Here is a 56,359-nt window from a genome sequence, read left to right on the forward strand (position 1 = left end):
TGCGCCTGGCCTACCACTGGGCGATCCTGCACCCCGCCACCACCCAGACCGGCACCCAAGGCCCCGACGGCGCCATCCTCACCCTGCTGGAGAAACCCGCCTCCCTGGGCGGGGACGGCACCCCCGCCGTCGCAGCCTTCACCCACGAAACCCTCGCCGCCGCCCTCGACCTGACCCCGGCCGCCGGGGCCGGGCTGATCGGCGACGCCCTCGACCTGCACCACCGCCTCCCCATCCTCCTCAAACGGGTCGAAGCACTCCAGGTGCCGACCTGGCAGGCCCGCCGCGTCGCGGTCCAAACCCGCCACCTCCCCCTCGATGGCGCCCGCTGGGTCGACACCCAGCTCCCCACCCGCACCGACGGCGCCATCGGACCCCTCATCACCGACCGGCTCGTCGCCCACGCCGCCGCCACCTTCGACCCCCAAACCACCCAATCTGAGGAAGAGCAAGCCCAGGCCTCCTGGGGACTGGAGGTCTCCCACCCCGCCCCGACCGACTACACCGGCACCAGCCACCTCACCATCTCCGGAGACACCCCCACCCTCAACGACTTCCACACCCTGGTCGCCACCCTCGCCCACCAGCTCGGCCAGAGCGGCGACACCAGCCCCCTCGGAGTCCGCAAGATCACCGCCATCCGCATCATCACCCACCTCGCCGCGGGGGTTCTGACCGGCGACCGGCCCCTCAACCAGGCCGGCCAGGCCGGCCTCGCCACCATGGCCACCGTGGCCACCCTGGCCGGGCTGCACCCCGAGGACCTCGAGAAGCTCTCCCAGGCCGTCACCAGACACGGCAGCAAGATCAAGCTCATCGCCCACGTCGACAACCACGACCTCGAGATCGCCACCACTCCGGACGGCGGAACCGAGACCGCCCTGGCCACCGGCAGGATCGAACGCCTCGGCGCCACCACCATCGCCCGCCTCCGCGCCTGGGTCGGCCACCAAGCCGTCCAGATCCTGCCCGTCCTCAACATGGCCCGCCGCGACGCCGTCGACTCCCACGACCCACCCACCTGGATGCGCGAACTCGTCATCCTGCGCGACCAGACCTGCATCTCCCCCCGCTGCAGCATCGACGCCCGCACCTGCGACCTCGACCACCCCACCCCCTACAAGCCACTCGAGGAAGGCGGACCACCCGGCCAAACCCACCCCGAGAACCTCGCACCACTCTGCCGACGCCACCACCGCGCCAAAACCGCCGGCACCTGGCGCTACCACCCCATGCCCGAGGGCTACCACTGGCACGGACCCCACAACACCCACTACCTCCGCACCCCACGCGGCAGCCAACGGATCTAGGGCTGCGCGCTTCGCTGAGGAATCGTCGGGCCCGCACTCGCTGGACGGAGATCGATCATCTACCTGCGCACACGCCGGCCGAGGTCGTCGCGATGGTCGGCCAGCATCGTGTGCCGCGAGCGCGTGGCCTCGACGACGGCGGTGTCGAGGTCGGCGACAGCGATACCCCGCTCGGTGCCGAGGCGGACGAGGGGGCGACCCTCGGGGTCGTAGATCGCCGAGCCCCCGCTGAAGTCGCGGGAGCCGCAGCGACCGGTGAGGCCGGCGAACACGACGTACATGCCGTTCTCGACGGCGCGCGCACCGTAGTAGAGGTCGCGGCGGTGCTCGCCGCCGACGAAGTACGCCGAGGAGCTGAGGTAGGCGACCGCGCCGTCGTCGGCTGCGGCGCGGGCATGCTCCGGGAAGCACCCGTCGTAGCAGATCGACAGGCCGAGCTCGACGCCGTGGACCCGGATGGAGGCGCCGTGGTCGCCGGCGGTGAAGTGCTGCTTCTCGTCGCCGTCGAGGTGCTGCTTGTCGTAGGGCACGTCGACCGCGCCGTCCGGTTGCATGACGACGCACGACAGCGTCTTGATGCGATGGTCGCCGACCCGGGCCTCGAGCGCACTGCTGGCCACCACGACGGCGCCAGTGTCGGCAGCCGCGTCCCGCAAGGGCGCGAGCGGGAGGTCCACCAGCCCAGGCAGGGCCCCCGCGAACACGTCGAGGTCGTAGCCGGTCAGGAAAGCCTCGGGCAGCACGACTACCTGGGCGCCCTGCTGCCCCGCTTCACCGACGAGCTCGGCCGCTGTGCGCACGTTGGCCTCCAGGTCGCCGGCCATGGCCTCGGCCTGAGCAGCCGCGACCCGGAGGATCACTGGACGACCACTTCGATCCGCTGGAACTCCTTGAGCTCGGTGTAGCCGGTGGTGGCCATCGCCCGCTTGAGGGCTCCGACGATGTTCATGGTGCCGTCGGCCACACGCGAGGGACCGAACAGGATCTCCTCCAGCGTGCCCACAGTGCCGAACTCGACCCGCTGACCGCGCGGTAGCTCGGGGTGGTGGGCCTCGGCTCCCCAGTGGTAGCCACGGCCCGGAGCGTCGGTGGCGCGCGCGAACGGCGACCCCACCATCACCGCATCTGCTCCGCAGGCGACCGCCTTGGCGATGTCGCCCGACTTGCCGATCGAACCGTCGGCGATGACGTGGACGTAGCGCCCGCCGGACTCGTCCATGTAATCACGGCGAGCAGCCGCGACGTCGGCCACGGCGCTGGCCATGGGCACCGCGACACCGAGGACGGTGCGAGTCGTGTGAGCCGCGCCGCCGCCGAACCCGACCAGCACGCCGGCCGCGCCGGTGCGCATCAGGTGCAGAGCGGCCTGGTAGGTCGCGCAGCCACCCACGATGACAGGGACGTCGAGCTCGTAGATGAACTCCTTGAGGTTCAGCGGCTCGGCCTGGCTGCTGACGTGCTCAGCGCTGACAGTCGTGCCGCGGATCACGAACATGTCGACCCCGGCGTCGACCACGGTCTTGGCGAACTGCTTGGTGCGCTGGGGCGAGAGGCTCCCCGCGACGGTGACCCCCGCCTCGCGGATCTGCCGGAGCCGGTCGGTGATCAGCTCGGGCTTGATCGGCTCGGTGTAGATGTCCTGGAGCCGCTTGGTCGCCTGGACACCGGTCAGCTCGGCCACCTCGGCCAGCAGCGGCTCGGGCTCCTCGAAGCGCGTCCAGAGGCCTTCGAGGTTGAGCACGCCCAGACCGCCGTACTTGCCGAGCGCGACCGCCGTCTCCGGCGACATCACCGAGTCCATGGGCGCGGCCAGGATCGGCAGCTCGAAGCGGTAGGCGTCGATCTGCCAGGCCACGCTGACCTCTTCGGGGTCCCGCGTACGTCGCGACGGGACGATCGCGATGTCGTCGAAGGAGTAGGCCCGGCGCGCCCGCTTGGCCTTGCCGATCTCGATCTCTGTCACGCGCGCAGCCTATCGGCGCGCGGCGGTCCGTCAGATCTCGCGCCGGGTGCAGGTCATGAGGTGGCATGAACCACCACCAGTCGTATGACGACATCACCGCCGCCTTGATGTCACCGTTGCCTAGCTACGCCGAGACGAACGACAACCGCACCTCACGGTCGGGGTTGTCAACGTTGAGGTCGACCAGGCAGATGCTCTGCCAGGTGCCCAGGGCCAGCCGGCCGTGCAATACCGGGAGGGTCGCGTACGGCGGCACCAGGGCCGGCATCACGTGTGATCGGCCGTGGCCCGGCGACCCGTGCCGGTGTCGCCACCGGTCGTCGGCAGGAAGGAGGTCGGCGAGAGCAGCGAGCAGGTCCGCGTCGGAGCCTGCGCCCGTCTCGAGGATGGCGATGCCGGCGGTGGCGTGCGGGACGAACACGTGCAGCAACCCGTCGTCGTACTCGCTGACGAAGTCCGCGCACTGACCGGTGATGTCGAGGACGGACTCGGTGACGCCGGTGTGGACGCGGAAGGTACGGGAGTGCATCCCGTGCTCTCAGCGACCGGTGTAGTTGGGAGCCTCGACGGTCATCTGGACGTCGTGGGGGTGGGACTCACCCAGGGACGCCTGGGTGATCCGGATGAACTTGCCCTTCTCCTGCAGCTCGGAGACGGTGCGGGCGCCGACGTAGAACATCGACTGGCTCAAGCCGCCGATCAGCTGGTGAGCAACGGCGGACAGCGGTCCGCGATAGGCGACCTGGCCCTCGATGCCCTCGGGCACGATCTTGTCGTCGCTGGCGACCTCGGCTTGGAAGTAGCGGTCCTTGGAGTAGGACTTCTTGCCGCGGCTCGACATCGCCGCCAGGGATCCCATGCCGCGGAACGCCTTGAACTGCTTGCCGTTGACGAAGATCAGCTCGCCCGGAGCCTCCTCGCATCCGGCGAGCAAGGACCCGACCATCACCGAGTCGGCGCCGGCGACGAGGGCCTTGGCGATGTCGCCGGAGTACTTCAGGCCGCCGTCGGCGATCACCGGAACGCCCGCCGGACGGCAGGCCAGCGACGCCTCGTAGACGGCGGTGATCTGAGGGACGCCGACGCCCGTGACCACGCGCGTCGTGCAGATCGCGCCGGGCCCGAAGCCGACCTTGACCGCGTCGGCACCGGCGTCGACGAACGCCTGGGCGCCGTCACGAGCCCCGACGTTGCCGCCGATCACCTGGACGTGCCTGGTGGCCGGGTCCGACTTCAGACGGCGCACCATGTCGAGCAGCATGCGCACGTGGCCGTGGGCGGTGTCGGCGACGAGTACGTCGACACCCGCCTCGATCAGCGTCGTGGCGCGCTGCCAGGCGTCGCCGAAGTAGCCGATCGCGGCGCCCACGAGCAGGCGGCCGTGGGCGTCGTAGGACGCGTCGGGGAACTGTTCGCCCTTGACGAAGTCCTTGACCGTGATCAGCCCCGCCAGGTGGCCGGCCTCGTCGACGATCGGTAGGCGCTCGCGCTTGTGCTGGCGCAGCAAGCGGGTCGCCTCGTCGCGGTCGATGCCGACCGGTCCGGTGATCAGCGGCATCGGCGTCATCACCTCGTCGACCTTGGTCGTCGCCCACTCGGCGACCGGCGTGAAGCGCAGGTCGCGGTTGGTGATGATGCCGAGGAGGCGGTTCTCTATGTCGACGACGGGGAGGCCGGAGACGCGGTACTCGCCGCAGATGCGGTCGAGCTCCTCGAGAGTCTGGTCGGGGCCGATGGTGACGGGGTTGGAGATGATGCCGGTCTGGGTCCGCTTGACCAGGTCGACCTGGTAGGCCTGGTCCTCGACCGAGAGGTTGCGGTGGAGCACGCCGATGCCGCCCTCGCGGGCCATCGCGATCGCCATCCGACTCTCGGTGACGGTGTCCATCGCGGCGCTGACCAGAGGCGCCTTGAGGGAGATCTCACGGGTCAGCCTGGTCGTGGTGTCGATGTCGGACGGCGCCAGGTCGGCGTAGCCAGGCAGCAGGAGGACGTCGTCGTAGGTGAGGCCGAGGGCGGCGAACTTGTCGGGCAGGTCATCGGGCAGGTCAGAGGTCATCGGACGGACAACAGGCCTTTCGGTGGTGGGTCTGCCGCCCAGTCTAGGGGCGCGCACGCTGCCCCACCGGCACCGGCGCGAGGACGGCTTCTCCCAGCGCGATAACGAGGGACGGCTCACCGATATGAATATGCCCGAGAAATAGCCGAGAAGGCGGATCGCATGTCCCGATCAATGCGATCCGCCACCTCGTTGCGACTCGTTCACGCAACCGCCAAGAAAGCCTGTCCGCTGTCTGCGAACTTGTAGCACTTGGAGATCCCCAGCTCCCCGCAGCTCAGCTCGGACGTCAGGCTGGCCGCCACGTTGCGCTCGCTGAGCCAGGTCGTGCCCTTGAACCACTGGACGTTGGCCACCATCTTGTAGGCGCCGGCCCTGCCGGGCGTGTGGAAGTGGAAGAAGGACCTGCCGGCGAGCGTCTTGGTGACGCTGCCGCCCTTCCCGTCACCCAGGTCCACGGTGAACGACTCCTCGTCCGCGGTCGACCACGTCTTGCCGTCCTCCGAGCGCAGCAGCTCGAGATGCACTGTGGCCTGCTGCGCCCCGGTGACCGTGGAGTCGGGCTGCACGACGAGGTCGCCCGGTCGGAAGGTGTAGACCAGGTGGCCGGTGGAGTCGGTGTACTTCTCCACCTTCAGGGCTACCTTCCCACCGAAGTTGGCGACTCCGGGGTTGCTCCACGCCTCCGTCCACAGCGCCGAGGCCGACGGCGCCGGCCCGAGGAGCAGAGCCGCGAGGACCGCGACCAAGGACGACACGGCCGCTGCGAACGAGATCCTCGCCCAGGTCCGGCCGGCTGTGAAATACTTGTTCATCTTGTTCTCCTCACCTTGTGGATGAATCTGCTGATATTCCCTGGATAAGGGATGCCAGCAAGATTGCATCCGACGAGGCAGGCACATCTGTGGCCCAGCCGACAATTCCCGGCGTCCGTTGCCGGGCTGAGGAAATGGAAAAGAACTGCCCGTCAGCGATGCAACGCGGCCAGCGGAATCCGCACGGTGAGGCGGTCGCCGGACATCCGGATGCGGCCGCGCAACCCGGCCGCCAGCACCATCGGCAAGACGGCCTGGTTGTCGGCCCGGGTGGTCAGCACCAGCTCGGCCGCACCCTGCGAGGCCGCGACCCGCACGGCCTCCGACAACAGCCGGCTGCCGATGCCCCGGCGTCGCCAGGCCGGGTCGACCGACAGGTTCAGCACGCTGGCCTCGGGTTCGTCGAGCGCCGGACGCACGGCGGCCGTGCCGACGGCAGCGCCGCCGACCACCGCGCTGATCTCGCTGGCTTCCACGACGTACTCCGGACCCTCCGACGCCGCCAGAGGGACCGATGCCGCCGTCGCCGCGGCCCGCGCCAGCACGTCGTCGACGAGCGAGGCCAAGGCGTCGGCACGGGCGTGCTCGGTGGCCGTGAAGGGCGCCGTACGCCGGACCTGGACGAGCACCGAGGCGACCGTGACCTCGAGCAGGTCGAGCGAGCCGTCCTCGCCCGATGACGACTCGGCCTCGGCGTCGAAGAGCCGCGCCAGCACGTCCGGGAAGCTGGCCGGCGACGCCAGCACGGACGCTGCGGCATGGACGTAGCGCGTGGGTTGGTCGGCCAGGGCGGCCTCGGTGCAGGGCACGACGCTGACCGCCTGCCCACCCGATCGACGTACGAGAGCCTCGATGTCGGCGAGGTGCCAGCTCTGCGGAGTGTCGAGAACGAGCTCGTCGGTGACCAGGTCGACTCCGGGGAAGATCTGGAAGCCGAGGATGTTGACCTCGCTCGCCCCGCACTCGGCCGCCAGCCCGGCCAGCGCGCCGGGCCGGTCGGGCAGGGTCGCGCGTACTCGCCACAACATGCCCCGATCGTGCGCGGCAAGCGTTTCGGCAGCGGGCCGGGAATGTTTCGCGCAGGAAAATCCCGGACACTGCCGGTTTGCTACGACGACTGCGCAGGGGCCGACATCGCGAGCGCCGGCTCGCCGTCGCGCTGAGCGGCCGCCTCGACGAGCCAGCCGAAGATGCGATCCCCCGTCTCGTCGTGGGGCAGCTCCGGGTGCCACTGCACCCCGATCGCCGACCAGCTGGTGGGTCCCGACCACTCGATGCCCTCGACCACGGCGTCGTCCGCCCGGGCGGTGACTCGCCATGAGTCGCCCGGGTGCGCCACGGCTTGATGGTGCAGAGACGTGACGTGCGCCCGCACTCCGAGCAGCTCGCGAAGCGTCGAGGTCGGCTCGGTGCGTACGGCGTGCCCGGCGAGGTTCCGGTGGGCGTCAAGGTGGCCCACCAGAGTGCCGCCGAAGGCGACGACCAGCAGCTGGAGCCCTCGACACACGCCGAGCAGCGGGATACCGCGCACGGCCGCCGCTCGGATCAGCAGCACCTCCTCGTCGTCGCGCCGCGGGTCGACGTCGAGCGCGGTGTGCGTCTCGCCGCCGTAGCGGCCGGGCTCGACGTCGCCACCACCGGTGAGCACGACGGCATCGACCAGGCCGAGCGTCTCGACGGCACGGCCGGCTGGGAGCACGATCGGCAGGCCGCCGGCTCGGGCGACCTCGTCGACATACGTCTCAGGAGTGCCCGTCGCCTGGATGGTCACGTGCGGTCGCGGCACCGCGTAGCGGTGCCCGACGATCCCGACGACCGGGCGCCGAGGTCTCATGCGAAAGCCGCGATGGCCGTGACGCCCAAGGCGATTCCCGATGCGTAGGTGCCCATCGCGCCCAGGTCTCGCAGGGGTCCGTGGGCCGCGAGCGTCTTGGAGGTGAGCATCCCGAGCGCGTGGACGTACCGCGAGGCTGCGGCCACGACGGCCAGGGCCTGCACCCACCACCCGTCGCTGAGCAGCGCGCAGACGACGATGAGGACGATCAGGGTCGGCACGTACTCGGCGGCGTTGCCGTGGGCGCGCTGAGCGATGAACATGCGGTCGGTCGGGTCGGTCGGCATCTGGTTGCCGGTGGCGCCCCGGATGGCGCGGTGTCGCGTGACGTTGGCGCCCAGGACGAAGAGCAGGATGCCCATCAAGGCGATGCTGACGACGGGGACGACGTCGAGCGAGGTGTTCAGCTCCATGAGGGAACCCTTTCGTTGAGGAGGATGCGGCGGATGATCGCGCCGCTGAGGTCGGTGCCCAGGAGGGCGTCGGCCTTGTGCATGCCACCGGGACAGGTCACGTTGACCTCGATGAGGCGGCCCGCGATGACGTCGAGACCGGCCAGTGCGATGCCGTGCTCGGCGAGCAGGGGTCCGATTGCGGCCACGATGGCGCGGTCGTCGGCGTCGATCTGAGCGACAGCCACCGGCGGCCCGATGCGGAAGTCGACGGAGGACGGCCGGCGCAGGACGGCGCCGATGATCTCGCCGTCGAGCACGAACAGGCGCTTGTTGCCGCTCGCCACGTCGGCCACGTACGTCTGAGCGATCACGTGGCGACGTCCTCCCCCGGTCGCGGACTCCGCCAGCGACACAGCGGTCTCGTCATCCCGGACCAGCCAGACGTCCCGACCCGCGAAACCGTCAACCGGCTTGACGACCGCAGCACCCACCTCGGCGACGAAGCCGCACAGCGCGGCTGGGTCAGCCGTCACGACAGTCGGCGGGCACAGCGCAGGGAACCGCAAGGCGACCAGCTTCTCGTGCAGTGCTCGAATGCCGGCCGGCCGGTTGGCCACCGCACCCCCGGACGCCTCGACGAGGTCGAGCAGGTACGTCGTGTGGAGGTACCTCGCGTCGACCGGCGGGTCGATGCGCAGCAGGGTCACGTCCATCTCGGCGGCGACGTCGACCGTTCGCCGCTCGACCTCCTCCTGCCACGTGGTCGCCACCGTCCAGCGATGGTCGGCGCCCCGGCGGCGATCGGCCAGGTGCAGGCGCCGGGCGTCGGCCAGGACGCGACCGCCGGTGACGGAAAGGTCTTCGGGCTGGCAGGTCCACACCGCCTGACCGAGCTCCTCGGTGGCAGCCATCAGCCCGATGCTCGCGTCGACGTCGGCCTGGAGGCCGGCCAGCGGGTCGACGACGAACAAGACGGCGCTCCTCATGCGGCGACCAGGCCTCGACGGGTCGCCATCGCGACCAGCTCTTGACCGTGAGCCGCGACCTCGCCACGGCCGTGCGCCGCGTCGTACCAGTGCTGGTCGAGGTACGGCGCCTCCCCGGCCAGCCGGGCCAGGACTGCTCGACGCACGTCGTCGTCGTGCGCGATCGCGGCCAGGGTGTGCACCACCGCGCCGATCGCGGCGTCCTCCTGCACATCGGGAAAGCGCACCTCGAGATAGCGCCCGCGCGGACGCACCGGCGCGAACAGCGTGGTCAGGTGCTCGCGTCCTTGCGCCAAGAACCGCGCCGCCCCGGCGGCGAAGGCCGAGTACGCCGCGACCGGGTCCTCGCCGGCCAGCAGGCGCCCGTCGAAGGCGGTCCGCGCCGGGTCGACCTGGAGCCACGTGGCCAGCCGGGAGTCCGGACCTGTGGCGCGCGCGAACGCTGCCGCGAGGAAGGGGGCGGCCAGGTTGAGTGCCCGCCACTGCTCGAGTGACGCCGGGCCGCTCCACCAGTCCAGGCACACCTGCGTCGAGCAGGTCCGCCGCATCATCACGCGGCCCGCAGGCCCGATGGCGTCGAAGTGCCGTTGCATGGCGACGTACCGAGGTGAGGTCAGCTGGAGCGGCACCGCCGACTCCGGCCGAGGGTCGACCGACCACGCGTGCACGGCGATCCCGGCTCGCGCGCAGTCCGCGCGAAGCGCGCGGAGGTGCGCGCGTGCCGCGCGCACCGTAGCCGCCGCGCTCGCCGCCCGCGGCAGGCTCAACTCGATCTGCCCGCCCGGCTCGAAGCTGACGTACGGCGCGTAGGCGGCGTTGCAGACCACGGCTCGCAGCCGCTCGACGGGGACCGCCGAGCCGCCGGCGACCCAGGTGGTGACCAGCTCGTGCTCGATCGCGACGCCCGTGCTCCTGCCGCGGCCCTGAGCGGTGGGGAACAGCTCGGTGACCAGTGGGCGGTAGCTCTCGGCGTGCATGACGACTCCTGATACTGTAAGGGTTCCTGTCGATATATTGAAAGGTACCCTTACGAATGTCAAGAGCTGAGCCGGTCCGACCCACCAGCCCGCCGCTGATCGCACTGGTGCACCGCGCCAACAAGGCACTGCAGGCGAACATGGTCGCGCAGGCTCACCGGCAAGGGCATCCGGAGATCAAGCAGTCGCACAACGCGGTCTTCGGCACCTTGCACGGTGAGGGTCAGCGAGCCGTCGACATGGCCGCCAGCATGGGCATCACCCGGCAGTCGATGGGCGAGATCGTGCGCGAGATGGTCCAGCTCGACATCCTCGAGATGGTGCCCGACCCGGCCGACCGCCGCGCCAAGCTGGTCACGTTCTCGGCGCACGGCCTCGAGGTGGCCGCCGCCGGCTTCCGGCACATCGGCGCCTTGGAGCGCCGCTTCGCCGAGGAGTTCGGCGCCGCCGACTACGAGACGGCGCGACGAGTGCTGGTGCGGGTGGCCGAGATGCTCGAGGCCGATGACGCAGAGCCGCACGACCAGGCGGTGACCCCGGGACAAACCGAAAGTCGGCGCAGTTCGCCCGGTTGAGGGGGCGAACTGCGCCGACTCGGCGGTGCTCAGTTCTCCATCAGTGACCGTGGCCGTGGCCAGCGGCCGGAGCCTCTTCCTTCTCGGGCTTCTCGACGATCAGCGTCTCGGTCGTCAGCAGCATCGCGGCGATCGAGGTGGCGTTGACCAGCGCCGAGCGGGTCACCTTGACCGGGTCGATGACGCCCTGGGCGACGAGGTCGCCGTACTCGCTGGTCGCGGCGTTGTAGCCGGTGCCGACGCCCGCGTCGCGGACCTTGGAGACGATGACGAAGCCGTTCTCGCCGCCGTTCTCGGCGATCCAACGAAGCGGCTCGTCGACGGACTTGCGCACGATGCGCACGCCGGTCGCCTCGTCGCCGGTGAGGCCGAGGTCGTCGTTGAGCACCGACGAGGCGTGGATGAGGGCCGAGCCGCCGCCGGCGACGATGCCCTCCTCGATCGCGGCGCGCGTGGCGGAGACGGCGTCCTCGATGCGGTGCTTCTTCTCCTTCAGCTCCACCTCGGTGTGGGCGCCGACCTTGATCACGCACACTCCGCCGGCGAGCTTGGCCAGACGCTCCTGGAGCTTCTCACGGTCCCAGTCGGAGTCGGTGTTCTCGATCTCGGCCTTGATCTGGTTGACGCGGCCCTCGACCTCGGCCTTGTCACCGCCGCCGTCGACGATGGTGGTGGTGTCCTTGGTGATGACGACACGGCGAGCCTGGCCGAGCACGTCGAGACCGACCTGGTCGAGCTTGAGGCCGACCTCGGGTGCGACGACCTGACCACCGGTCAGGGTCGCGATGTCCTGCATCATCGCCTTGCGACGGTCCCCGAACGCGGGACTCTTGACCGCGACGGCGGTGAAGGTGCCGCGGATCTTGTTGACCACCAGCGTCGAGAGCGCCTCGCCGTCGACATCCTCGGCCAGGATGAACAGCGGCTTGCCGGACTGGATGACCTTCTCCAGCAGCGGGAGGATGTCGGCGATCGCCGAGATCTTCCCCTGGTGCAACAGGATGTAGGGGTCGTCGAGGACGGCCTCCATCCGCTCGGGATCGGTCACGAAGTAGGCCGAGATGTAGCCCTTGTCGAACTGCATCCCCTCGGTGAACTCCAGCTCGGTGCCCATGGTGTTGGACTCCTCGACGGTGATCACGCCGTCCTTGCCGACCTTGTCGAAGGACTCGGCCAGCAGCTCGCCGATGAGGCTGTCGCGGCTGGAGATGGTGGCCACCGAGGCCATGTCCTCCTTGGACTCCACCTCGCGAGCCGCCTCGCGCAGCGCGTCACCGACGGCCTCGGCCGCGGCGTCCATGCCCCGCTTGAGAGCCATCGGGTTGGCGCCGGCAGCAACCGCACGAAGGCCCTCGTGGACCATCGCCTGGGCGAGCACCGTTGCGGTCGTCGTGCCGTCACCGGCCACGTCGTTGGTCTTGGTCGCGACCTCCTTGGTGAGCTGGGCACCGAGGTTCTCGAACGGGTCGTCGAGCTCGATCTCACGCGCGACGGTCACGCCGTCGTTGGTGATCGTGGGGGCGCCCCACTTCTTGTCGAGGACGACGTAGCGGCCCTTGGGGCCGAGCGTCACCTTGACGGTGTTGGCGAGCTTGTCGACGCCACGCTCCAGCGAGCGCCTCGCGTGCTCGTCGAACTCCAGGATCTTGGGCATGTCACTCCTTCAAGAGGACAGGTCGTGTCCCTGGCCGTGCGGTCTAGCGCACGCTCAGGGACACGACCCGAAGAGAACGATCAGGAAACGACGGCGAGCACGTCGCGCGCCGAGAGGATGAGGTACTCGTTGCCGGAGTACTTGACCTCGGTGCCGCCGTACTTGCTGTAGATGACCTTGTCGCCGACGGCGACGTCGAGCGGGACCCGGTTGCCGTTGTCGTCGATGCGGCCCGGGCCGATCGCCAGGACCTCGCCCTCCTGCGGCTTCTCCTTGGCCGTGTCGGGGATGACCAGGCCAGAAGCCGTGGTCTGCTCCGCGTCGAGCGGCTTGACCACGATGCGGTCCTCAAGGGGCTTGATGTTGACCGACACGATGTCGACCTCCACTTTCTAGAGCTCTCCAGACGATGTGAGCCTGCTCGGAGGTACGCCGTCGCGGGGGTCGTACGTCGTCACAGACCCAGGTCAGTGATTTGGTCAGTGATCTGGCGCTCTCGAGGTGAGAGTGCCAACCGCGACGTTAGCACTCCCCCAAGACGAGTGCCAGGGCGACTCCATCGTGGGTGGCACGGCAGGATGCGGTGTGTGAGTTCGCAGACCGTCGCGCAGAGCTTCGCCTGGCTGCTGACCGACGACGGCCAGGCCGTCTTGTCGCGGGCGGTCGAGGCGAGCGCGGAACCCGGGTACGACGAGCTGGCGCTCCAAGGCGAGCTGCGGCGTGGGACCAGGCCCGAACGAGTGGCCCTGGCGATCACCCAGGCCGAGCTGCGACGGCGGGCGACTGGCAAGTTCGGCGAGCTGGCGGCGCGGATGTACTTCACGCCCGACGGCCTCGAGCAGGCCACCAGGCTCTCGGTGTCCACGCACCGGGCCAGTCGGCTGCAGGCCGCGGTGACCCAGAGCGTGGTGGACCTGGGGTGCGGCATCGGCGGTGACCTGGTGGCCTTCGCCCGCGCCGGGATCACCACGGCGGGGGTGGACCTCGACCCGTTGCGGGTGGCGATGGCGCGGGCCAACCTCGCGGCTCTGGAGCTGGGCGGCGCCGTGCAGGAGGCAGATGCCACCGCCGTGGACAGCTCGCCGTTCGACGTGGCGTTCGCCGATCCGGCGCGGCGCAGCGGCGCGGGACGCAGCTTCCGGGTCGAGGACTGGACGCCGCCGTGGAGCTTCGTCGAGTCGCTGCTGCGGCGCGACGCCTGCGTCAAGGTCGCCCCTGGCATCCCGCACGCGATCGTGCCCGCCGGGGTCGAGGCCGAGTGGGTCAGCGACCACGGCGAGGTCAAGGAGGCCGCACTGTGGTCGGGCCGGCTGGCCACTGACGCACGGCGCGCGACCGTGATCGGCGACGGCGGCCTGGCCACGCTCACCGACGCCGACGACCCCGGGACCGAGATCGTCGGCGTCGGGACCCTGGGCGGGTTCCTCTACGAACCTGACGGCGCAGTGATCCGCGCCGGCCTGGTGACGGCCGTCGCGGCTGGCGTGCAGGGTCGGTTGCTGGACAGCAAGATCGCCTACGTCACCTCGGACGAGGCCTACCGGTCGCCGTTTGCGCGGTCCTACCGGGTCCTCGAAGAGGTGCCCTATCGGGAGAAGCAGCTGCGCGCGGCCCTGCGGGCACGCGGCATCGGCACGCTGACGATCAAGAAGCGCGGGGTCGACGGGTCGCCGGAGCAGCTTCGCAAGCGGCTCGACCTGCACGGCGAGGACGAGGCCACGCTGGTGCTCACGCGAGCGCGCGGCCGGGGCATCGCCCTGCTGGTCAAGCCGTTCTAAGGCTCACGCCCCCGGAGAAGACCGGGGGCGTGAGCTCAGAGCTGGATCAGCACTCGCCCGGGTTCGGGTCGCACACGGTGGCGCCGACCTCACCCAGACCGTCGTCGTGCGGCCACTTCTTCGGCTGGTCCTTCAGCGGCGAGGAGCCAGAGGTGCCACACACGTCACCGGTGATCTGCGCCTGAGCGCAGCCGTCGAACGTGACGCCGCCGATCTTGTAGCTGAAGTGGAGGATCGCGAAGCCGGTCTCGGACGTGCCGAAGCCGTCAGCGTCGACGTAGACGCAGGTGTTGGTGCCGGAACCGCCGACGATGACCAGGTCGTCGTCGCCGGAGTGGGCCTGGCGCCCAGCGTCACCGTTGATCGTCATCAGACCCAGGTAGATCGTGTTGTCGTCGACGGCTTCGTCGCCGACCTTGAAGCAGAAGGTGAAGTGGTAGGTCTTGTCGTTCTGACCAAGGCCAGGGTGCTTGCAGGCGACGCCGCACTGACCGGCCACGACCGGCGGCTGCGAACTCGCGTAGGCCGGTGCGTTGATGGCAACGGCAGCAACGGGCACCGACCAGGCGACACCGCGCGTGACGGTGCGCCGAGAGATCTTGGTCCCCCCGACCTTTTCGAGCGCAGACGTGCTCTTTGAATCCATTGTGAAACCCCCCCAGGATTACATGGTGAAGTCTCACCATAGACCGGCGTGACCTCCAAGGGAAATGCGCTGTCCCCGGGGGGTGGAGGGTGGGCTGGACCAGTTGGTTACAGAGACCTCCGCTCGTATCACCTGCGGACTTCGTTGCTCCTGGGCGATTTTACTTTCGGAATGCGTCGAAGTTGCACAAACCCTCGCTTCAGCACCCCGAGCGCGGTAACGACAGGGTCCTCGTAGGCAGCCTGCCGGGGGCCGGGCCGGACCCCACGAGGTAGGCCACCAGGGCGTTCATGGCACCCGGCGTCTCGCCGTACGTCGCAACCCGGACCCGGGCCTGGCTGCGCGCCAGCACCTCCGGACGGTCCAGCGCGACGACCACACCCGCGCGTGCCGGACGGTCGGTCACCAAGGCGACCTTGGTTCCTCGGTCACCGATGGCCAACCCCTGTCGCCGAGCCGCAGCCTCGAAGGCCGCCACCGCCGCCGCCGGTCCTCGCAGGCGCACCCGACTCGTGACGAGACGTCCCTGGCAAGGTCCCGACACCGACGTCAAAGCAGCCTGCGAGAGCTTCGCCGAGACCCACGCCGAGGTGCCCAGGTCCAGCGGCGCGACGCCTGCATGCCGCACGTGGAGCAGCAGCGCGACCATGCGTGCCGCAGCCTCCTCGACGCGCGATCGCGGCAACCGCCCCTGGCGGACAGCGGCAACGATGCCGTCGCGGGCCTTCTCGGGGTCCGCGGGCATCAGCACGACGTCGACCCCGGCCCGCAGCGCCCTGACGGCGGCCTGGGCCGGGCCGTAGTGCCGCGAGACGGCCCTCATCGACAGCGCGTCGGTCAACACCAGGCCTTCGAAGCCGAGCTCGCCACGGAGCAGGCCGTCGACGACCTTGCGCGACAGGGACGCCGGCACGCCGGGGTCGACCGCACGCACGTCGAGGTGACCGACCATGACCGCCGTGGCGCCCGCCTCGATGCCGGCCTGGAACGGCACGAGGTCGCGGGCCCGCAGCTGCTCGAGCGAGGCGTCGAGCTCGGGGAGGGCCAGGTGGCTGTCAACCGTCGCCGAGCCGTGCCCGGGAAAGTGCTTGAGCGTGGCGATCAGCCCTGCCGAGGCGACGCCGTCTTGGGCAGCCACGACCTGCTCGGCCGCTTGCGCGGGGAACTCCGAGGCCGACCGCGTGCCGATGACCGGGTCGCGCGGACCCCGGGTGACGTCGGCGTCCGGCGCCAGCACCGCGGTGAAGCCGAGCCCGCTCATCTCGCGCGCGCTCGCCCGGGCAGCCAGACGCGTCAGGTCCGGCCGGCCCGCCGCTCCCGTCGACATGAACGCCGGGTACGGCGTGGCCTCGTGCACGCGGACGACCCGGCCACCCTCCTGGTCGATGCCCACGAACGCCGGGTAGCCGCGGCCGCGGGCCGCTTGCTGCACCGACGCGACCACCGACCGCAGCTGCTCGGCCGAGACGATGTTGTCGGCGACGGGTACGACGCCACCGAGGTGGAGCCGGCGCACCAGTCCCGCCGGCGAACCGGTGCCGCGGTACCCGGCGACGATCACCTGGCCCGCCAGCTGGTTCAACGACAGGTCGGCGACGAGCTGATCGGCCCGGGTGACCTCGGCAGCCGTCGGCCCCCACGTCGTCGTGCCCGTCGGGTCAGCGGCAGGCGCTCCCACAGCCGACGCGGAGGTGCCCCGGCTCGCGGGCGCAACAGGTACGGCGGCCGACGAGACCGCCGTACACACCAGCGCGACGACGAGGGCGCCGGTCAGGGGCGGACGCACGCCGAGCAGTGTCTCAGTCAGACACCCGCTCCGGGCCTCAACCCGGATCGCGTTCCCAGCGAGGCGGGAGACGCCGGTTGAGCGAGAACAGCCGGCCGAGCACCGGCATGATCACGATGTTGAGGCCATGCAGGACGCCGATGATCAGGAGGATGCCGCCGATCCGCACGAGCTCTGACCTCACCATGCCGGCGGTCACGTCCCCGCTGAAGTCCGGCGCCTCGACCCGCACCGTGAACAGGATGTAGGCGGTGAAGATCAGGTAGTAGACGACGTCGGTCAGCACGATGTAGCTCTTGCCGGTCAGCGGGTTGTCGTGGAAGACGTCGGCTGCGTAGGCGCGCCCGAACCGCTTGATGAAGGGCCCGAGCCAGATCGCGATCGCCACCAGCGCGGCGGTCGTGGCGATCTCCAGGATCCACCAGGGCATGTGCAGTCCCTCCTCGTCCCTCGGGGTCAGCATGACGGTCAGCGCGACCGCGAGCGCGAGGCCGGCAGCCCAGGCGAGCACCAGCCGATGCACGCGGGTACGGCGCCTCCGGTCGTCGGCGATGCTGCCGACGACCCGGGAGAACAGGTCCGGCGCCGGCTCGGTGTGATCCCCCTCCGCGCCGAGGGCCTCGTGGAGCCGGGACTCGATGTTGCTTTCCAGGTCAGCCATGGTGGTCCTCCAAGATCACCGCGAGGCCGCGCAGGCCCCGCTTGAGGTGGGTCTTCACCGAGTTGGACGAGAGCCCGAGGAGCTCGGCGATCTGGTCGACCGGAAGCTCGAGGTAGTAGCGCAGCGCGAGGCACTCGCGCTGGCGGTGCGGCAGCATCCGCAGCGCCGCCACCACCTCGCGACGCGACTCCTGGCGCACGGAGGTGTCCTCGGCGGACGGCTCGTCCGGTGCGGCCGGCGGTCGGTGCCGCAGCGAGACGAGGCCGCGGCGGTTGTGGTCGCGGGCCAGGTTGACCACGATCGAGCGCAAGTACGCGGCCGCCTTCTCGGGCTCCCGGATGCGATAGGCGTTGCGGGCCAGGCGGATGAACGCCTCCTGCACCAGGTCCTCGGCAGCGGTTCGGTCGTCGGTGAAGAACCGTGCCAGCGCCACGAGGCGTTGGCCCTCCAGCTGGAACAACGCGGCCACCAGCGCGTCCGCGTCGACCTCCGAACGGGTCGCCGAACGCTCACCAGACACCTCACTGGTCACGTCGTTGGCCACCGTCGACAGGGACTCCATCACTTGGCAGACGAGCAGACCGCGTCCCCGGGTGACACAGAACGCGTGCGAATACCTGCAGGTTTGCGCGGTCACCCCATCGTTGTCCACGTCCGTCCGTCGAGGTGTCCAGGAAACCTCCCGATCGGAGCCCACATGTCCATCCGACGTACGACGAGCCTCACCGCTGCCGCCGCCCTCATGCTCGCCCCCGTGGCCGCGAGCTCGCCCGCGACGGCCGCGCCGGCCGGGGTCTTCCGCGGTGACCTGGTGGACCTCTCCTCGAGCACGGCCGACCCGTTCGGCGACGCCTCCGCCCAGCTGGTGATGGCCGAGACCGGCAAGGGAGCGATCTTCCACCTGCGGGTGAAGGGGATCGACCTCTCAGCGGTCGGTCACGACTACGGCGCCCACCTCCACGTCGGTCCGTGCGTCGCCGAGGACGGAGCGGCTGCCGGCCCGCACTACAACGCCTCGGGCGTCACGCCGCCGGTCGTCAACGACCACACCGAGGTCTGGCTCGACTTCACCGTGACGGCTGACGGCACGGGGGCGGGCGACGCGTCTGTCCCCTTCGTCGCGACGCCCGGCGACCGCGCCGTCGTGATCCACGCCGAGGCGACGGCCCCCTCCGGCGCCGCAGGTCCTCGCCTGGTCTGCCTCCCGGTCCAGTGGTGAGGGTCTCGCTCCTGCGCTCCGCCGCCGCCGGCGTGATGCTCGGCGCGGCGTGGGGCGTCCTGGCGCGGGTGTGGATGCGCCTGATCAGCACCGACCCGGAGTTCAGCTGGGAGGGCACGCTGGCCATCGTCGGCATGTCAGCCGTGCTGGGTCTGGGCGTCGGGCTGGTCCACGCCGCGCGCCAGGGCGGTCGCAGCAGGTGGTGGACGCTCGCCGTCGTACCCGGCCTGCTGCTGTTCTTGAGCCCCGGAATGCTGATGGCGCCGGCGTTCGTGCTGGGTGGTCTGGCGTGGAGCGGACGCGGGTGGGTGGCGAGGACCGTCGGGTCCCTCGCGACACTCGCGTCGGTCGGACTGGCGACCTGGGTGATGGTCGAGGACCTCAGCTCGCCCCTCACCGTCGGGTTCGGGCTCGGCGACATCGTCGCCTTCCTGGGTGGGTACGTCCTGCTCGTGCTCGGTCTGGCCCTGGCCTCGGGGCTCGTCTGGCGGCGTACGCGACGCACCCCAGACCTGGTCGCTGCCGAGGTCAGGCTCCGGGCCGCGACCACCTGAGGTCCCGCCTGCTGATCGCATCGGCGACGACAGGGACCCCAGGCCGATCGCGCAGTATGCTCCGCGGGTACGTGAGCCGGCGAGGTATGGCGCCTTGGGGGGCGTGGCCGGCAAGACAGGGACCTGATGGACGGAATGCAGGCGATCGACCCACAACCGGTCACTTCGGCAGCCGTGGAGCCCGATGGGCACACGGCCCACGGGACCGCAGCCGCGCAGCTGTTGCTGCATGCCCAGCAGGTCGCCGACGAGCTGCGCGCGCAGGCCGAGGCCCAAGCGGCGGAGGCCAGCGCGCTCGCCCAGCGGCTCGAGGCCGAGGCTCGCCGGCTCCACGAGGAGGCCGTCGCCGAACGCGAGGTTGCCGGCCGTGCCCGCGCCCAGGCCGAGGCCCAGCTCGCCGACGCGTCGCGCGAGTCGCGCCAGTCGATCGCCGACGCCGGCGAGCAGGTCCGGATGCTCCTCGAGGCTGCGGAGGCGCAGCGCGAGAGCATCATCGAGGGCGCCCGCCGCTCGATCGCCGATGAGCGCGCGGTCGTCGACGAGGAGCTGGCCGCCTCACGCTCGCAGGCCGAGCAGCTGCGTGAGAGCGCACGTCGCGAGACCGAGCATCGTGCGGCGCTCACCGGGGCGATGACCTTGCGCCTGTTGGCGATGGCCACGGTGTCGATGCGTCAGCAGCAGCTCGAGACCGTCCGCGCAGCCGAGGAGCTGCGGATCTCTGCCGACGAGGACGCCGCTGCCGTGCGGGCAGAGGCGGCCCAGGAGTCCGAGGCCCTGCGCAAGGACGCCGACACCCACGCCCACTCCGTGCTCACCGAAGCCGAGAGAGTCAGGGCGCAGGCCCAGACCGCGTCCGAGGAGATACTCCGCGCCGCGCGCGCGGAGGCCGCCCAGGCGACCGCTCTGGCGGAGGAGCAGACGGCCTGGACCCAGCAGACGATGCAGGCCCTGCTCGCCACCGCGGAGCAGGAGGCAGAGCGGCTGCGCGCCGAGGGCCAGGCTGCCGGCAGGCGCCACGTGGCGGCCAGTCGACGCCGTCTGCAGAAGGTCGTGCACCGGGTGACCGACCGCGTGCGCGCGGACCTCGAGACGGCCGAGCGCGAGGCTCAAGAGCTCAGCGCCGTGGCCGCCGACCTGGTCAAGGCTGCCGAGGCCGAGGCCGCGCGCATCCGCGACGACGCAGAGGCCGCATCGCGCTCGATGGTCGCAGCAGCCGAAGAAGAGGCCAGGCTGGTCCACGAGCGCGCGAGTCGGCGCGAGGAGGAGACCGAGGCCAGCACCCGACTGCTGCGACAGCAGGTCGCCGACGAGGTCGTCCGCAACCAGCAGGCAGCCCAAGACGAGCTGCGCCGCGCCCGCCACGAGGCCGCCGAACACCTGGCGGCCGCCCGCGCCGAGGCCGACGAGCTGCGCACCAAGGCCCGCTCGGTGCTCGAGGACGCCCGCACCGAGGCCGGCGTGCTCACCAAGCGCCGCGACGAGATCGCCGCCGAGCTCGAAGGACTCTCGGGCGTGATCCAGGCTCTCGCCGTTCCGACCGACAACGAACTTGCCGAATCCGCCCCCGAGGAGAAGGACGCTCAACCATGACCGACGCCCCCCAGTTCCGAGTGGTCCTTCGCGGCTACGAGCCCGCACAGGTCGACCAGCAGGTCCAGCAGCTGCACCAGCAGGCCGAGGAGGCCCGCGCCCAGGCGGCGCAGCTCGCCGAGCGGGTCCGCATGCTCGAGCAGCAGCGCACCGAGGAGGCAGCGGCCGCGCCAGGTGAGGCCGCGCCCGCAGAGCCCGCCACGTTCGAGCACCTGGGCTCTCGGGTGGCCAAGATCCTGAGTCTCGCCGAGGCCGAGGCCAAGGATCTTCTCGAGCGCGGCCGCACCCTCCTCGAGGGCGAGCGCCAGCAGGTCGCCGACGAGGTCTCCCGCCAGCGCAGCGAGGCCGACAAGCACGCCGAGCAGACCCGCGGCGACGCGGACACCGAGGCCGCCCGCGTCCTCGAGGACGCCCGCCGCCGGGCCGACGACCGCCTCGACGCTGCCGAGCGCGACGCGGCCGCGCGCCTCCAGGAGGCCGAGGCGATCTACGAGCAGCAGCGCGCCAAGGCCGCCCAGGCCGCAGCCGACTTCGAGACCACCCTCGCGCGGCGCCGTTCGGCGGCCGAGGAGGACTTCACCACCCAGATGCAGGAGGCCCGCCAGCGGCTGGCCGAGCTCGAGGCGCACATCGAGGACACCCGCACCGCCGCCGAGAAGATGAACGACGAGGCGCTGCGCGAGAACCGCCGCATGCTGGAGGAAGCCGAGAAGCAGGCAGCCAGCATCGTCGGCGAGGCACGCGCCCAGGCCGCCCGGATCCGGGCCGACTCCGACCGCGAGCTCGCGGCCGCCACCCAGCGCCGCGACAGCATCAACGCCCAGCTGTCCAACGTGCGGCAGATGCTGGCCACCCTCACCGGTGGCACCGCGGTGTCGATGATGGACGTCGCGCTCGGAGGCCAGGAGGGCCAGCAGGTCGACGAGCCGGCCGAGGTGCAGGCGCCCGAGGCCACCGTCGCTGCCGACGAGGCGGAGGTCGTAGACCCCCACACCGACGACCAGGCCGACGGCGAGGATGCCCGGACCGACGGCGGCGACGAGGGCCGTCAGGGCTGAGGGCCCGCACAACTTTCAGCCGACGACGCGGCGTCCCAGGCACATGAACCCGCCCGGAGCCGCTCGCCTGGCCGCCGCGACCGTCGTACCCGTCCTGCTCCTGGCCGCCTGCGGCGACGCGTCGTCGCCGTCGGCTGCCGACCCGACCTCGGCCTCCAGCACGGCGCGGTCGACCGGATCACCGACGCAGACACCGTCCTCGTCCTCGTCGTCGTCCTCGTCGGAGTCGGCGTCGTCCGCGCCGACCCGGTGGGTCGGGGACGGTCCCGTGGTGCTGAGCTTCAAGGGCCTGGCCGAGGGGGCGCCTCCGGCACTTCCCTACCTCCGGCACGACCCCGGGGCTGCCGGCGGCTGGTCGCTCGTCGAGGCCGACGGCCGGGCGCGGCCGCTGGACCGGGCCTACGCGCAGTTCGCGCCCATGGGCGACGGGCTGGTCGGCCTGGTCTACGACGACGACCAGGCGGTGGCCTACGTCCTGGACGGCGGGCTGCACGAGACCTCGCACGCCGACACCGCAGACGGCGGGCTGGCGGTGACCCCCGACGGCTCGATCGTGGGCTGGCTGGGCGCCGACAAGGCCCCGCACTTCGTCGAGCGGGGCGGCACTCGCGAGGGCACACTGCCGACGGTCGAGGGTGGCTCCAGCCTCGCGGCCATCCTCGCCGACGGCACGACCTGCCAGGAGGGTGAAGACGGCAACGGCTGTGCGGCCTACGTCAACTCCCCCGACGCCAGTCAGGCCTGGTGGTCGATCTCCCACGGCATCGTCGACACGGTCCCGGGCGTTGTCGCCGTCGGCGACGTCGCCGACGACGCAGGTCTGCTCGGCATGACCTCGCTCTCCGACGAAGGGTCCTGCTGGGCGCTGTTCGAGGGCGGCCGACGCCGGCCGGCGTGGCAGACGTGCGACTACACGCTCTTCGACTTCTCGCCGTCGGGACGGCGCATCCTGGCCGGCCCGGCGTACCTCGACGGCTTCGGCCAGGGCTTCGCCGCCGTGCTCGACCGCAGCGGCCAGGTGCTCGCCGAGTGGCACAGCGAAGACCAGGCGGCCATCCTCGGCACCACGTGGGAGGACGAGGACCACGTGCTCGTCACGGCTTTCCAGGACGACGAGTACGCCGTCATCCGCGTCGACCTCGACGGCACCGTCGAGTTCGCACTCCCGCCCGTCCCCGACCCCGGTTCCGGCGCGGCCTACGTGCTGCCGGTGCGCTGACCTGGCGCTGGCAACTACCGTCCTCGCGCGCCCGCCCGGCCCGTTGACGATGTCTTGGCCAGAAAATTGCAACCCTCTGCGGCCGCGTCGCGTCCTGGACTTGGAACCGAGCACAGGAAGGATGACCCGTGACCGCCACAGCCATCGCCGAACCGGGGGCGCTGATGACCGACAGATCGTCGGACAAGCGTGCTGCACGCGACGCCGAGTTCTCGGCGTACCTGCAGGCGCGACAGGCCAGCGTGCTGCGGACGGCGTACCTGCTCAGCGGCGACCGGCACACCGCAGAGGACCTCACCCAGACCGCGTTCGCCAAGCTGTACCTGTCCTGGGACCGTGTGCGCGACCACGGCTCGATGGACGGCTACCTGCGCCGGATCCTGGTCAACGAGAACAACTCGCTGTGGCGCCGCGGCTGGAAGAAGCGCGAGCACACCGCCGAGGACCTGCCCGAGCCACCACCGCAGATCGACCAGTACGACGACGGCCGCAGCGCCGCACTGTGGGACCTGGTCCAGTCCCTGCCCAAGAAGGCGCGCGCCGTGTTGGTGCTGCGCTACTACGAAGAGCTGTCGGAGGCCGAGACCGCAGAGACCCTCGGTGTCTCCGTCGGCACCGTGAAGTCCCAGACCAGCCGGGCCCTGGCCACGCTCCGTGAGCGCACGCCCGCCCACCTCAACCCAGCAGACCGTTCTTTCGAGCGGGAGGAAGACCGATGAACGACCTCGACAACGAGCTGAGCCGCACGATGCGGCGTCACGCCGAGAACCTGTCCGCAGCACCCCTCGCCTTCGACGACGTCCGCGGCAAGGCCACCTCGATCCGCCGCCGTCGCCAGCTGGCGGCCGGCGTGGGAGCACTGGCCGCGGTGGCGGTGATCGTGCCGACCGCGATGTTCGCCGCCAACACCATCAAGGCCGACAACGGCCTCCCGGCCGCGAGCCAGGCGCCACCCACGGTGAGCGACTCCAACAGCCCCGCCCCGACCGAAGGTCCCACGATGGGCGCCGACCCTGGTGCGCTCGACGTCGCCGACCTGCCGACCGGCGCCGAACCGCGCTGGACGCTGGTCACCGAGGGGTTCGCCCAGGCGAGCACCGAGGACGCGACCATCCGCGCCACCTCACGAGGTGTCGTCGTCGAGACGGCAGGCGAGACGTTCGGTCCCTTTCCGAGCTCGACGGGGCTGGCCCGCAACGCGGTGGCCAACGCGGTCGCCTGGGGCACCGACGACGGCAACGTGATGGTCTGGGCAGACGGCAGCAGCGAGCCCTACACGATCTCCACCGACTTCGGGGAGACCGGCGTGCGGGTGGTCGCCGTGACCGGCACGAACTGCCAGGAGGGTACGGCGTCCGACTGCTCCTACTACGTCACTCGCTACGACATGGAGGCCAACCAGCAGGAGTCCGTCCGCATGAGCGGCGACGGCAGCGTCACCGCGGTCGACCCCGACCGCGCCATCATCGAGGTCCACGACGTCAGCGACTCCGGCCTGGTCCTGGGGCTCACCTCGGTCGACGACACCGAGCCGGGCTCGTGCTCGGCCGTGCTCGACCCGGCCTCCTCCGGTTCGACGCCTCTGTGGGAGACCTGCAAGCACACCCTCGACGCGTTCTCGCCCAACGGCGACTACGTGCTGGCCAGCGACCCGTACCACTCCGGCAGCGGGTCAGGTGTGATCGCGATCTACGACGCCCACACCGGCAAGCTGCTGGCCGACCGCATCAAGAAGGCCGACGACATGGCCTCCTACAACAGTGCGGTGTGGGAGGACGAGACCCACGTGCTCTTCAGCGCCTACCAGGACGGCAAGTGGTCCATCGTCCGCATGAACGTCGACGGTGCCATGGAGTACGCCCTCGCCCCGGCGAAGGGCGGCGAGGACGTGCCGTGGCACTTCGAGACCCGCTGAGTCCTCCCGCGCCTTCCTCAACCAGCGGTGTTCCCGCTGGTTGAGGAAGGACGAAGTCCCGTCTCGAAACCCGGTTTCGAGACAGGCGCTAGCGCGCCTTCCTCAACCGGCGGGGGTGGGTGTTGTTGGTTGAGGAGGTTGCGCAGCAACCGTCTCGAAACCATAGGGGGTGGTCGGCGTGGTCTGGTTTCGAGACAGGCGCTAGCGCGCCTTCCTCAACCAGCGGTGTCGAGCAGGCGCTGCGCCTTCCTCAACCAAGGGTGTCGAGGCTAGGCCACCACGGTCGTGATCGGCATCGAGGAGTCGGCGGGCAGGTCGAGGGCCGACGGCTGGCGACCCCGTGCCACCAGCTCGGCTCCCAGAGCCGCGACCATCGCGCCGTTGTCGGTGCACAGTCCGGGGCGCGGGACCCGCACGCGTACGCCGCGGGCCCCGGCCCGCTCGACGGCCATCGCGCGCAGCCGGGAGTTGGCAGCCACGCCGCCGCCGATCAGCAGGTCCTCGATGCCGCGCTCCGCGGCGGCGTCGAGGGCCTTGCGGACCAGCACGTCGCAGACGGCCTCCTGGAACGACGCCGCCACGTCGGCGACCGGCACCGGCTCGCCCGAGGCCTGACGCGCCTCCACCCAGCGCGCCACGGCGGTCTTGAGACCAGAGAACGAGAAGTCGAAGCGGTGCCGCTCGAGGTCGCGCCGCGAGGTCAGGCCACGCGGGAAGTCGATGGTGACCTGGCCCTCCCGCGCCTGCCGGTCGATGTGTGGACCACCTGGGAACGGCAGCCCGAGCAGCCGGGCCACCTTGTCGAAGGCCTCGCCCGCGGCGTCGTCGATCGTCGCCCCCAGCGGCTGCACCCCTACGGTGACGTCGGCGACCTCGAGCAACGACGAGTGCCCGCCCGAGACCAGCAGGGCCAGGCACGGCTCGGGCAGCGGGCCGTGCTCGAGCTGGTCGACCGCGACATGGGCGGCCAGGTGGTTGACGCCGTAGATCGGCTTGCCGAGCCCGATGGCCAGCGCCTTCGCCGCCGCGACGCCGACCAGCAGCGCGCCGGCCAGGCCGGGGCCGCTCGTCACGGCGATCGCGTCGACGTCGTCCAGACGCACCTCCGCGGTCTCGCACGCGCGCTCGATCGTGGGCACCATCGCCTCCAGGTGCGCGCGCGAGGCGACCTCGGGCACCACGCCGCCGAACCGGGCATGCTCGTCGACCGAGCTGGCGATCGCGTCGGCGAGCAGCGTGGTGCCGCGCACCAGGCCGACGCCGGTCTCGTCGCAGGAGGTCTCGATGCCGAGGACGAGGGGGCCCTGCGTGGTGCCACTTTGCGATCGCACCCGAACATTGTGCCGGGGTGTCGCGTCCTACTGGCTGGCGCCCGTCCGTGGCGATCCAGCGGTGTCGCCGCGGTCGACCTCCTTCCCCAGGACCACCGCGGCGGCTCCGTCGCGGTAGTACGCCGGCCGACGGCCGACCTCGACGAACCCGCGGGCACCGTAGAAGGCCTGCGCGGCGAGGTTGTCCTCGCGCACCTCGAGCAGGAGGCGGGTTGCGCCCTCGAGCGCCGAGCGACGTTCGACCTCGGCGAGCAGGGCGGAGGCCACCCCACCGCGACGGCACTCGGGCGTGACGGCGATCCGTTGCAGCTCCGCGTCGTCGCCGGCGGCGCTGGCCACGGCGTGGGCGACCACCCGGCCGTCGACCTCGGCCACCAGGTAGGACACCGTCGGCAGCGCGTCAGCGACGCCCTGCTCCACGAGGCCACGTGACCACGCGTCGACACCGAGGCAGGTCAGTTCCAGCTCGACGACCGCGTCGACGTCGTCGGACGTCGCGGGCCGAACGATCACGAGACCTTCTTGGGCGCCGCCGGCACGCTGGCGTCGGGGCGCCGCAGATATCGCGGTTCGGGGTCCGTCAGCTCCACGCGCTCCTCGGCCACGGCGCGGGCCAGCCACCCGGCACTGGGCAGCTCCGGCGCGACGGGCCGGCTGAACTGCTCGGGGTAGAGCCGCGCGCCCTCCCCCGCGACCGGCAGCTCGGTCGCCACCGCGGCCGGCCGATCGACGACCGGACCGGACAGCCGGGCGCCCTGCTCGTCGTAGGCCGCGAGGTAGACCTCCTTGCGCCGCGCGTCGGTGGCCACCACGAAGTCGGTGCTGTGCCCGAGCCCCTCGGCGGCCTCGAGCGCGATCGCGTCGAGCGTGCACACGCCGTACGCCGGGATGTCCAGCACCAGCGCCAAGGTGCGCGCCGTCACCAGTCCGACCCGCAGCCCGGTGAAGGGCCCCGGTCCGGTGCCGACCGCGAGCGCGGTGAGGTCCTGGCGCACGAGTCCGGCCTCGCGCAGCAGGCCGTCGATCAGCGGTGCGAGCTGCTCGCCGTGCTTCATCCGCTGCTCCGAACGCCGCTCGGCGACCACGTCCTCGCCATCGTGGAGGGCGACCGTCACGAACGGGGTCGCGGTGTCGAAAGCGAGCAGCACGTGGTGACCCTATCGATCAGACGGCCCGCCAATGGGTGGTGAGGCGGCCGTCGTCGTGGAGGAGGTGGACGGCGAAGCTGGGAGCGGCGCCGTACCAGACGACCGGGTGGTCCTCCTGGTCGAGCGGGACGGTCGACACGACGCCGCCACCGACCAGGAGCGGCCGTCCGGCGAACGTGGTGGCTCCCATCGTGTGGGCGTGTCCGACGAGGGTCGCGACCACGTGGGAGTGCCGGTTCAGCACCTCGGCCAACGCGTCCGGGTCGGTGAGCATGATCGGGTCCATCAGGCCGACGCCGATCTCGGCGGGCGGGTGGTGCAGGCAGACGAAGGTGGGCCGGGTGTCCCACGAGAGCTCGGCGTCGAGCCAGGACAGCTGCTCCGCGGAGAGCTCCCCGTGGTCCTGGCGCTGGCCGTCGACCTCGTCGACCAGGGAGTCGAGCATCAAGAACCTGGCCCCGGCCACGGAGTGCGAGCGGTTGGCCCAGCCACGGCTGGCACCGGGGGCACCGCCGAGGAACGCCTCGACATAGGGCGCTCGCACGTCGTGGTTGCCAGGGCAGATCGCCAGCGGTCCCTCCCAGACCGAGAGCACCTGCAGCGCCTCGGCGTACTCCTCCGCGAACCCGTGGTCGGTCACGTCGCCGGTGTGCACGAGTACGTCGGGGCGGGGGTCCATCGCGAGGATGGCATCGAGCACCCGGCGCGTGCGCGTGGCTGCCTCTCCCCGGTCGTGACCGAAGTGCGTGTCGCTGATCTGGGCGACCACGAGGGCGGTGGTGGACCGAGGACCCGGCGTAGGGGTAGGCACGATTCCAGGCTAGGGAAGCCCCTCCCCCGCTACTGTCCGCTGCGTGACACAACGCGAGAACGGGGTGCGCGGATTCTGGAACTCGGTGTGGTTCCCCGTGGTGGTGCTGGTCCTGACGGTCGCCCAGCTGGCCGTGGCCGAGTACGTGCCAGGGATCGAGCGGTTCGCCGACAAGGCGTTCGGGGCCAGGCTCATCGCCTACCCGGTCATGATGCTGTTCGTGCCCGCCGTGTGGTGGCTGGTCCAGCGGCGACGTGGACTCCACGAGCCGGCGCCGTACCTCGCCTTCGGCCTGATCGGCCTGCCCTTCCTGGTCGACGTCACCGGCAACAGCCTCGACCTCTACGACACCGTCGCGTGGTGGGACGACTTCAACCACTTCGTCAACTGGGTCTTCTTGTGCCTGGGCATCGCGCTGGTCATCGCCCCGCGGCTGCGGCCGGCCTGGGTGCTCGTCACCCTGGTCACCGGCTTCGGCTGCCTGCTCGCGCTCGGGTGGGAGCTCGGCGAGTGGTACACCTTCATCCGCCACGGCACCGAGCTCGACACCGCCTACGAGGACACCCTGTTCGACATGGCCCTGGGCACCCTCGGCTCGCTGGTCGCCGGCTTCCTGGTGCTGCGGCTGGGCCCTCGCCGTCCGTGACGTTCGTGCTGTTTTCAGGGCCGTTCAACCAGCACGTTCGTCACTGACGGCGACTAACCCAGCGTGGCCCGCTCGGCTCCGATGGTCGTGTCGGGACCGTGACCGGTGTGGACGACGGTCGCGTCGGGCAGCGCGAACAGCCGCGCCCGGATCGAGGAGACGATCAGGTCGGCGTCGCTGAAGGAGCGGCCGGTCGCGCCAGGGCCACCCTCGAACAAGGTGTCGCCGGTGAAGACGGCGCCCAGCGAAGGTACGGAGAGGCAGACCGCGCCCGGCGCGTGGCCGGGCGTGTGCAACACCCGGACCTCCTCCCCGCCCACGGTGATCACCTGCTCGTCGGCGAGGTCGACGTCCCAGAGGTAGCCATGAACGTCCTGCGGGTGGGTGAGCTCCCAGAGCGGCCGGTCGGCCGGGTGCAGCAGGATCGGCGCGACCACCGCCTCGCGCAGCGCGGGCGCGAACCGGACGTGGTCGTCGTGGGCGTGGGTGCAGACGATCGCCTTGACCTTGCGGCCCGCCACGACGGCGAGGATGTCGTCGACCGAGTGGGGGGCGTCGATGACGATGCACTCCTCGTCGTCGCCCACCACCCACACGTTGTTGTCGACGTCGAAGGTCTGGCCGTCGAGCGAGAAGGTGCCACTCGTGACGGCGTGGTCGACGCGCAACATCAGAAGATCACGACAGACCGCAGCACGTTGCCGTGGTGCATCTTCTCGAACGCCGCCTCGACCTCGTCGAGGGCGATCTCCTCGGTGACGAACGCGTCGAGGTCCAGGCGCCCCTGCTGGTAGAGGTCGACGAGCAGCGGGAAGTCGCGGGTGGGCAGGCAGTCGCCGTACCAGCTGGACTTCAGCGCACCGCCGCGGCCGAAGACGTCGATCAGCGGGATGTCGGGGATCTTCATGTCGGGCGTGGGCACGCCGACCAGAACGACGGTGCCCGCCAGGTCGCGCGCGTAGAACGCCTGCTTCCACGTCTCGGGCCGGCCGACCGCGTCGATCACGACGTCGGCCCCGTGTCCGCCGGTGAGCTCCTGGATCGCGGTCACCGGGTCCTGCGAGGTCGAGTTGACGGTGTGCGTCGCACCCATCTTGCGCGCTCCCTCCAGCTTGCGGTCGTCGATGTCGACGGCGATCACCGTGCTGGCGCCCGCGAGCACCGAGCCGGCGATCGCGGCCACGCCGACGCCGCCGCAGCCGATCACCGCGACGGACTTGCCGCGCGTCACGCCGCCGGTGTTGATGGCCGCACCCAGGCCGGCCATCACGCCGCAGCCGAGGAGCCCGACGGCAGCGGGACGAGCGGACGGGTCGACCTTGGTGCACTGACCGGCAGCCACCAACGTCTTCTCCGCGAAGGCGCCGATGCCGAGCGCCGGCGACAGCTCTGTGCCGTCCTCGAGCGTCATCTTCTGGGTCGCGTTGAACGTCGAGAAGCAGTACCACGGCTCACCGCGCAGGCACGCGCGGCAGTTGCCGCACACCGCCCGCCAGTTGAGCACCACGAAGTCGCCGGGCTCCAGACCGGTCACACCCTCGCCGACGGCCTCGACCACGCCGGACGCCTCGTGCCCCAACAGGAACGGGTAGTCGTCGTTGATGCCACCCTCGCGGTAGTGCAGGTCGGTGTGGCACACCCCGCACGCCTGGACCTGGACGAGCGCCTCGCCGGGACCGGGGTCGGGGACGTTGATCGACTCGACGCTGACCGGCGCGCCCTTGCTCCGGGCGACGACGGCCTTGACCTGGTGCGGCATGTGACTCCCCTTCGGTGGTTGACGTACGAGGGGCGAGGGCTCGAGCCCCGCCACCCCTGAACCGGCATTCAAGCGCACGACGTACGACGGCTGTCCAGCGGCTCCTATCCTGACCGGGTGCCTGCCGCCCTGACCCTGCTCGACGGAGTCGCATGGCGGGGCCGGGCCGTACCGGGCGAGCGCGTTGCCGCGCTCCTGGCAGCCCTCGCGTCGCGGCCCGAGGGCCTCACCGACACCCGCCTGATCGAGCTCATCTGGGCCGGCCAGCCGGACGGCGAGCCGGCCAACCCGACCAAGGCGCTGCAGGTGCTGGTCTCCCGCGCGCGTGCTGCCCTGGGCGCCGACGGGGTCGAGCGGTACGACGGCGGCTACCGGCTCGGCGTGGCCGTCGAGGACGTCGACGCGCTGCTGCTGCGCAAGCTCACCCGCGAGGCGGGAGCCGCGCTCGACGCCGGTGACCCGGCACGCGCCGCCGACCTGGCAGGTCGCGCGGCCGGCGTCGAGCTCGCGGACACAGGATCCGACGCCGGACCACTCGCCGAGCTGCGCCACGACGCCGCTGGGGATCGGCGACGTGCCGGACGCGTCCTCGGCTTGGCGCTGGCCGCCGGAGGTCGCGACCAGGAGGCCCTCCCCCACCTCGAGGCAGCCCACGGCGAAGCCGTCCACGACGTCGCGGTGACCGCGGCCCTGCTGCGCAGCGTCGCCGCCACTGCCGGACCCGCTGCGGCTCTCGAACGATACGAGGGCTACCGAGCCGACCTCGCCGACCGGCTCGGTGTCGACCCGGACCCATCGCTCCAGCGGCTGCACCGCGAGCTGCTGGTCGCCGACAGTCCCGTGCGCGACGGCGTGCACTTCGAGGTCGACGACCTGCTGGGCAGGCAGGAGGACCTGGCCGAGCTGCGCGCGGCGGTGCGACGGAGCCGGCTGGTCTCGATCGTCGGCCCCGGTGGTCTCGGCAAGACCCGCGTCGCTCACGTGCTCGCCCGCGAAGCCACGCAACCCCGGGTGTACTTCGTCGAGCTGGTCGGCGTGACCTCGGGCGACGACGTGGTGGCCGAGGTGGGAGCAGCCCTCGGCGTACGCGGCTCGGTCACCGGACGTCGTACGCTCACGCCCGCGCAGCTGGCCGACGTACGCAGCCAGATCGCGACCGAGCTCGACACCGCGCCCACCTTGCTGGTCCTCGACAACTGCGAGCACGTGCTCGAGTCGGTCGCCTCGCTCGTGGCGCTGCTGCTGGTCACCACCCGCGACCTGCACGTGCTCACCACCAGCCGGGCTCCGCTCGGGCTGGCCGCCGAGCAGGTCGTGTCGCTGCGCCAGCTCGCCCCCGACGACGCGTCGGCACTCTTCGTGCAGCGCGCCCGGGCGGCGCGCGCCGACGCCGACCTACCGGCCGACGCCGTGGCCGACATCGTGGCCCGCCTCGACGGTCTCCCGCTGGCGATCGAGCTGGCGGCGGCGCGAGTGCGCACGATGACGGTCGAGGAGGTACGCCGCCGGATCGGCGACCTGTTCAGCCTGCTTCGCTCTCGCGACCGGTCCGCGCCCGAGCGGCACCGGACGCTGACCGCCGTCATCGAGTGGTCCTGGGACCTCCTCGACCCCGGTGACCAGGAGGGCATGGCACGGCTGTCGGTGTTCCACGACGGGTTCACCCGCGACACGGCGCTGGCGGTCCTCGGACGTGGCGGCGCCGACCTCGTCGAGACGCTCGCCGAGCAGTCGCTGCTCACGGTCGCCGAGCTAGACGGCACGACCCGCTTCCGCATGCTCGAGACGATCCGCGAGTTCGGCGCGGAGCGGCTCAGCGAGGCGGGGCTCCGGCCCGACGCGCACCGTTGCCAGGACGCCTGGGCCGTCGATCTGGTCCGAGTGCAGCACACCGTGATGTTCACCCCGGACGAGATCGCCGCCATCAACGCGATCGGCGCCGAGGAGAACAACCTCGCCGACGTGCTCCGGCGAGCCCTGCGCGACGGCGACCGCGAGGTGGTGGCGCAGGTGCTGGCCTGCCTGGGTGCCTTCTGGACCATCACCGGCAACCACCCGCGCATCTTCACCATCGCCGACGCGGCCGAGGCGCTGCTGGCCGATTGGGATCCGCCCGAGCAGCTCCGCACCACCGCCCAGCTCATCGCCTCGTGGCTGATCGTGCACCTGAGCTGGATGCCGCACCGGTCGGTCGACACGCTGCGAGCGGCGCTCGCCCGCTGGGGCGAGCCCACCCACCCCTGGGCGCGGATCGCCCACGCGATGTTCGTCGACGACGACCCCGGCGTGCCCACCGACCAGCGGGTGGCGGCCCTCGCCGAGGGTAGCGACCCGGTCACCGCCCAGATGGCCCTGCTGTGGGCCGCGCTGATCGCCGAGAACTCGGGCGACATCGCGGTCGCCGCCACCTACGCCCGCGAGGGCCTCACCCGCCAGCCGCTGACTCCCTACCTCGAGGCGTCGTTGCACGGGCAGCTCGCCCAGCTGGCGATGAACCTCGGCGACTACCGCACCGCCGCCGAGCACGCCGAGGTCGCGTGGCCGATCCTCGACCGGCTGCACGCCGACGACGACGCGCGCGCGATCCGGGCAGCGACGATCATCTGGCCACTGCTCGAGGGCGACTTCGAGACCGCCGAACGGGTGATCGCCGAGACCGACACGCTCGGCGAACCCACGATGGGCTCGCAGATGGTGCTGCTCAGCGCTCGGGCCGAGCTGGCCCTCGCGCGCGGAGAGATCACCGACGGGCTGCGCCTGTTCGACGAGGCCCTGGCCTCGGTGCGCCCCATCGAAGGGCTCGACCTGGGCGGCCTGAACCCCTGGGTGCTGATCGCCGCCAGCGCCTCCCTCGTCGCACGGGTACGTCACGGGACCACGGCGGCCGACGAGACACGCGCTCGCGAGCTGGTCGACGTACTCGCGGCACAGGAGACGGGGGCGCGCACCGACAACGAGCTGCCCGACCAGGACTTCCCGCTCAACGGCGCGCTGCTGGCCGCGCTCGGCGCCTGGGCGGTGCGCTTCGGCGGTAGCGAGCGGCACGCCGACGGGGCTCGCCTGCTGGCCGTCGCCGACCGGTGGTCCTACAACCGCAGCTTCCCCACGATGGCGTGGGAGGCGCTGCAGGCCCTGGCGGAGCAAGCCGTACCGAACCTCCTCGAGGAGGTGACGGCGGAGTACGCCGACCGGCCGGCGGCCGATCTCCTCGCGGAGGCCCGGACTCTGGTGAGCCGCGTGACGACAGGAGTCACATCTTCCGGTTGAAGGCCCGCACGGCCAGTGGCGCGAAGATCGCGATCACAGCCAGGCACCCCGCCAGCGCCCAGCCGACCTCGGCCGTGACGGAGCCGGTGTTGGCGAGGTCTCTCAGCGCGGTGACGACGTGGGAGACCGGGTTGACCTTGGTGAAGGCCTCCAGCCAGCCCGGCATCGTGTCCGCGGGCACGAACGCGTTGGACAGGAACGTCAGCGGGAACATCACCATGATCGAGTAGCCCTGCACCGCCTGGGCGCTGGAGCCGATGGTGCCGAACCAGGTGAAGATCCAGGCCAGCGACCAGCCGGCGAGCACGCCGAGCACGATCGCCATGGTCACGCCGAGCACGCGGCCTCCGGGCCGGTAGCCGATGGCGACGCCGGTGGCGAAGGTGAGCGTGCCGGCGATCAGGTAGCGCAGCATGTCGGCGACCATCGGGCCGGCGAGGGGTGCGACCCGTGAGATCGGCAGCACCTTGAACCGGTCGAAGACGCCCTTGTCCATGTCCTCGCGCAGCTGGGTGCCGGTGGCGATGCAGGCGGTCAGCACGCTCTGGGCGACGAGCCCGGGGATCAGCAGCGGCAGGTAGTCGGAGACGCTGCCCGCGACGGCGCCGCCGAAGATCCCGGCGAACATGGCGGTGAACAGCAGCGGCTGGATCACCACGTCGAAGGACTGCTCCAGGTTGCGGCGCATCTTCAAGGTGGCCCGCCAGGCCATCGTCATCGTCTGCTGGACGGTGTCGGCCAGGCTGACGTGACGGGGAACGGTACTGAGGTCCGGGGTGACGTCGATGGTCGTCATCGGATGGTCTCCTCTTCTTCGGTCTGGTCCTCGTGGGTGTCGTGCCCGGTCAGCGCCAGGAACACCTCGTCGAGGGAGGGCTTGGCAACCGCGACCGACTCGATGCCGACGCCCGCCTCGCGCAAGGCGAGCAGCACGTCGACGGCCTGGTCGCTGCGCTTGAGGGCAACGGTGAGGCGGCGGTCCTCGGGGCTGGGCACGGCCTGCTCGTCGAGCAGCCGCGTCACAATGGACGACGCGCGGTCGAGGTCGCCGGCCTCGTTGAGCTGGACCTGCAGCGAGGAGCCCCCGATGGTCGACTTGAGCTCGTCAGGCGTGCCCAGCGCCACGGTGCGTCCGTGGTCGATCACCTGGATGCGATCGGCGAGCTGGTCGGCCTCGTCGAGGTACTGCGTGGTGAGCAGCACGGTGCTGCCCTCACGCACCAGCTCGCGGATGGTCTCCCACATCTGGCCGCGGGTGCGCGGGTCCAGGCCGGTGGTCGGCTCGTCGAGGAAGATGATCGGCGGCCGGGTGATCAGGCTGGCGGCCAGGTCGAGCCGGCGCCGCATGCCGCCGGAGAAGTGCTTGATCGGCTTGGCGGCGGCCTCGGTCAGGTCGAACTGCTCGAGCAGCGTGCCCGCCTTGCGCTTGGCCTCGGCGCGGCCGATGCCCTGCAGGCGGGCGAAGAGCACGAGGTTCTCGGTGGCGGTGAGCAGCTCATCGACCGAGGCGTACTGCCCCGTCACACCGAGCAGCTGGCGCACCACGTGGGGCTCGCGGCGCACGTCGACGCCGAGGATGGCCGCCTCGCCCGCGTCGATCGGGAGCAGGGTGGCGAGCATCTTGAGAGTGGTGGTCTTGCCGGCGCCGTTGGGGCCGAGTACGCCGAACACCTCGCCCCGGCGTACGGACAGGTCGATCCCGTCGACGGCCCGCTGGTCGCCGAAGCTCTTGACCAGTCCGTGCGCGTCGACGGCGAGGGCGCTTTCGGGTCCGCGGGCCTCGCTGCCCACCCGGGAGGCCTCGATGGTTGCTGGAGTCATGCCGCAACCCTGACCGTCCCCGGTTTCAGGTCGCCTTCACGCCGCCTTCACCGCTCGCCGGTTGAGGAAGGCGCGCCAGCGCCTGTCTCGAAAGCCCGGTCAGCGACGCAGCGTCCCGATGGTTTCGAGACGGTTGCCAGCGCAACCTCCCGCTCGCCGGTTGAGGAAGGCGCTCCAGCGCCTGTCTCGAAACCCCGGTCAGCGGCGCAGCGTCCCGATGGTTTCGAGACGGTTGCCAGCGCAACCTCCCGCTCGCCGGTTGAGGAAGGCGCGCCAGCGCCTGTCTCGAAACCCCGGTCAGCGACGCAGCGTCTCCTCCGGTTTCGAGACGGTTGCTAGCGCAACCTCCCGCTCGCCGGTTGAGGAAGGCGCGCCAGCGCCTGTCTCGAAACCCCGGTCAGCGGCGCAGCGTCCCGATGGTTGCGAGACGGTTGCCAGCGCAACCTCCCGCTCGCCGGTTGAGGAAGGCGCTCCAGCGCCTGTCTCGAAACCCCGGTCAGCGACGCAGCGTCTCCTCCGGTTTCGAGACGGTTGCCAGCGCAACCTCCTCAACCAGCAGACAGCGCTCGTTGGTTGAGGAAGGCGCGCCAGCGCCTGTCTCGAAACCCCGGTCAGCGACGCAGCGTCCCGATGGTTTCGAGACGGTTGCTAGCGCAACCTCCTCAACCAGCGGACAGCGGCGAGGAAGGCGCGACCATTTCGGCTAGGGCCACTCCACGCCCAGCCAGCGAGGGCCGACGGGGACGATGGTGACGGTGCGGGGGTCGAGCTCGCCCTCGGCGACGGCGGTGGGGCTGCGGGCGATGCGTACCTCGAGGCGCGAGTCGGCGAGGCCCTCGGCGATGCCCGTTCCCCACTCGACGACCGTGACGGCCTCGTCGAGCGACGCATCGAGATCGAGGTCGTCGAGCTCGTCGATGCCGCCGAGGCGGTACGCGTCGGCGTGCACGAGCGCGGGGCCGCCGGACAGCGAGGGATGCACCCGCGCGATCACGAACGTCGGTGACGTCACGTCGCCGCGCACCCCGAGCCCTGCGCCCAGGCCCTGGGTGAAGGTGGTCTTGCCGGCGCCGAGCTCGCCGGACAGCACCACCAGGTCACCGGCACGCACCAGGCCACCGACCAGCCGGCCCAGAGCGCGCATCGCGTCGGCGTCGGGTGCGGGATGGGTGCGCGGCACGGCGCGGCGGAGCTCGACGTACGGCGAGCGGCGGCCAGGCTGGCCAGGCTGGTCAGGCTGGTCAGGCTGGTCAGGCTCGACGAACCCGTGCCCACGCCAGAAGTCGACGGTCGCCGGCAGCTCCTCGCGGGCGACCACCGCGACCTCGTCACCGTCGGCGATCGACAAGGCCTCGGCCACCAGTGCACCGGCGACCCCGAGGCGCTGGGCTGACGGGACCACGCCGAACCGTCGCAGCCAGACCGTGCGGCCGTCGGCCTCCATCACGAGTGCGCCGACCGGATGCCCTTCCAGGGTCGCCAGCAGGCCGCCCCCGGCCGCCAGGGCGGCGCCGATGCTGTCGGGGGTCTCGGCCAGCGCGTCGGCCGGCGGGTCGAGCGGAGGGCGCGCACCGAAGGCCGCGCGTACCACGGCGTGCACCGCTGCCGCGGATTCGGCGCCGACCCGCCGTACGACGAGGGTCACCGCTCGTCCACGAGGTCACCGGCGGCAGCGAGGAGCTGGTCGAGCTCGGCGTTGACCTGGTCGTGGCGCTCGAGCATCACCATGTGGCCGGCGCCCGGGCACTCCAGCAGCGTCGAGCCCTCGATCAGTGCGTGCAGCCGGCGGCTGTGCTCGATGGGCGTGAGCCTGTCGGAGGTGCCGCAGATGATGGCGGTGGGCACGCTGCTCATCGCGTGCACGGTCTCGAACTTGTCGAGCGTGCCGAAGGTCGGGAAGAAGTCGGCGACGACACCGAACGGCGTGGCGGAGAGCATCTGGTCGACGAACTCGACGTACCTCGCCGGCACCGCGTCGCCGAACGACAGCTCGTCGGTGGCCACCAGCGCGACCGACCTGCCGACCCGGCGGAACCGGTCGACAGCCTTGTGCCCGCGGGCGAGGGCCGCGACGAGCCGCTGCGCAGCCTGGCCGCCGAGCGTCGACGGCAGCAGCGGCAGCACCACGCGGTGCGGCTCCACACCTCCCGCGGTGGTGGCGATCAGACCGACGCCGACCACGCGGTCGCCGAAGATCTCGGGATACTCCTCGGCCAGCGCGACGATGGTCATGCCGCCCATCGAGTGGCCCACCAGCACGACGGGCCCGTCCGGCACGGCCTGGTCGATGATCCGCATCAGGTCGCGGCCGCACTGCTCGATCGTCGCGTGCTCCTCGGCGGAGCGACCAGACCGTCCGTGGGAGCGCTGGTCGAAGTACACCGCGCGCACCAGACCGCGATAGGCCGCTCTCTGGAAGTGCCACGAGTCGAGGTTGAGGGCGTAGCCGTGCACGAAGACGACGGTCAGCTCGGCGAGGCGGCGTGGTCTCGACGCCCTCGACCGACGACCAGAGCCCTCGACCAACTGTGGGTCGAGCTCGTCGATCTCGACATGCAGCGGGAGGCCGTCGTCGGCCACGACGGTGAGGGGCTCGGATCGCAGCGACCCGAACGGCGTCTCATCGCCGACACCGCGTCGGGCGATGATCCGGTGGCGTTGGGCGACGCGCAGCGCCGTGCCGGCGGCAGCGACGCCGACCGCGCCTGCCGCCACCCCGAGGACCCGGCGAGCGGTGCTCATCTCAGTCTCGGTCTCCGTCCACGTAGCGGCGGACCAGGCGGGCCGAGCTGGCGCCGAACCTGGTCACGATCTCGTAGGAGATGGTGCCGCACGCCTGCGCCCAGTCCTGCGCTGTGGGCTCGCCGTGGGCACCGGGGCCGAACAACGTGACCGGGGTGCCGGCCGGGGCCAGCTCGCCTCCGAGGTCGACCACGACCTGGTCCATGCAGACTCGGCCTCGCACCGGCCGTCGTACGCCGTCGATCGCCACCTCGATCGCGTTGCTGCCGTGGCGGGGCACGCCGTCGCCGTAGCCGACCGGCACCAGGCCCACGGTCGTCGCATCGTCGGCGATCCAGGTGCGCCCGTAGGACACGCCCTCGCCGCGGTCGATGCGCTTGCTCAGCGCGAGCGGCGCGCGCACGGTCATCGCCGGCCGCAGGCCCAGGTCCGGCGTATGCCCGGGCGCCGGGTCCAGGCCGTAGGACGCGAGTCCCACGCGCACGACGTCGTAGCGGCTCTGCGGGCGCAGGATCGCGGCGGCGGAGTTGGCCAGGTGGCGTACGTCGGGGCGCAGGCCGGCCTCCTCGGCAGTTCGCAGCGCCGCTCGGTAGCGCTCGTGCTGGAGGTCGTTGGCCGGGTGGTCGGGCTCGTCGCTGCACGAGAAGTGGGACCAGATGCCGGTGATGCGGGCTCGTGCGGCCTGTTGATGTTCGGCGGCGCGCTGGGCGAGTGCGGGCCAGTCGGCCAGCGCCGCCCCACCACGGGACAGCCCAGTGTCGACCTTGAGCTGGACGCGTGGGTTCGCCCCGCTCGCCACGATCTGGTCGAGCCGTTCGACGGTGTAGGCGGTGACGTCGACATCCGACTCCACGGCGCGCGCGAGGCTGCCGTCCTCGACGTCCTCGGGGAGGGTCAGCCAGCACAGGATCCGACCGTCGTCGCCGGCATCACGCAGCCGCAAGGCCTCGGGCACGGTCGCGACACCGATCCACTCCGCACCTCCCCCGCGCGCAGCGCGGGCCGCCTCCACCATCCCGTGGCCGTAGCCGTCCGCCTTGACCACGGTCATCACCGAGGCCGGGGCGACGAGCCCGACGAGGGTGCGCACGTTGTGCCGGATGGCGGCCAGGTCGACCACGATCTCCGGACGCATGTCCCGGATTGTTTCAGAGCAGATCCCGCACCACGCCGGGGATCGCCCGTGCGACGTCGGGCGCGGTGATCGGTCCGCCCCGGGCGGCGTACGTCGCGGCGGCACCGTGCAGCCACGAGCCCACGCTCGCGGCGTCGTACGGCTCGAGCCCGGCGGCCAGAAGGGCCCCGATCAGCCCGGCGAGCACGTCACCAGCGCCGGCCGTCGCCAACCACGCAACCCCCGTCGTGGTGATGCGCGCGTTCCCGTCTGGCCGCGCCACCACGGTGTGACGACCCTTGAGCAGCACCACCGCGTCGTAGGTCACGGCCGCCTCACGGGCATGGCCCAGCGGGTCGCCCTCGATGTCGGCCCTCGCAGCCCCCGTCATCCGGCTCAGCTCACCGGCGTGGGGGGTCAGCACGGCAGGCACTCCGAGCGGGCCGTCCACGAGCCCGAGGGCGTCCGCGTCGACGACCAGCGGCACACCATCGGCGCGCGCCTCGGCCAGCATGGTGGCCACGTCGGGTCCGCCTCCGGAGCCGACGGCCCACGCCTGGACCCGGCCGTTCTCGGTGACGACATCGGGGTGCGCGGCCACCACGGCGTCGCGCGCGCCGGCGAGGTAGCGGACCATGCCGCACAGCCCCGCCGCGGCGCCGGACACGCACAGGACGCCGGCGCCGGGGTACCGCGCCGAGCCGGCCCTGATCCCGACGACGCCGCGCGTGTACTTGTGCGCGTGCTCGTCCGGCCTCGGCAGGAGGGCCACGACGTCCGCGGCCTGCAGGCTCTCGACGGCGGCCTCGGGCAGGTCCAGCCCGATGTCGACGAGGTGCACCGCGCCGGCGTACGCCGCCGCCGGGTCCGCGAGAAGCGCGACCTTGTGGGTCCCGAAGGTGACCGTGACGTCGGCCCTGACCGCTGGGCCGTCGATGCGGCCCGTGTCCACGTCGACCCCGCTCGGTACGTCGACCGCCACGACCGGCACGCCCCGCAGTACCTCCAGCGCGGCCACCGCCTCGGGGCGCAGGCCCGGTCGCCCGCCGATCCCCACGATGCCGTCGACGACCACGTCCTGCGGCTGGCTGGGTGCGGCCTCGACGACCCGGCCGCCGGCTCGCCTCAGCGCCTCGAGTCCCGCACGGTGGGGCGCAGCTGCGAGCAGCCACGCGCTCACCCGCACGCCGCGCCGGGCCAGCAACGCCCCGGCGTACAGGGCGTCTCCCCCGTTGTCGCCGCTCCCGACCAGCAGCGTCACCCTGGCGCCGTACGCCTGTGGGAGCAGGTCGAGTACGGCGTACGCCAGACCCGCCGCCGCCCGCTGCATCAGCGCACCCTCGGGAAGCCGCGCCATCAACGCGGTCTCCGCCGCCCGCACCTGCTCGACGGTGTGCGCGCTCCTCATGCCCTCACGCTAGTTGGCCAGGCCCTTCCGGGTCGTGTGCCCGAAGGTGCGTTCTACCGCACGCTGAGGGGAACGACCCTGGGCTGTGGAGAGCGCCCGACGCCGACGACGCAGATGTTGTTGCCTCTCCTCCATGCCACGTCGCGTCGACCGAGCCGACTGGAGGCCGCTGGCCGCATCTCAAGCCGGCCTGCTCACGAGGCGTCAGCTCCATGCGCTCGGGATCGACCGGTTCTTCGTCCGCAACCAGATCAGGGCCGGGCGATGGACGCTTCTCACGACCATGGTGATCGGTACGACGACCGGGCCGCTGTCACGTGAGGCAACCATGTGGTTGGGGGTTCTGCACGCTGGGCCGACTGCGATCGTGGGAGGGCTGACCGCCGCCGAGGTCCTCGGCCTCCGCAACTGGCATCGCGACGAGATCACCGTGCTGGTGCCGGACGAGCTCGACTTCGACGAGAGCGCCGTGCCTGGCGTGAGGTACGTGCGAACGCGTCGCGACCTGGCTGCCATGCGACTGCCCCGAGCGGGCCTTCCCACCTGCCGTGTCGAACCTGCGGTGTTGTTGTGGGCGGCGTACCAGAGGTCCCGCCGGACGGCTCAGGGCGTCGTTGCCGCAGCGATCCAACAAAGGCTCTCATCACCCGAGCTTTTCCGGGACTGGTTGCGCATCATGCGCCCACTGAGGTGGGCGGCGATGTTCCGTCAGGCATTGGCCGACATCGAGGGCGGCGCGCAGTCCCTGGCCGAGATCGACATCCGACGGTTGTGTCGCCGAGTCGGGATCGTGCCTCCGACGCGCCAGCGCAAACGCGTCGACTCTGCGGGCCGCACTCGCTTCACCGACTGCGAGTGGGTGCTCCCCAACGGTCACATCGTGATCCTGGAGATCGACGGCGGATTTCACATGGAGGTCGAGCACTGGGAGGACGACCTGGCGCGGCAGCGTCGCATCAGCGGACCTGGACGCACCGTGGTGCGATGCACGGCGCGCGAGGTCCGCGAAGACGACGGACAGCTTGGCCGCGACCTCATCGCTCTCGGAGTACCGCGTCGTGCCCCCAGGCGTGCGATCTAGCACACGCTCAGCCTCACGACTCCAAGACGACGACGGCAGAGGCGATGCCGGCGTCGTGGGAGAGGGAGAGGTGGACGTGGACGGCGCCGAGCTCGGTGGCGCGGGCGGCGACAGTGCCACGCATCAGGAAGAGGGGGCGCCCGGAGTCCTCGGAGACGACCTCGGCGTCGTGCCAGGCCAGGTTTCCGGGGGCGCCGAGTGCTTTGGCGAGCGCCTCCTTGGCGGCGAACCTGGCCGCCAGCGAGGCCATCCCGAGCGAACCCTCTGCGGGGGTGAAGAGACGTTCGGCGAGTCCGGGCGTGCGGGTCAGCGACTCCGCGAACCGCTCCAGGTCAACCACGTCGATGCCGACGCCGATCACGGCCACCAGCAGGCCTACTCGACCGTGACGGACTTGGCCAGGTTGCGCGGCTGGTCGACGTCGTGTCCCATGCGGCTGGCCAGCTCGCAGGCGAACAGCTGGAGGGGTACGACGGCCACGAGCGGCTGCAGCAACACCGGCACGCGCGGTAGGTAGATGACCGAGTCGGCGTAGGGCGCCACGGCCGGGTCGTCCTCCTCGGCGAGCAGGAGCGTGCGGGCACCGCGCGCGCGGATCTCCTGGATCGCGCTGATCATCTTGTCGTGGAGCTGGTCGCGACCCTGGGGCGGCACCACGCAGAACACCGGCAGGCCCTCCTCGATCAACGCGATGGGCCCGTGCTTGAGCTCGCCGGCCGCGAACCCCTCGGCGTGGATGTAGGCGAGCTCCTTGAGCTTCAGCGCGCCTTCCAGCGCCACGGGGAACCCGGCATGACGCCCGAGGAAGAGCACCGAACGCGCGTCGGCGAGGTCGGCAGCCAGCGCGTAGATCGCGTCCTTGCGGTCCAAGATGCCCTGGATGTGCCCGGGCATCTGCTCCAGCTCGTGGACGACACCGCGGATCTCGTCGCCGTACATCGTGCCCCGCACCTGGGCCAGGTAGAGGCCGAGCAGGTAGGACGCGACCAGCTGCGTGCTGAAGCCCTTGGTCGACGCGACACCGATCTCGGGGCCTGCGTGGGTGTAGATCACCGCATCGGACTCGCGGGGGATGGTCGAGCCGTTGGTGTTGCAGATCGCCAGCACCCTCGAGCCCTGCGCGCGCGCGTGCCGGATCGCCATCAACGTGTCGGCGGTCTCGCCGGACTGGCTGATCGCCACGACCAGCGTGTCCTGGGTGAGGATCGGGTCGCGATAGCGGAACTCGTGGGCGAGCTCGACCTCGCAGGGGATGCGGGTCCAGTGCTCAATGGCGTACTTCGCCACGAGACCCGCATAGAACGCCGTGCCGCAGGCGACCAGGATGATCTTGTCGACGTCGCGCAGCTCCTGCTCCGAGAGCCGCATCTCGTCGAGCTGGAGCCGACCACCGGGCGAGTGGCGCCCGAGCAGGGCGTCGGCCACGGCGTGCGGCTGCTCGAAGATCTCCTTGCGCATGAACCAGTCGTGGCCGTCCTTCTCGGCCGCCGACAGGTCCCAGTCGACGTGGTAGTGCTTGCCCTCGGCAGGCGAGCCGTCGAAGCCGGTCACCTCGACACCCTCGCGCGTGATCGTGACCACCTGGTCCTGGCCGAGCTCGAGCGCCTCGCGGGTGTGCTCGATGAACGCCGCGACGTCGGAGCCCAGGAAGTTCTCACCCTCGCCGAGCCCCACCACCAGCGGCGAGTTGCGGCGGGCGGCGACCACACGCGCAGGGTCCGCGGCGTCGACCGCCACCAGCGTGAAGGCACCCGCAAGCCGCTGGCACACCCGCTGCATGGCAACGGTCAGGTCGGCTCCCGCCTCGACCTCCGCCTCGAGCAGGTGGGAGACGACCTCGGTGTCGGTGTCGGACCGCATCTCGACACCCGCGTCCTCGAGCTCGCCGCGCAGCGCGGCGAAGTTCTCGATGATGCCGTTGTGGATCACCGCGACGCGGTCGTGCTGACCCAGGTGCGGATGGGCGTTGCGGTCGGTCGGCGCGCCGTGCGTGGCCCAGCGGGTGTGACCGATCCCCGTGGTCGAGGCCTCGAGCGGGTGCTCGGCCAGGTCCTTCTCGAGGTTGGCGAGCTTGCCCGCCTTTTTGTCGGACAAGATCGAGCCCTCGTGCACCAGCGCGATCCCGGCCGAGTCGTAGCCGCGGTACTCCAGACGCCGCAGGCCCTCGATCACCACGTCTTGAGCTGACTTCTCGCCGACGTAGCCCACGATGCCGCACATGCGCCCGAGTCTAGAGAAGCGGGCTTTGCAAGAATGCCGCGCATGCCCTCAGGCGACCACCCCATCGGCGCCAACGGGCACAGCGAGCGCGAGTCCTCGCCGTACGTCGAGCTCGACCGCTCCGCATGGGCCTCCCTGGCCGAGGAGGTCGAGGACCCGCTCTCCGAGGGCGAGGTCGAACGCCTGCGCGGTCTCGGCGACTACCTCGATCTGGAGGAGGTGCGCCAGGTCTACCTGCCCCTCTCCCGCCTGCTGAGCCTGCGGGTCGACGCGGCCGAGCGGCTGCACCGCGAGCAGGAAGGGTTCCTGCATCGTCCGCAGCCGCCGCGCACGCCCTTCGTGATCGGCCTGGCCGGGTCCGTCGCAGTCGGCAAGTCGACCACCGCCCGCGTGCTGCAGCAGATGCTGGCCCACTGGCCGGCCCACCCCAACGTCGTCCTGGTCACCACCGACGGGTTCCTGCTGCCGACCGCCGAGCTGGATCGGCGCGGGCTCCTGCACCGCAAGGGCTTCCCCGAGTCCTACGACCGCAAGGCCCTGCTGCGGTTCGTGATCGCCATCAAGTCCGGTCGCGACGAGGTGATGGCGCCGGTCTACGACCACCTCACCTACGACATCGTGCCCGGTGAGCACGTCGTCGTGCGCCAGCCCGACATCGTCATCATCGAGGGCCTCAACGTCCTGCAGCCGGCGCGGGTGCGCGAGGACGGCCGCGCCGGCCTGGCCCTGAGCGACTTCTTCGACTTCAGCGTCTACGTCGACGCCGCGACCTCCGACATCCGCCAGTGGTACGTCGAACGGTTCCTGCGCCTGCGCGAGACCGCGTTCCGCGACCCGGCGTCGTACTTCACCCGCTACGCCGCCTTGTCCCGCGAGCAGGCCGTCGAGACAGCCGAGCAGATCTGGGACTCCATCAACGGCCCCAACCTCGTCCAGAACATCCTGCCGACCCGCGGGCGCGCCGATCTCGTGCTGCGCAAGGACCGAGACCACTCGGTGAGGTACGTCCGGTTGCGCAAGCTGTAGGTCAATCGGTGGTCGATCACAGCACCTTCTGGAACTCCAGGATCTGCTCGACCAGCCGGTAGCCCAGCTGCCCGTTCACGGCGTTCATGTGCTCGTTGACGTCGGCGTTGCCGGTGAGCACGATCTGGCAGTCGGGGAACCGCGCGCGCAGCGACCGGTGGGTGGCCAGCTTCATCGCCAGGCCCAGCGAGTGGCCGCGGTGCTCGGGCAGCACCATGGTGATGCCGATGTTGGCCTGTGACGTGCGGGCGGCATCGACGAAGACGTCGTGGTAGCCGGCCAAGGAGCCGTCCGCCGAGAGCGCCGCGCCGGCCAGCCCGGTCGTGCCCAGCCTGGCCGCCCGCTCCTCGCGGCGACGGATGCGCTCGGGGGTGTAGTTGAGGTCGCCCATCTCGAGGTCGCCGGTCGGGATCATCCCGATGAACCGGTTGAGGGCACCGCACACGCCGTCCACGAGCTCGTCGGGGACGCGGTTGGTCCACTCGACGACCCGGTAGTCACCGATGCGTGCCGCGACGTGCTCGTCGAGGGCGCCCCACGAGCCGGCGTACTGCGGCAGGTCGAGCACCTTGAACCCCTCGCGGTTGGCCAGGGCGTAGCTGTGCCTGGCCGCGAACGGCTCGCCGGGCGAGGTGCCGCCGACCGGGGCGATCGCCTCTGCCACCAAGACGTTGCGTCCCCCTGAGGTGGCCACCTCCTCCACGGCAGCCAGCACCGCGGTACCGACGCCACGACGGCGCTCGGGCTCGGGCACGTAGACCTCGAGGTAGGCGTGGTCGGTGTTGTCGGACAGCGGCATGTTGGTCACGCCCGCGCCCACGACGCGCCCACCGTCGTAGGCGGCGACGAACACGAGGTCCCAGTCGGGGTTGTCGGTAGCGGCCGCCTGACGGGCCAGCTCCCACGGCGTGTAGGTGTCGTAGGGCCGTCCGGCCACGGCACCGTCGTGGGATGCCTGCCACCAGTCGCGCACCTGGGTCTCGTCGCACTTGTCGACCTGGCGTACGTCGATCACCCGAGAACCCTAGGAACTCCGGCCGCAGCGGGCGACCTGATTAGAGCGCGAGCTGCCGGCGTACGACGTCGGCGAGCCGGTGGGCGATCGCGTCGGCGTCGGACTGCGTGGCGGCCTCGACCATCACGCGCACGATCGGCTCGGTGCCGGAGGGGCGCAGCAGGATGCGGCCGGAGTCGCCCAGCGCAGCCTCTTCCTCGGCCACCGCGGCGGCCAGGATGCCGTCCTCCTCGACCCGCGACTTGTCGACGTCGGGGACGTTGACCAGCGTCTGAGGCAGTCGCTCGACGACCGAGGCGAGGGTCTTGAGCGAGTGACCGGTGGTCACCATCCGCTCCAGCACCTGCAGTGCCGTGAGCACGCCGTCGCCCGTGGTGGCGTAGTCGGTGAGGATCACGTGTCCCGACTGCTCGCCGCCCAGGGTGTAGCCGGAGACCTGCATCGCCTGCAGCACGTAGCGGTCGCCGACCTTGGTCTGGCGCACGCCGATCCCGGCGGCCCGCATCGCCTTGACGAAGCCGAGGTTGCTCATCACGGTGGCCACGACGGTGTCCTTGGCCAGAGTGCCGGCGTCCTTCATCGACAACGCCAGGATCGCCAGGAGCTGGTCTCCGTCGACGACGTTGCCCTCGTGGTCGACCGCCAGGCAGCGGTCGGCGTCGCCGTCGAGCGCGAACCCGACGTGGGCGCGGTGTTCGACGACGGCCTTGCGCACGGCGTCGAGGTGGGTCGACCCGCAGCCGTCGTTGATGTTGAGACCGTCGGGCGAGGCGTGGATGGGGATCACCCGCGCACCTGCGTCCTCGAGCGCGCGCGGCCCGACGTCGTAGGCCGCTCCCTCGGCGCAGTCGAGCACCACGCGCAGGCCCACCAGCGGGTGGTCGATCGAGCGGACCAGGTGGGCGGCGTACTGGTCGATCGCGCTGGGGTAGACGGTGATCCGACCGACGTCGCCGCCGGTCGGCCGGTCGAACTGCTCGGTCAGCCGCTTCTCGATCGCGATCTCGATGGCGTCGTCGAGCTTGAGCCCGCCGCGGGCGAAGAACTTGATGCCGTTGTCGGGCATCGGGTTGTGGGAGGCCGACAGCACCACGCCCAGGTCGGCGCCGAGGATGCCGGTCAGGTAGGCCACGCCAGGCGTCGGGAGCACCCCGAGCAGGAGTACGTCGACCCCGGCGGAAGCGAGCCCGGCCACGACCGCAGCCTCGAGGAACTGCCCGGAGATACGGGTGTCGCGGCCGACCACGGCCAGCGGCCGGTGCCCCTCGAACTCGCCGCGATCGGCGAGCACGTGGGCAGCCGCGACCGAGAGGTCCAGGGCCAGGCCCGCGGTGAGGTCACCGTTGGCCAGGCCCCGGACTCCGTCAGTGCCGAAGAGTCGGGCCAAGAGAACGGCTGGTCAGCGCTTGCTGTACTGGGGTGCCTTGCGGGCCTTCTTGAGACCGGCCTTCTTGCGCTCGATGACGCGGGCGTCACGGGTCAGCAGGCCGGCCTTCTTGAGGACCGCGCGGTTGGCGTCGAGGTCGACCGCGTTGAGGCAGCGGGCCACACCCAGGCGCAGCGCCCCGGCCTGGCCGGTGATGCCGCCGCCGTGGATGCGGGCGATCACGTCGAAGCGGCCCTCGAGCTGGGTCGCGGCGAAGGGCTCGCTCACCACCTGCTGGTGCAGCTTGTTGGGGAAGTAGGAGTCCAAGGTGCGGCCGTTGATGGTCCAGTTGCCCGAGCCGGGCACGATCCGGACGCGGGCCACGGCCTCCTTGCGGCGGCCGGTGGCCGCTGCGGGAGCGATGGTCGCGGGCTTCAGCGGTGCGTCGGCAGACGGGGCCGACTCCGAGCTGTAGGCGATGCCTGACTCGTCAGCGGTGTAGGTCTCCTCGACGTCGTCAGGCGAGGTGGTCTCGTTGGTGGTGTCGGTCACGACTCACATTCCTTACTGGCAGGTCTACTGGGAGATCTGGGTGATCTCGAACGGAACGGCCTTCTGAGCCGCGTGCGGGTGGTTCGGGCCGGAGTAGACCTTGAGCTTCTTCAGCAGCTGACGGCCGAGGCGGTTCTTGGGGAGCATGCCCCAGACGGCCTTCTCGATGGCCTTGCGGGCGTCCTTCTCGAGCAGCACGCCGATGGGGGTGGCGGTGAGGCCGCCCGGATAGCCGGAGTGACGGTAGGCCATCTTGGTCGTCTTCTTGTCGCCTGACAGCGCGACCTTCTCGGCGTTGACGACGATGACGAAGTCACCGGTGTCGACGTGCGGCGCGAAGATCGGCTTGTGCTTGCCGCGCAACAGCGTGGCGGCGGTGACGGCGAGCCTGCCGAGGACGACGTCCTCGGCGTCGATGACGTACCACTCACGGGTGATGTCACCGGACTTGGGGCTGTAGGTGCGCACAGCAGTGCCTTTTCGTTCGTAGGGATCGGGCTGGTCGTGCTGCGCCTTCTGACGAACTCTGCCTGGCTTCTCCTCATCCAGGTCTGCACCCGTTCCGGCTGAAGCGATGTGCTGGGACGGGCGCGGCAGGAGGCGCGACCGGCAAGTCTACGAAAGCCACGCGGCGAGCGCCAATCCGAGGAGATCGCCGAACCGGGGTGAGATGCCGACTTCGCGTCGGATGAGGCTGCGGTCTAGGTTGGGGAGGAAGAACCGGACTCGCGTCCCGCCCCACCGGGTGCAGCGCGGGGCCGGTTCCCGACTGCTGTGTTGAAGGAGCCCCACCCGTGCCGGATCTCTCAGCCAACTCCCTCACCGTACGCGACAACCGCACCGGTCAGGAGTACGACGTCCCGATCGCCGACGGCACCATCCGCGCTGCCGACATCGGCCAGATCCGTGTCTCCGAGAACGAGCCGGGCCTCGCGGTCTACGACCCGGGCTTCGTCAACACCGCCTCGTGCAAGAGCTCGGTGACCTACATCGACGGCGACCGGGGCATCCTCGAGTACCGCGGCTACCCGATCGAGCAGCTCGCCGAGAAGTCCTCGTTCCTCGAGGTCGCCTACCTGCTGGTGCACGGCACCTTGCCGAGCCAGGCCGAGTACGACTCCTGGGCGCACGAGATCACCTACCACACGTTCGTCCACGAGAACGTCCGCTCCTTCATGCAGGGCTTCCGCTACGACGCCCACCCGATGGGCATGCTGATGGCCTCGGTCGGTGCGCTCTCGACGTTCTATCCCGACGCACGCAACATCCACGACGCCGAGAACCGCCACATGCAGATCGTGCGGATGATCGCGAAGATGCCGACGCTGGGCGCCTGGTCGTTCCGTCACGCGCAGGGCAAGCCCTACGTCTACCCCGACAACGACCTGGGCTACACCGCCAACTTCCTCTCGATGCTGTTCAAGATGAGCGAGCAGAAGTTCCAGGCCGACGAGCGGCTGGTCAAGGCGCTGGACGTGCTGTTCATCCTCCACGCCGACCACGAGCAGAACTGCTCGACCAACGCGGTCCGCTCGGTCGGCTCCTCGCAGGTCGACCCCTACTCCGCGGTCGCCGCCGGCGTCGGCGCGCTGTTCGGTCCCTTGCACGGCGGCGCCAACGAGGCCGTGCTGCGGATGCTGCGCCGCATCGGCTCCATGGAGAACATCCCGTCCTTCATCGACGGCGTGAAGAACGGCAACGAGCGGCTGATGGGCTTCGGCCACCGCGTCTACAAGAACTACGACCCGCGCGCCACGATCATCAAGAAGGCCTGCGACGACGTGTTCGAGGTGACCGGGGTCAACCCGCTGCTCAAGATCGCCCAGGAGCTGGAGAAGATCGCGCTCGAGGACGAGTACTTCGTCAGCCGCAAGCTCTACCCCAACGTCGACTTCTACTCCGGCCTCATCTACGAGGCCTTCCAGTTCCCGCCCGAGATGTTCACCGTGCTCTTCGCCATCGGCCGCACCCCCGGCTGGCTGGCCCAGTGGCTCGAGCTGGTGCAGGACAAGGAGCAGAAGATCGCCCGCCCCAAGCAGATCTACACCGGCGACCGCAAGCTCGACTTCATCCCTGCCTCGGAGCGCTGGGCCTGACCCATCGCTGGTCGAGGAGGTTGCCCGCCAGCGCTGGTTGAGGAGGTTGCACGCCCTCGCTGGTCGAGGAGGTTGCACGCCAGCGCTGGTCGAGGAGGTTGCACGCCCTCGCTGGTCGAGGAGGTTGCACGCCCTCGCTGGTTGAGGAGGTTGCACGCCCTCGCTGGTTGAGGAGCACGCCCTCGCTGGTCGAGGAGGTTGCGCGGCCTCGCTGGTTGAGGAGGTTGCGCTGGCAACCGTCTCGAAACCATGGTGGGAGGCATGTCCTTCCCGTTCTACGACGACCCGACCACGGGCTACCCGCCCGACGTCTACCACGGCGAGACCGGCGAGGCCTCAGCCTGGATCAGGCCCGACGACTCCCCCAAGGAGATCGAGTACGCGCGCGGAGGAAGCTGCGAGTACCTCCTGACCGGGGCCCAGTCGGGCGGCAAGCTCGGCATCTACCGCTGGAGCTTCGGCGAGCACGAGAGCGGCCCCGATGCCCACTTCCACAAGTCGATCGCCGAGGCGTTCTACGTCATTGAGGGCGAGGTCAACCTGTACGACGGCCGCGGCTGGAAGCAGGCCGGTGCCGGTGACTTGCTCTACGTGCCCGAGGGTGGGATCCACGGGTTCCGCGGCGGCAACCACGCGCGGATGCTCTTGATGTTCACACCCGGCGGTCCGCGCGAGGACTACTTCGAGACGCTGGCCTCCCTGGGCAGGGGCGCGACGATGACGGCCGAGGAACGCGTCGAGTTCATGCTGCGCCACGACACGTACTGGGTGGACTGACCCGGGTCCGTGCCGGGCACAATGTGCGGGTGAGCGACCGCGCCCCTGCCTTGCCCTACCGGACGACCGAGGACCTCGAGTCGGGTCTCGACCACCTCCGCTCGGCCCCGACCGACCAGGGCACCGTGCACCTCGTCGTACGCCGTCCCGATCTCGGGGCGCGCGAGATCCTCGACGAGGGCGTGCTCGACCTGGCCGACGGCCTGGTGGGCGACAACTGGCTATCCCGCGCCACCTCGCGGGCGATCGCCGACGGGCGTCACCTCGACGCCCAGGTCAACGTGATGAGTGCGCGGATGGTGGGTCTGCTGGCCGACTCGGAGCAGGAGCAGGCCTTCGCAGGCGACCAGCTCTTCCTCGACCTCGACATCTCCGTGGCCAACCTGCCGGCCGGGTCCCGGCTGGCCTTCGGCGAGCTGGGTGCCGACGGGTCGTCGGCCGGGGCCGTCATCGAGGTGACGCTCAAGCCGCACAACGGCTGCGCGAAGTTCACGGCCCGCTACGGCGCCGACGCCATGCACTTCGTCAACAGCGAGACGGGCAAGGCGATGCGCCTGCGCGGCTTCAACGCACGCGTGGTCGAGTCCGGCCTGGTGCGACCCGGCGACGTCGTCCGCGTCGTACGTCGCGGTGGTCTGGACGACCAGACCGAACTTCCTGCGGAGGTCTCCGCCTCGGTCTAGCGTGGTGGGTGGCACCCGCTCCCCCCACCGGAGGTCACCCCCCATGCACGCACGCTTGCTCCGCGCCGGCGCGGTCGCTGTCGCGACCGGCGCTCTGGTGACCGCGGGACTGGTCGCTCCTGCTCACGCCGGCCCCGGCAACGGCCACGCCTACGGCCACCTCAAGAGCCAGTGCCGGGGGTTCCACGCCACCGGCGCCGGCACCGACAACGGCGACGGTACGACAAGCGCCACGCTCTACCAGGGCGGCCGCGAGGTGGGCTCCTCGGCAGGCGCCCTGGTCCCCGGTGTCCCGGACGCCGACGGGCTGCTGCCCTTCACCGGCACCATCGTGCTGACTACCGCCAAGAAGGGCGCGCTGGAGGTGTCGGTCCAAGGCACCTTCTCCACCGTGACCGGTGAGTTCTCCGCCAGGTCGGTCGAGGTCGACGGCCGGGGCCCGATGAGGAATGCGACCGGCAGGCTGCGGGTCTGGGGAGTCCAGGACCTCGCCACCGGCGCCTTCACCGAGACCGTGCACGCCAAGGTGTGCGTGCCCAAGAAGCATCAGAGCTAGACCTCAACACGCGCTCCACGAAGCCTGCGGGGGGCATCGGGGGCTGGGAACCCGCTGAGCGGTTCTCGAGACGACTTTTCGTCGACGCCCAGCGGGCTCTCAGGCTGGTCACAGGTGGCCACACCAACCTCGTGGTCGTGACCGAGAACCCGCACGACCCGCAGCAGCCTGAGCAGCCTCCGTACCAGCCTGGGCAGCCGCACCACACCCAGCCGCTTGCGCCGTACCAGCAGCACCCGCTGCCTCCCGTGGCCTACCAGCGCCCGCTGCCCGCCCAGCCGGTCCCCGACCGCAAGCAGCGTCGAGGCGCCTTCGCCGCATCGGTCATCGCGGCCTCGCTGCTCGTGGGCGCGGGTGCCGGCGTGGGCGGCGCCGCGGGCTGGAGCGCTCTGCAGGACGACAGCTCGTCCGCGTCCTCGAGCCCCAGCTCCGCGTCGCCCGTGGTCGACACGCCTGCGGCGCAATCCGGCAATGGGTCCGTCGAGCAGGTCGCGCAGAACCTGCTGCCCTCGGTCGTCAAGATCGACGTGTCCGGCCCCGGAGGCGCGGGTTCCGGCTCGGGCTTCATCGTCACCTCCGACGGGCAGATCGTGACCAACAACCACGTCGTCGAGCTGGCGGGCCAGTCCGGGGAGCTCCGGGTGTCGTTCAACGACGGCACCCACGCCAAGGCGACCGTCGTCGGCACCGATCCGCTCACCGACACCGCGGTCATCCAGGCCGAAGGCGTCAGCGGCCTGACGCCGGTGACGATCGGATCCTCCGACTCGCTCCAGGTCGGCCAGTCCGTCGTGGCCATCGGGTCGCCCTTCGGCCTCGACGCCACCGTCACGACCGGCATCGTCAGCGCCCTCAAGCGCCCGGTCAACGTCGGCAGCGACGGCCAGGGCAACAGCACCGTCTACCCCGCCGTCCAGACCGACGCGGCCATCAACCCCGGCAACAGCGGTGGCCCGCTGGTGGACATGAACGGTCACGTGGTGGGCATCAACGCATCTATCCAGACGTCCGGTCAGGGTCAGATGGGCGGCGAGCCCGGGTCGATCGGCCTCGGCTTCGCGATCCCGATCGACGAGGTCATGCCGGTGATCGAGCAGCTGGAGAAGGGCGAGACGCCGACCCACGCCAGGCTCGGCATCTCCGTGCAGAACGTCGTCAGCGGCTCCGGCCAGCAGAGCCCGGGAGCCATCGTCGAGGACGGCGCTCGCATCAGTGACGTCAGCAACGGGTCCGCCGCCGAGGGCGCGGGCCTGCGCAACGGCGATGTGATCACCAAGATCGACGACACGTTGATCACCGATGCCGACTCGCTGGTCGCCACCATCCGCTCCTACCGTCCCGGCGACCAGGTCACCGTGACCTACACCCGCGACGGCGACCAGAAGACCGTCACCTTGAAGCTGGACTCCGACGCCAGCACCACGAACTCCTGACCCTGCTTTCTCCCACCTTTCCAGGGGTCAGGACCGCACCGGCAGGAGCCGGCGCCACTCGACCGAGCGAGTGGTCGCCGGCTCTTGTCGTGCGGGCTACCGGACGCGCTGGACCCGGGTCTCGTCCCAGACGGGACCGTCGGACTCGTAGACCTCGCCCGACGCGCCGTACACCAAGAACCTGTCGAACCCGCGCGCGAACCAACGGTCGTGCGTCACCGCGATCACCGTCCCGTCGAAGGACTCCAAGCCCGCCTCCAGAGCCTCGGCAGACTGGACGTCGAGGTTGTCGGTCGGCTCGTCGAGCAGGAGCAGGGTCGCGCCGCTCAGCTCCAGCAGCAGGATCTGGAACCTGGCCTGCTGGCCGCCCGAGAGCGAGTCGAACCGCTGCTCGGAGGCATGGGCGAGCTCGTAGCGGTCGAGCACCCGGGCTGCGGCCTCGCGGCCCATGCCGTCGCGGTGCTCGTCGCCGCGGTGCAGGATCTCCAGGAGCGTGCGGCCGATCAGCTCGGGGTGCTCGTGGGTCTGCACGAACCAGCCGGGGCGCACGCGCGCACCGAGCTTGGCCTTGCCGGTGTGGTCCACGGGCTTGATCTCGGCACCATCACCAGGGTCGACCGGCTGGTGCTCCTTGTCGGGGTCGCTGCCGCCTCGCGCGAGGAGGCGGAGGAAGTGGGACTTGCCGGAGCCGTTGGAGCCCAGCACGGCGACCCGCTCGCCGTACCAGACCTCGAGGTCGAAGGGCCTCATCAGCCCGGTCAGCTCGAGGTTCTCGCACACCACCGCACGCTTGCCCGTGCGGCCTCCGGTCAGGCGCATCTTCACCTGCTGGTCGCGGGGCTGCTCGATCGGTGGCCCGGCCTCCTCGAACTTCCGCAGTCGCGTCTGCGCGGCCTGGTAGCGCGAGGCCATGCCGTCGTTGTAGGCCGCCTTCTGCTTGTACATCAGCACCAGCGCCTTGAGCTTGGCGTGCTCCTCGTCCCAGCGGCGGCGCATCTCCTCGAGCCTGGCGAAGCGGTCCTTGCGGGCCTCGTGATACGACGTGAACCCGCCGGGGTGGGTCCACACGAGGTTGCCCGCCGCCCCCAGCTCCACGGTGACCACGCGCGTCGCGGTGTTGTTGAGCAGCTCGCGGTCGTGGCTGATGTAGAGGATGGTCTTGTCGGACTCGCGGATGCGCTCCTCGAGCCAGATCTTGCCGGGCACGTCGAGGAAGTTGTCGGGCTCGTCGAGCAGGAGTACCTCGTCGGGGCCGGCCAGCAGGTACTCCAGCACGAGCCGCTTCTGCTCGCCGCCCGACAGGGTCTTGAGCGAGCGGTACTTCGCCCGGTCGTAGGGCACGCCCAGTCCCTTGATCGTGCACACGTCCCAGGTGACCTCGAGGTCGTAGCCGCCGGCGTCGGCGTACTCGGCGAGCGCCTCGGCGTACTTCATCTGCGTCGCCTCGTCGTCGGTCTCCATCAGCGCTCGCTCGCACCGGTCGAGCGCCGCCGACGCCGCGCGCACGCGGGCCGGCGACACCGAGAGGAGCAGGTCGGCGACGGTCGGGTCCTCGCCCAGCCCCACGCCCACCATCTGACGCATCACCCCGAGGCCGCCCGAGCGGGTGACGGCGCCGGCGTGGGGTGTCAGGTCGCCGGTGATGATCTTGAGCAGCGTGGTCTTGCCGGCGCCGTTGGCGCCGACCAGCGCGACCTTTGCTCCCTCACCCACCCGGAACGACACGTCGTCGAGCAGCACGCGGCCGTCCGGCAGCTCGTACCGGACCCCTTGGACATCGACGTGACCCACGAGAGCCGATTGTCCGCTACGCCGGGTCGGTCCGGCACCCCGATTAGCCCGGTACCCCGGTCAGTGCGCCCCGGTCAGTGCGCCCCGGTCAGTGCGTCCCGGCGAGGTTGAGGCCCACCACACCCGCGACGATCATCGCGAGGCTGAGTGCCTTGGCCCAGTTCAACGGCTCGCCGAGGAACAGCAGACCCACGACCGCCACCAGAGCCGTGCCGGCGCCCGCCCAGACGGCGTAGGCGACAGAGACCGGCATCTGCTTGACCACCAGGGTCAGCAGCCAGATCGAGAGGGCATAGCCCGCGACCACGCCCCCGGCCCACACGGGGTTGGTGAACCCGTCGGCCTTCGGTAGCACCGCCGTCGCCGCGACCTCGATCACGATCGCGACTCCCAGCAGCAGGAACGCGCCGTACATGCCTGTCATCTCCTCTTCGTGGATGTAGCAGTCGCTACATAGGATCCTACTGTAGCACTCGCTACAATCGATTTATGCCCGAGGAGTCCAGACGAGACGTGCTTCTCAGTGCGTGCACCGACCACGTGCTCGCCGAGGGGCTGATCGGGCTCAGCCTTCGCCCGTTGGCCAAGGCGGTCGGCACCAGCGACCGGATGCTCATCTACCACTTCGGCAACCGCGACGGGCTGGTCGCGGCAGTCATCGACGAGGCCACCACCCGTTCGGTCGCACACCTGGCCGGCATGAAGGCGCCCCGGAGCGTGCG

The 56,359-nt window shown here is 70.8% G+C and carries 57 protein-coding genes (1 of these 57 cut by a window edge); 20 read left to right on the forward strand and 37 right to left on the reverse strand.

Annotated elements, in window-relative coordinates; all coding sequences use genetic code 11:
- A partial coding sequence (locus ISU10_RS14760) for an HNH endonuclease signature motif containing protein (protein ID WP_194697179.1) occupies positions 1-1,310 on the forward strand: 1,310 nt, incomplete at its 5' end.
- Between the two features lie 59 nt (positions 1,311-1,369).
- Here the strand turns inward: ISU10_RS14760 and ISU10_RS14765 are convergent.
- The 10 genes from ISU10_RS14765 to ISU10_RS23175 form a co-directional block, all read right to left on the reverse strand.
- The gene (locus tag ISU10_RS14765) at positions 1,370-2,170 is read right to left on the reverse strand and encodes a carbon-nitrogen hydrolase family protein (RefSeq protein ID WP_370865416.1); all 801 of its coding nucleotides are present in this window, start codon (positions 2,168-2,170) and stop codon (positions 1,370-1,372) included.
- On the reverse strand, positions 2,167-3,273 hold the full coding sequence (locus tag ISU10_RS14770; RefSeq protein ID WP_194697180.1) for a GuaB3 family IMP dehydrogenase-related protein: 1,107 nt from the start codon (positions 3,271-3,273) through the stop codon (positions 2,167-2,169). Before ISU10_RS14770 ends, ISU10_RS14765 begins: the two co-directional genes overlap by 4 nt.
- Positions 3,274-3,397: 124 nt before the next feature.
- The gene (locus ISU10_RS14775; protein ID WP_194697181.1) at positions 3,398-3,802 is read right to left on the reverse strand and encodes a secondary thiamine-phosphate synthase enzyme YjbQ; all 405 of its coding nucleotides are present in this window, start codon (positions 3,800-3,802) and stop codon (positions 3,398-3,400) included.
- Positions 3,803-3,811: 9 nt separating this feature from the next.
- Positions 3,812-5,332 (reverse strand): IMP dehydrogenase, encoded by a 1,521-nt coding sequence (gene guaB, locus ISU10_RS14780; protein WP_194697182.1) that lies wholly within the window; start codon positions 5,330-5,332, stop codon positions 3,812-3,814.
- A 203-nt stretch (positions 5,333-5,535) separates the two neighbouring features.
- Positions 5,536-6,147 (reverse strand): hypothetical protein, encoded by a 612-nt coding sequence (locus tag ISU10_RS14785; protein ID WP_194697183.1) that lies wholly within the window; start codon positions 6,145-6,147, stop codon positions 5,536-5,538.
- Positions 6,148-6,299: 152 nt separating this feature from the next.
- A complete protein-coding gene (locus ISU10_RS14790; RefSeq protein WP_194697184.1) occupies positions 6,300-7,175 on the reverse strand; it encodes a GNAT family N-acetyltransferase in 876 nt (291 codons plus the stop codon).
- A gap of 80 nt (positions 7,176-7,255) precedes the next feature.
- Positions 7,256-7,981, reverse strand: a complete 726-nt coding sequence (locus ISU10_RS14795; RefSeq protein WP_194697185.1) for a gamma-glutamyl-gamma-aminobutyrate hydrolase family protein — start codon at positions 7,979-7,981, stop codon at positions 7,256-7,258.
- Positions 7,978-8,394 carry an MAPEG family protein gene (locus ISU10_RS14800; RefSeq protein ID WP_194697186.1) on the reverse strand — a complete coding sequence of 139 codons (417 nt, stop codon included), beginning with the start codon at positions 8,392-8,394 and terminating at the stop codon, positions 7,978-7,980. Before ISU10_RS14800 ends, ISU10_RS14795 begins: the two co-directional genes overlap by 4 nt.
- Positions 8,385-9,362: an ATP-grasp domain-containing protein gene (locus ISU10_RS14805; RefSeq protein ID WP_194697187.1), complete on the reverse strand. Its 978-nt coding sequence runs from the start codon at positions 9,360-9,362 to the stop codon at positions 8,385-8,387. The genes ISU10_RS14800 and ISU10_RS14805 overlap by 10 nt, the downstream gene beginning before the upstream one ends.
- Positions 9,359-10,339 (reverse strand): glutamate-cysteine ligase family protein, encoded by a 981-nt coding sequence (locus ISU10_RS23175; protein ID WP_228500973.1) that lies wholly within the window; start codon positions 10,337-10,339, stop codon positions 9,359-9,361. Before ISU10_RS23175 ends, ISU10_RS14805 begins: the two co-directional genes overlap by 4 nt.
- Positions 10,340-10,395: 56 nt before the next feature.
- Between ISU10_RS23175 and ISU10_RS14815 the strand changes: the two genes are divergently transcribed.
- Positions 10,396-10,914 carry a MarR family winged helix-turn-helix transcriptional regulator gene (locus tag ISU10_RS14815; RefSeq protein ID WP_194697188.1) on the forward strand — a complete coding sequence of 173 codons (519 nt, stop codon included), beginning with the start codon at positions 10,396-10,398 and terminating at the stop codon, positions 10,912-10,914.
- Between the two features lie 40 nt (positions 10,915-10,954).
- Here the strand turns inward: ISU10_RS14815 and groL are convergent, their stop codons facing one another.
- Entirely contained in the window at positions 10,955-12,568 is a 1,614-nt protein-coding gene (gene groL / locus ISU10_RS14820) for a chaperonin GroEL (RefSeq protein WP_194697189.1), read from the reverse strand.
- A gap of 80 nt (positions 12,569-12,648) precedes the next feature.
- Positions 12,649-12,942: a co-chaperone GroES gene (groES, locus tag ISU10_RS14825; RefSeq protein WP_194697247.1), complete on the reverse strand. Its 294-nt coding sequence runs from the start codon at positions 12,940-12,942 to the stop codon at positions 12,649-12,651.
- A 213-nt stretch (positions 12,943-13,155) separates the two neighbouring features.
- On the opposite strand from groES, the gene ISU10_RS14830 reads away from it, so the two are divergent.
- Positions 13,156-14,346, forward strand: coding sequence for a class I SAM-dependent methyltransferase (locus tag ISU10_RS14830; RefSeq protein WP_370865421.1), 1,191 nt, complete (start codon positions 13,156-13,158; stop codon positions 14,344-14,346).
- A 46-nt stretch (positions 14,347-14,392) separates the two neighbouring features.
- Here ISU10_RS14830 and ISU10_RS14835 read toward each other — a convergent pair whose 3' ends face one another.
- From ISU10_RS14835 to ISU10_RS14850, 4 genes are all read right to left on the reverse strand, one after another.
- Positions 14,393-14,992, reverse strand: a complete 600-nt coding sequence (locus ISU10_RS14835) for a hypothetical protein (RefSeq protein WP_194697191.1) — start codon at positions 14,990-14,992, stop codon at positions 14,393-14,395.
- Positions 14,993-15,191: 199 nt separating this feature from the next.
- The gene (locus ISU10_RS14840; protein ID WP_194697192.1) at positions 15,192-16,778 is read right to left on the reverse strand and encodes a glycoside hydrolase family 3 N-terminal domain-containing protein; all 1,587 of its coding nucleotides are present in this window, start codon (positions 16,776-16,778) and stop codon (positions 15,192-15,194) included.
- Between the two features lie 37 nt (positions 16,779-16,815).
- Positions 16,816-17,439 carry a hypothetical protein gene (locus ISU10_RS14845; RefSeq protein ID WP_194697193.1) on the reverse strand — a complete coding sequence of 208 codons (624 nt, stop codon included), beginning with the start codon at positions 17,437-17,439 and terminating at the stop codon, positions 16,816-16,818.
- Positions 17,432-18,001 carry an RNA polymerase sigma factor gene (locus tag ISU10_RS14850; RefSeq protein ID WP_194697194.1) on the reverse strand — a complete coding sequence of 190 codons (570 nt, stop codon included), beginning with the start codon at positions 17,999-18,001 and terminating at the stop codon, positions 17,432-17,434. The genes ISU10_RS14845 and ISU10_RS14850 overlap by 8 nt, the downstream gene beginning before the upstream one ends.
- A gap of 135 nt (positions 18,002-18,136) precedes the next feature.
- Here ISU10_RS14850 and ISU10_RS14855 point away from each other — a divergent pair, with 135 nt between their 5' ends.
- The 4 genes from ISU10_RS14855 to ISU10_RS14870 all read left to right on the forward strand — a co-directional run bounded on the left by ISU10_RS14855 (position 18,137) and on the right by ISU10_RS14870 (position 21,860).
- On the forward strand, positions 18,137-18,658 hold the full coding sequence (locus ISU10_RS14855) for a superoxide dismutase family protein (protein WP_194697195.1): 522 nt from the start codon (positions 18,137-18,139) through the stop codon (positions 18,656-18,658).
- Positions 18,655-19,212, forward strand: coding sequence for a hypothetical protein (locus ISU10_RS14860; RefSeq protein ID WP_194697196.1), 558 nt, complete (start codon positions 18,655-18,657; stop codon positions 19,210-19,212). The genes ISU10_RS14855 and ISU10_RS14860 overlap by 4 nt, the downstream gene beginning before the upstream one ends.
- A gap of 126 nt (positions 19,213-19,338) precedes the next feature.
- Complete coding sequence (locus tag ISU10_RS14865; RefSeq protein WP_194697197.1) at positions 19,339-20,802, forward strand: coiled-coil domain-containing protein; 1,464 nt, start codon at positions 19,339-19,341, stop codon at positions 20,800-20,802.
- Positions 20,799-21,860, forward strand: a complete 1,062-nt coding sequence (locus ISU10_RS14870; RefSeq protein ID WP_194697198.1) for a coiled-coil domain-containing protein — start codon at positions 20,799-20,801, stop codon at positions 21,858-21,860. Before ISU10_RS14865 ends, ISU10_RS14870 begins: the two co-directional genes overlap by 4 nt.
- A gap of 15 nt (positions 21,861-21,875) precedes the next feature.
- Here ISU10_RS14870 and ISU10_RS14875 read toward each other — a convergent pair whose 3' ends face one another.
- On the reverse strand, positions 21,876-22,145 hold the full coding sequence (locus tag ISU10_RS14875; RefSeq protein WP_194697199.1) for a hypothetical protein: 270 nt from the start codon (positions 22,143-22,145) through the stop codon (positions 21,876-21,878).
- On the opposite strand from ISU10_RS14875, the gene ISU10_RS14880 reads away from it, so the two are divergent.
- From ISU10_RS14880 to ISU10_RS14890, 3 genes are all read left to right on the forward strand, one after another.
- Positions 22,132-23,079, forward strand: coding sequence for a hypothetical protein (locus tag ISU10_RS14880; protein WP_194697200.1), 948 nt, complete (start codon positions 22,132-22,134; stop codon positions 23,077-23,079). The genes ISU10_RS14875 and ISU10_RS14880 overlap by 14 nt on opposite strands.
- A 128-nt stretch (positions 23,080-23,207) precedes the next feature.
- Entirely contained in the window at positions 23,208-23,798 is a 591-nt protein-coding gene (locus ISU10_RS14885; RefSeq protein WP_370865425.1) for a SigE family RNA polymerase sigma factor, read from the forward strand.
- Entirely contained in the window at positions 23,795-24,994 is a 1,200-nt protein-coding gene (locus tag ISU10_RS14890) for a TolB-like translocation protein (RefSeq protein ID WP_194697201.1), read from the forward strand. Before ISU10_RS14885 ends, ISU10_RS14890 begins: the two co-directional genes overlap by 4 nt.
- A gap of 269 nt (positions 24,995-25,263) precedes the next feature.
- On the opposite strand, the gene tsaD is transcribed toward ISU10_RS14890, so the two are convergent.
- From tsaD to ISU10_RS14910, 4 genes are read right to left on the reverse strand one after another with little or no spacing between them, the layout of a single operon-like run.
- On the reverse strand, positions 25,264-26,325 hold the full coding sequence (gene tsaD / locus ISU10_RS14895) for a tRNA (adenosine(37)-N6)-threonylcarbamoyltransferase complex transferase subunit TsaD (RefSeq protein WP_194697202.1): 1,062 nt from the start codon (positions 26,323-26,325) through the stop codon (positions 25,264-25,266).
- Positions 26,326-26,352: 27 nt separating this feature from the next.
- Positions 26,353-26,838, reverse strand: coding sequence for a ribosomal protein S18-alanine N-acetyltransferase (rimI, locus tag ISU10_RS14900; protein ID WP_194697203.1), 486 nt, complete (start codon positions 26,836-26,838; stop codon positions 26,353-26,355).
- Complete coding sequence (gene tsaB / locus ISU10_RS14905) at positions 26,835-27,473, reverse strand: tRNA (adenosine(37)-N6)-threonylcarbamoyltransferase complex dimerization subunit type 1 TsaB (protein ID WP_194697204.1); 639 nt, start codon at positions 27,471-27,473, stop codon at positions 26,835-26,837. The genes rimI and tsaB overlap by 4 nt, the downstream gene beginning before the upstream one ends.
- 16 nt (positions 27,474-27,489) lie before the next feature.
- A complete protein-coding gene (locus ISU10_RS14910) occupies positions 27,490-28,284 on the reverse strand; it encodes a metallophosphoesterase (RefSeq protein WP_194697205.1) in 795 nt (264 codons plus the stop codon).
- 43 nt (positions 28,285-28,327) lie between these two features.
- Between ISU10_RS14910 and ISU10_RS14915 the strand changes: the two genes are divergently transcribed.
- Positions 28,328-28,930, forward strand: a complete 603-nt coding sequence (locus ISU10_RS14915) for a DUF2238 domain-containing protein (RefSeq protein WP_370865428.1) — start codon at positions 28,328-28,330, stop codon at positions 28,928-28,930.
- Between the two features lie 53 nt (positions 28,931-28,983).
- On the opposite strand, the gene ISU10_RS14920 is transcribed toward ISU10_RS14915, so the two are convergent.
- Together ISU10_RS14920 and ISU10_RS14925 are read right to left on the reverse strand one after the other, a co-directional pair.
- Positions 28,984-29,601 (reverse strand): MBL fold metallo-hydrolase, encoded by a 618-nt coding sequence (locus ISU10_RS14920; protein WP_194697206.1) that lies wholly within the window; start codon positions 29,599-29,601, stop codon positions 28,984-28,986.
- Positions 29,601-30,689 (reverse strand): S-(hydroxymethyl)mycothiol dehydrogenase, encoded by a 1,089-nt coding sequence (locus tag ISU10_RS14925; RefSeq protein WP_194697207.1) that lies wholly within the window; start codon positions 30,687-30,689, stop codon positions 29,601-29,603. Before ISU10_RS14925 ends, ISU10_RS14920 begins: the two co-directional genes overlap by 1 nt.
- 117 nt (positions 30,690-30,806) lie before the next feature.
- Between ISU10_RS14925 and ISU10_RS14930 the strand changes: the two genes are divergently transcribed.
- Entirely contained in the window at positions 30,807-33,956 is a 3,150-nt protein-coding gene (locus tag ISU10_RS14930; protein WP_194697208.1) for an ATP-binding protein, read from the forward strand.
- On the opposite strand, the gene ISU10_RS14935 is transcribed toward ISU10_RS14930, so the two are convergent.
- The 6 genes from ISU10_RS14935 to ISU10_RS14960 all read right to left on the reverse strand — a co-directional run bounded on the left by ISU10_RS14935 (position 33,940) and on the right by ISU10_RS14960 (position 41,041).
- Positions 33,940-34,752 carry an ABC transporter permease gene (locus ISU10_RS14935; protein WP_194697209.1) on the reverse strand — a complete coding sequence of 271 codons (813 nt, stop codon included), beginning with the start codon at positions 34,750-34,752 and terminating at the stop codon, positions 33,940-33,942. The two genes, ISU10_RS14930 and ISU10_RS14935, sit on opposite strands and share 17 nt — an antisense overlap.
- A complete protein-coding gene (locus ISU10_RS14940; protein ID WP_194697210.1) occupies positions 34,749-35,777 on the reverse strand; it encodes an ATP-binding cassette domain-containing protein in 1,029 nt (342 codons plus the stop codon). Before ISU10_RS14940 ends, ISU10_RS14935 begins: the two co-directional genes overlap by 4 nt.
- A 703-nt stretch (positions 35,778-36,480) precedes the next feature.
- Positions 36,481-37,422: a tRNA (adenosine(37)-N6)-threonylcarbamoyltransferase complex ATPase subunit type 1 TsaE gene (tsaE, locus tag ISU10_RS23180; RefSeq protein WP_370865429.1), complete on the reverse strand. Its 942-nt coding sequence runs from the start codon at positions 37,420-37,422 to the stop codon at positions 36,481-36,483.
- Positions 37,419-38,519 (reverse strand): alpha/beta fold hydrolase, encoded by a 1,101-nt coding sequence (locus tag ISU10_RS14950; RefSeq protein ID WP_194697211.1) that lies wholly within the window; start codon positions 38,517-38,519, stop codon positions 37,419-37,421. The genes tsaE and ISU10_RS14950 overlap by 4 nt, the downstream gene beginning before the upstream one ends.
- Position 38,520: 1 nt before the next feature.
- Positions 38,521-39,654, reverse strand: a complete 1,134-nt coding sequence (gene alr / locus ISU10_RS14955) for an alanine racemase (protein ID WP_194697212.1) — start codon at positions 39,652-39,654, stop codon at positions 38,521-38,523.
- A 13-nt stretch (positions 39,655-39,667) separates the two neighbouring features.
- The gene (locus ISU10_RS14960) at positions 39,668-41,041 is read right to left on the reverse strand and encodes an NAD(P)H-hydrate dehydratase (RefSeq protein WP_194697213.1); all 1,374 of its coding nucleotides are present in this window, start codon (positions 41,039-41,041) and stop codon (positions 39,668-39,670) included.
- A 133-nt stretch (positions 41,042-41,174) separates the two neighbouring features.
- On the opposite strand from ISU10_RS14960, the gene ISU10_RS14965 reads away from it, so the two are divergent.
- Positions 41,175-42,122: a putative endonuclease domain-containing protein gene (locus ISU10_RS14965; RefSeq protein WP_194697214.1), complete on the forward strand. Its 948-nt coding sequence runs from the start codon at positions 41,175-41,177 to the stop codon at positions 42,120-42,122.
- A 13-nt stretch (positions 42,123-42,135) separates the two neighbouring features.
- Here the strand turns inward: ISU10_RS14965 and ISU10_RS14970 are convergent, their stop codons facing one another.
- Together ISU10_RS14970 and glmS are read right to left on the reverse strand one after the other, a co-directional pair.
- The gene (locus ISU10_RS14970; protein ID WP_194697215.1) at positions 42,136-42,489 is read right to left on the reverse strand and encodes a holo-ACP synthase; all 354 of its coding nucleotides are present in this window, start codon (positions 42,487-42,489) and stop codon (positions 42,136-42,138) included.
- Between the two features lie 8 nt (positions 42,490-42,497).
- Positions 42,498-44,342 (reverse strand): glutamine--fructose-6-phosphate transaminase (isomerizing), encoded by a 1,845-nt coding sequence (glmS, locus tag ISU10_RS14975; protein ID WP_194697216.1) that lies wholly within the window; start codon positions 44,340-44,342, stop codon positions 42,498-42,500.
- 42 nt (positions 44,343-44,384) lie between these two features.
- On the opposite strand from glmS, the gene coaA reads away from it, so the two are divergent.
- The gene (gene coaA, locus ISU10_RS14980; RefSeq protein ID WP_370865430.1) at positions 44,385-45,368 is read left to right on the forward strand and encodes a type I pantothenate kinase; all 984 of its coding nucleotides are present in this window, start codon (positions 44,385-44,387) and stop codon (positions 45,366-45,368) included.
- 16 nt (positions 45,369-45,384) lie between these two features.
- Here coaA and ISU10_RS14985 read toward each other — a convergent pair whose 3' ends face one another.
- From ISU10_RS14985 to rplM, 4 genes are read right to left on the reverse strand one after another with little or no spacing between them, the layout of a single operon-like run.
- Entirely contained in the window at positions 45,385-46,383 is a 999-nt protein-coding gene (locus tag ISU10_RS14985; protein ID WP_194697218.1) for a GNAT family N-acetyltransferase, read from the reverse strand.
- Positions 46,384-46,423: 40 nt separating this feature from the next.
- Entirely contained in the window at positions 46,424-47,770 is a 1,347-nt protein-coding gene (gene glmM, locus ISU10_RS14990; protein WP_194697219.1) for a phosphoglucosamine mutase, read from the reverse strand.
- 12 nt (positions 47,771-47,782) lie between these two features.
- Entirely contained in the window at positions 47,783-48,301 is a 519-nt protein-coding gene (gene rpsI, locus ISU10_RS14995) for a 30S ribosomal protein S9 (protein WP_194697220.1), read from the reverse strand.
- Between the two features lie 24 nt (positions 48,302-48,325).
- On the reverse strand, positions 48,326-48,769 hold the full coding sequence (gene rplM, locus ISU10_RS15000) for a 50S ribosomal protein L13 (RefSeq protein WP_194697221.1): 444 nt from the start codon (positions 48,767-48,769) through the stop codon (positions 48,326-48,328).
- Positions 48,770-49,095: 326 nt separating this feature from the next.
- On the opposite strand from rplM, the gene ISU10_RS15005 reads away from it, so the two are divergent.
- From ISU10_RS15005 to ISU10_RS15025, 5 genes are all read left to right on the forward strand, one after another.
- Positions 49,096-50,397, forward strand: coding sequence for a citrate synthase (locus ISU10_RS15005; RefSeq protein ID WP_194697222.1), 1,302 nt, complete (start codon positions 49,096-49,098; stop codon positions 50,395-50,397).
- Between the two features lie 261 nt (positions 50,398-50,658).
- On the forward strand, positions 50,659-51,174 hold the full coding sequence (locus tag ISU10_RS15010) for a cupin domain-containing protein (RefSeq protein ID WP_194697223.1): 516 nt from the start codon (positions 50,659-50,661) through the stop codon (positions 51,172-51,174).
- Positions 51,175-51,203: 29 nt separating this feature from the next.
- Positions 51,204-51,857: an MOSC domain-containing protein gene (locus ISU10_RS15015; protein ID WP_228500975.1), complete on the forward strand. Its 654-nt coding sequence runs from the start codon at positions 51,204-51,206 to the stop codon at positions 51,855-51,857.
- Between the two features lie 43 nt (positions 51,858-51,900).
- Entirely contained in the window at positions 51,901-52,413 is a 513-nt protein-coding gene (locus tag ISU10_RS15020) for a hypothetical protein (RefSeq protein ID WP_194697224.1), read from the forward strand.
- 137 nt (positions 52,414-52,550) lie between these two features.
- Positions 52,551-53,846, forward strand: coding sequence for a S1C family serine protease (locus tag ISU10_RS15025; RefSeq protein WP_370865434.1), 1,296 nt, complete (start codon positions 52,551-52,553; stop codon positions 53,844-53,846).
- Between the two features lie 96 nt (positions 53,847-53,942).
- Here ISU10_RS15025 and ISU10_RS15030 read toward each other — a convergent pair whose 3' ends face one another.
- Both ISU10_RS15030 and ISU10_RS15035 read right to left on the reverse strand, forming a co-directional pair.
- Entirely contained in the window at positions 53,943-55,637 is a 1,695-nt protein-coding gene (locus ISU10_RS15030) for an ABC-F family ATP-binding cassette domain-containing protein (RefSeq protein ID WP_194697225.1), read from the reverse strand.
- Positions 55,638-55,725: 88 nt separating this feature from the next.
- Positions 55,726-56,061 (reverse strand): DMT family transporter, encoded by a 336-nt coding sequence (locus ISU10_RS15035; RefSeq protein ID WP_228500977.1) that lies wholly within the window; start codon positions 56,059-56,061, stop codon positions 55,726-55,728.
- Between the two features lie 65 nt (positions 56,062-56,126).
- Here ISU10_RS15035 and ISU10_RS15040 point away from each other — a divergent pair, with 65 nt between their 5' ends.
- Positions 56,127-56,359: the beginning of a TetR/AcrR family transcriptional regulator gene (locus tag ISU10_RS15040; RefSeq protein WP_194697226.1), read on the forward strand. The gene runs 325 nt beyond the window's last position; the window shows 233 of its 558 coding nt (coding positions 1-233); its start codon is at positions 56,127-56,129; its stop codon lies off the right edge, out of view.

Source organism: Nocardioides agariphilus, from assembly GCF_015352445.1.
Classification (GTDB): Bacteria; Actinomycetota; Actinomycetes; order Propionibacteriales; family Nocardioidaceae; genus Nocardioides; species Nocardioides agariphilus.

Coding starts and splice junctions, on each gene's coding strand:
- ISU10_RS14775 (WP_194697181.1), bottom strand. CDS start 3,802: ATGCACTCCCGTACCTTCCGCGTCCACACCGGCGTCACCGAGTCCGTC.
- guaB (WP_194697182.1), bottom strand. CDS start 5,332: ATGACCTCTGACCTGCCCGATGACCTGCCCGACAAGTTCGCCGCCCTC.
- ISU10_RS14785 (WP_194697183.1), bottom strand. CDS start 6,147: ATGAACAAGTATTTCACAGCCGGCCGGACCTGGGCGAGGATCTCGTTC.
- ISU10_RS14790 (WP_194697184.1), bottom strand. CDS start 7,175: ATGTTGTGGCGAGTACGCGCGACCCTGCCCGACCGGCCCGGCGCGCTG.
- ISU10_RS14795 (WP_194697185.1), bottom strand. CDS start 7,981: ATGAGACCTCGGCGCCCGGTCGTCGGGATCGTCGGGCACCGCTACGCG.
- ISU10_RS14800 (WP_194697186.1), bottom strand. CDS start 8,394: ATGGAGCTGAACACCTCGCTCGACGTCGTCCCCGTCGTCAGCATCGCC.
- ISU10_RS14805 (WP_194697187.1), bottom strand. CDS start 9,362: ATGAGGAGCGCCGTCTTGTTCGTCGTCGACCCGCTGGCCGGCCTCCAG.
- ISU10_RS23175 (WP_228500973.1), bottom strand. CDS start 10,339: ATGCACGCCGAGAGCTACCGCCCACTGGTCACCGAGCTGTTCCCCACC.
- ISU10_RS14815 (WP_194697188.1), top strand. CDS start 10,396: ATGTCAAGAGCTGAGCCGGTCCGACCCACCAGCCCGCCGCTGATCGCA.
- groL (WP_194697189.1), bottom strand. CDS start 12,568: ATGCCCAAGATCCTGGAGTTCGACGAGCACGCGAGGCGCTCGCTGGAG.
- ISU10_RS14835 (WP_194697191.1), bottom strand. CDS start 14,992: ATGGATTCAAAGAGCACGTCTGCGCTCGAAAAGGTCGGGGGGACCAAG.
- ISU10_RS14845 (WP_194697193.1), bottom strand. CDS start 17,439: ATGGCTGACCTGGAAAGCAACATCGAGTCCCGGCTCCACGAGGCCCTC.
- ISU10_RS14850 (WP_194697194.1), bottom strand. CDS start 18,001: ATGGAGTCCCTGTCGACGGTGGCCAACGACGTGACCAGTGAGGTGTCT.
- ISU10_RS14855 (WP_194697195.1), top strand. CDS start 18,137: ATGTCCATCCGACGTACGACGAGCCTCACCGCTGCCGCCGCCCTCATG.
- ISU10_RS14865 (WP_194697197.1), top strand. CDS start 19,339: ATGGACGGAATGCAGGCGATCGACCCACAACCGGTCACTTCGGCAGCC.
- ISU10_RS14870 (WP_194697198.1), top strand. CDS start 20,799: ATGACCGACGCCCCCCAGTTCCGAGTGGTCCTTCGCGGCTACGAGCCC.
- ISU10_RS14890 (WP_194697201.1), top strand. CDS start 23,795: ATGAACGACCTCGACAACGAGCTGAGCCGCACGATGCGGCGTCACGCC.
- ISU10_RS14920 (WP_194697206.1), bottom strand. CDS start 29,601: ATGTTGCGCGTCGACCACGCCGTCACGAGTGGCACCTTCTCGCTCGAC.
- ISU10_RS14925 (WP_194697207.1), bottom strand. CDS start 30,689: ATGCCGCACCAGGTCAAGGCCGTCGTCGCCCGGAGCAAGGGCGCGCCG.
- ISU10_RS14935 (WP_194697209.1), bottom strand. CDS start 34,752: ATGACGACCATCGACGTCACCCCGGACCTCAGTACCGTTCCCCGTCAC.
- ISU10_RS14940 (WP_194697210.1), bottom strand. CDS start 35,777: ATGACTCCAGCAACCATCGAGGCCTCCCGGGTGGGCAGCGAGGCCCGC.
- ISU10_RS14950 (WP_194697211.1), bottom strand. CDS start 38,519: ATGAGCACCGCTCGCCGGGTCCTCGGGGTGGCGGCAGGCGCGGTCGGC.
- alr (WP_194697212.1), bottom strand. CDS start 39,654: ATGCGTCCGGAGATCGTGGTCGACCTGGCCGCCATCCGGCACAACGTG.
- ISU10_RS14960 (WP_194697213.1), bottom strand. CDS start 41,041: ATGAGGAGCGCGCACACCGTCGAGCAGGTGCGGGCGGCGGAGACCGCG.
- ISU10_RS14965 (WP_194697214.1), top strand. CDS start 41,175: ATGCCACGTCGCGTCGACCGAGCCGACTGGAGGCCGCTGGCCGCATCT.
- glmS (WP_194697216.1), bottom strand. CDS start 44,342: ATGTGCGGCATCGTGGGCTACGTCGGCGAGAAGTCAGCTCAAGACGTG.
- coaA (WP_370865430.1), top strand. CDS start 44,385: ATGCCCTCAGGCGACCACCCCATCGGCGCCAACGGGCACAGCGAGCGC.
- ISU10_RS15010 (WP_194697223.1), top strand. CDS start 50,659: ATGTCCTTCCCGTTCTACGACGACCCGACCACGGGCTACCCGCCCGAC.
- ISU10_RS15020 (WP_194697224.1), top strand. CDS start 51,901: ATGCACGCACGCTTGCTCCGCGCCGGCGCGGTCGCTGTCGCGACCGGC.
- ISU10_RS15035 (WP_228500977.1), bottom strand. CDS start 56,061: ATGACAGGCATGTACGGCGCGTTCCTGCTGCTGGGAGTCGCGATCGTG.